General features: G+C 58.7%; 45 protein-coding genes and 1 pseudogene (1 of these 46 cut by a window edge). 13 read left to right on the top strand and 33 right to left on the bottom strand.

Features of this window, described 5'->3' with window-relative positions; translation table 11 throughout:
* Positions 1-194: 194 nt before the first annotated feature.
* The 6 genes from F8A90_RS06695 to F8A90_RS06670 all read right to left on the bottom strand — a co-directional run bounded on the left by F8A90_RS06695 (position 195) and on the right by F8A90_RS06670 (position 7,429).
* Positions 195-959, bottom strand: a complete 765-nt coding sequence (locus tag F8A90_RS06695; RefSeq protein ID WP_200019471.1) for an SDR family NAD(P)-dependent oxidoreductase — start codon at positions 957-959, stop codon at positions 195-197.
* Between the two features lie 62 nt (positions 960-1,021).
* Positions 1,022-1,804 (bottom strand): HpcH/HpaI aldolase family protein, encoded by a 783-nt coding sequence (locus tag F8A90_RS06690; protein WP_200019470.1) that lies wholly within the window; start codon positions 1,802-1,804, stop codon positions 1,022-1,024.
* A 48-nt stretch (positions 1,805-1,852) separates the two neighbouring features.
* Positions 1,853-2,809 (bottom strand): SMP-30/gluconolactonase/LRE family protein, encoded by a 957-nt coding sequence (locus tag F8A90_RS06685; protein ID WP_200019469.1) that lies wholly within the window; start codon positions 2,807-2,809, stop codon positions 1,853-1,855.
* Positions 2,810-2,916: 107 nt separating this feature from the next.
* Positions 2,917-4,644 (bottom strand): L-arabinonate dehydratase, encoded by a 1,728-nt coding sequence (gene araD, locus F8A90_RS06680; RefSeq protein WP_200019468.1) that lies wholly within the window; start codon positions 4,642-4,644, stop codon positions 2,917-2,919.
* 133 nt (positions 4,645-4,777) lie between these two features.
* On the bottom strand, positions 4,778-5,923 hold the full coding sequence (locus F8A90_RS06675) for a Gfo/Idh/MocA family protein (protein ID WP_233593506.1): 1,146 nt from the start codon (positions 5,921-5,923) through the stop codon (positions 4,778-4,780).
* A gap of 375 nt (positions 5,924-6,298) precedes the next feature.
* Entirely contained in the window at positions 6,299-7,429 is a 1,131-nt protein-coding gene (locus F8A90_RS06670) for a LacI family DNA-binding transcriptional regulator (RefSeq protein ID WP_233593504.1), read from the bottom strand.
* 163 nt (positions 7,430-7,592) lie between these two features.
* On the opposite strand from F8A90_RS06670, the gene yejK reads away from it, so the two are divergent.
* Positions 7,593-8,585: a nucleoid-associated protein YejK gene (gene yejK / locus F8A90_RS06665; protein WP_200019467.1), complete on the top strand. Its 993-nt coding sequence runs from the start codon at positions 7,593-7,595 to the stop codon at positions 8,583-8,585.
* 175 nt (positions 8,586-8,760) lie between these two features.
* On the opposite strand, the gene F8A90_RS06660 is transcribed toward yejK, so the two are convergent.
* From F8A90_RS06660 to F8A90_RS06605, 12 genes and pseudogenes are all read right to left on the bottom strand, one after another.
* Entirely contained in the window at positions 8,761-10,278 is a 1,518-nt protein-coding gene (locus F8A90_RS06660) for an ABC transporter permease (protein WP_200019466.1), read from the bottom strand.
* Entirely contained in the window at positions 10,268-11,389 is a 1,122-nt protein-coding gene (locus tag F8A90_RS06655) for a quaternary amine ABC transporter ATP-binding protein (RefSeq protein ID WP_233593499.1), read from the bottom strand. The genes F8A90_RS06660 and F8A90_RS06655 overlap by 11 nt, the downstream gene beginning before the upstream one ends.
* 68 nt (positions 11,390-11,457) lie before the next feature.
* Entirely contained in the window at positions 11,458-12,411 is a 954-nt protein-coding gene (locus F8A90_RS06650) for an ABC transporter substrate-binding protein (RefSeq protein WP_200019465.1), read from the bottom strand.
* Positions 12,412-12,451: 40 nt separating this feature from the next.
* Entirely contained in the window at positions 12,452-14,110 is a 1,659-nt protein-coding gene (locus F8A90_RS06645) for an electron transfer flavoprotein-ubiquinone oxidoreductase (RefSeq protein ID WP_200019915.1), read from the bottom strand.
* Positions 14,107-15,039: a bifunctional methylenetetrahydrofolate dehydrogenase/methenyltetrahydrofolate cyclohydrolase FolD gene (gene folD / locus F8A90_RS06640; protein WP_200019464.1), complete on the bottom strand. Its 933-nt coding sequence runs from the start codon at positions 15,037-15,039 to the stop codon at positions 14,107-14,109. Before folD ends, F8A90_RS06645 begins: the two co-directional genes overlap by 4 nt.
* Positions 15,040-15,056: 17 nt before the next feature.
* Complete coding sequence (gene purU, locus F8A90_RS06635; RefSeq protein WP_233593496.1) at positions 15,057-15,917, bottom strand: formyltetrahydrofolate deformylase; 861 nt, start codon at positions 15,915-15,917, stop codon at positions 15,057-15,059.
* Positions 15,918-15,949: 32 nt separating this feature from the next.
* Positions 15,950-16,879, bottom strand: coding sequence for an electron transfer flavoprotein subunit alpha/FixB family protein (locus F8A90_RS06630; protein ID WP_200019463.1), 930 nt, complete (start codon positions 16,877-16,879; stop codon positions 15,950-15,952).
* Positions 16,880-16,889: 10 nt separating this feature from the next.
* Entirely contained in the window at positions 16,890-17,642 is a 753-nt protein-coding gene (locus F8A90_RS06625) for an electron transfer flavoprotein subunit beta/FixA family protein (RefSeq protein WP_200019462.1), read from the bottom strand.
* A 213-nt stretch (positions 17,643-17,855) separates the two neighbouring features.
* Complete coding sequence (locus F8A90_RS06620; protein ID WP_200019461.1) at positions 17,856-20,279, bottom strand: GcvT family protein; 2,424 nt, start codon at positions 20,277-20,279, stop codon at positions 17,856-17,858.
* A gap of 680 nt (positions 20,280-20,959) precedes the next feature.
* Positions 20,960-21,970 carry a LacI family DNA-binding transcriptional regulator gene (locus tag F8A90_RS06615; protein ID WP_200019460.1) on the bottom strand — a complete coding sequence of 337 codons (1,011 nt, stop codon included), beginning with the start codon at positions 21,968-21,970 and terminating at the stop codon, positions 20,960-20,962.
* A 522-nt stretch (positions 21,971-22,492) separates the two neighbouring features.
* Positions 22,493-22,831, bottom strand: a pseudogene (locus F8A90_RS06610) (DUF417 family protein); the annotation flags it as partial.
* A gap of 344 nt (positions 22,832-23,175) precedes the next feature.
* Positions 23,176-23,946, bottom strand: coding sequence for an ABC transporter substrate-binding protein (locus F8A90_RS06605; RefSeq protein ID WP_200019459.1), 771 nt, complete (start codon positions 23,944-23,946; stop codon positions 23,176-23,178).
* Positions 23,947-24,523: 577 nt separating this feature from the next.
* Between F8A90_RS06605 and F8A90_RS06600 the strand changes: the two genes are divergently transcribed.
* Positions 24,524-26,440 carry a TonB-dependent receptor domain-containing protein gene (locus tag F8A90_RS06600; RefSeq protein ID WP_233593483.1) on the top strand — a complete coding sequence of 639 codons (1,917 nt, stop codon included), beginning with the start codon at positions 24,524-24,526 and terminating at the stop codon, positions 26,438-26,440.
* Between the two features lie 264 nt (positions 26,441-26,704).
* Here F8A90_RS06600 and F8A90_RS06595 read toward each other — a convergent pair whose 3' ends face one another.
* Both F8A90_RS06595 and F8A90_RS06590 read right to left on the bottom strand, forming a co-directional pair.
* Positions 26,705-28,039, bottom strand: coding sequence for an aspartate aminotransferase family protein (locus F8A90_RS06595; protein WP_200019457.1), 1,335 nt, complete (start codon positions 28,037-28,039; stop codon positions 26,705-26,707).
* Positions 28,039-29,112: a phosphotransferase enzyme family protein gene (locus F8A90_RS06590; RefSeq protein WP_233593477.1), complete on the bottom strand. Its 1,074-nt coding sequence runs from the start codon at positions 29,110-29,112 to the stop codon at positions 28,039-28,041. Before F8A90_RS06590 ends, F8A90_RS06595 begins: the two co-directional genes overlap by 1 nt.
* 291 nt (positions 29,113-29,403) lie before the next feature.
* On the opposite strand from F8A90_RS06590, the gene F8A90_RS06585 reads away from it, so the two are divergent.
* A complete protein-coding gene (locus F8A90_RS06585) occupies positions 29,404-30,399 on the top strand; it encodes a helix-turn-helix domain-containing protein (RefSeq protein ID WP_200019455.1) in 996 nt (331 codons plus the stop codon).
* Positions 30,400-30,573: 174 nt separating this feature from the next.
* On the opposite strand, the gene gcvA is transcribed toward F8A90_RS06585, so the two are convergent.
* Positions 30,574-31,572, bottom strand: a complete 999-nt coding sequence (gcvA, locus tag F8A90_RS06580) for a transcriptional regulator GcvA (RefSeq protein WP_233593476.1) — start codon at positions 31,570-31,572, stop codon at positions 30,574-30,576.
* A gap of 146 nt (positions 31,573-31,718) precedes the next feature.
* On the opposite strand from gcvA, the gene F8A90_RS06575 reads away from it, so the two are divergent.
* The 4 genes from F8A90_RS06575 (at position 31,719) to F8A90_RS06560 (ending at position 34,788) form a co-directional block, all read left to right on the top strand.
* Entirely contained in the window at positions 31,719-32,390 is a 672-nt protein-coding gene (locus tag F8A90_RS06575; protein ID WP_200019454.1) for a cupin domain-containing protein, read from the top strand.
* On the top strand, positions 32,387-33,511 hold the full coding sequence (locus F8A90_RS06570) for a flavin monoamine oxidase family protein (protein ID WP_200019453.1): 1,125 nt from the start codon (positions 32,387-32,389) through the stop codon (positions 33,509-33,511). The genes F8A90_RS06575 and F8A90_RS06570 overlap by 4 nt, the downstream gene beginning before the upstream one ends.
* Before the next feature lie 92 nt (positions 33,512-33,603).
* Complete coding sequence (locus tag F8A90_RS06565) at positions 33,604-33,990, top strand: hypothetical protein (RefSeq protein WP_200019452.1); 387 nt, start codon at positions 33,604-33,606, stop codon at positions 33,988-33,990.
* Between the two features lie 345 nt (positions 33,991-34,335).
* Complete coding sequence (locus F8A90_RS06560; protein ID WP_233593475.1) at positions 34,336-34,788, top strand: carboxymuconolactone decarboxylase family protein; 453 nt, start codon at positions 34,336-34,338, stop codon at positions 34,786-34,788.
* A 288-nt stretch (positions 34,789-35,076) separates the two neighbouring features.
* Here F8A90_RS06560 and F8A90_RS17550 read toward each other — a convergent pair whose 3' ends face one another.
* From F8A90_RS17550 to F8A90_RS06535, 4 genes are all read right to left on the bottom strand, one after another.
* Complete coding sequence (locus tag F8A90_RS17550) at positions 35,077-35,751, bottom strand: nuclease-related domain-containing protein (protein WP_233593474.1); 675 nt, start codon at positions 35,749-35,751, stop codon at positions 35,077-35,079.
* Positions 35,752-36,102: 351 nt separating this feature from the next.
* Positions 36,103-36,444, bottom strand: coding sequence for a DUF427 domain-containing protein (locus F8A90_RS06545; protein WP_200019451.1), 342 nt, complete (start codon positions 36,442-36,444; stop codon positions 36,103-36,105).
* 91 nt (positions 36,445-36,535) lie between these two features.
* Complete coding sequence (egtB, locus tag F8A90_RS06540) at positions 36,536-37,855, bottom strand: ergothioneine biosynthesis protein EgtB (protein ID WP_200019450.1); 1,320 nt, start codon at positions 37,853-37,855, stop codon at positions 36,536-36,538.
* Between the two features lie 144 nt (positions 37,856-37,999).
* Positions 38,000-38,995: an ion transporter gene (locus F8A90_RS06535; protein ID WP_200019449.1), complete on the bottom strand. Its 996-nt coding sequence runs from the start codon at positions 38,993-38,995 to the stop codon at positions 38,000-38,002.
* Between the two features lie 392 nt (positions 38,996-39,387).
* Between F8A90_RS06535 and F8A90_RS06530 the strand changes: the two genes are divergently transcribed.
* The gene (locus F8A90_RS06530; RefSeq protein WP_200019448.1) at positions 39,388-40,305 is read left to right on the top strand and encodes a LysR family transcriptional regulator; all 918 of its coding nucleotides are present in this window, start codon (positions 39,388-39,390) and stop codon (positions 40,303-40,305) included.
* A 183-nt stretch (positions 40,306-40,488) separates the two neighbouring features.
* Here F8A90_RS06530 and F8A90_RS06525 read toward each other — a convergent pair whose 3' ends face one another.
* From F8A90_RS06525 to F8A90_RS06515, 3 genes are all read right to left on the bottom strand, one after another.
* Positions 40,489-41,733 (bottom strand): dicarboxylate/amino acid:cation symporter, encoded by a 1,245-nt coding sequence (locus tag F8A90_RS06525; protein WP_167593027.1) that lies wholly within the window; start codon positions 41,731-41,733, stop codon positions 40,489-40,491.
* 97 nt (positions 41,734-41,830) lie between these two features.
* Positions 41,831-43,036, bottom strand: a complete 1,206-nt coding sequence (locus F8A90_RS06520) for a pyridoxal phosphate-dependent aminotransferase (protein ID WP_200019447.1) — start codon at positions 43,034-43,036, stop codon at positions 41,831-41,833.
* Entirely contained in the window at positions 43,033-43,716 is a 684-nt protein-coding gene (locus F8A90_RS06515; RefSeq protein WP_141391885.1) for an RraA family protein, read from the bottom strand. Before F8A90_RS06515 ends, F8A90_RS06520 begins: the two co-directional genes overlap by 4 nt.
* 259 nt (positions 43,717-43,975) lie before the next feature.
* Between F8A90_RS06515 and F8A90_RS06510 the strand changes: the two genes are divergently transcribed.
* Entirely contained in the window at positions 43,976-44,449 is a 474-nt protein-coding gene (locus tag F8A90_RS06510; RefSeq protein WP_233593473.1) for an META domain-containing protein, read from the top strand.
* A 179-nt stretch (positions 44,450-44,628) separates the two neighbouring features.
* Here the strand turns inward: F8A90_RS06510 and F8A90_RS06505 are convergent, their stop codons facing one another.
* Together F8A90_RS06505 and F8A90_RS06500 are read right to left on the bottom strand one after the other, a co-directional pair.
* Positions 44,629-45,405: an SDR family NAD(P)-dependent oxidoreductase gene (locus tag F8A90_RS06505; protein WP_200019446.1), complete on the bottom strand. Its 777-nt coding sequence runs from the start codon at positions 45,403-45,405 to the stop codon at positions 44,629-44,631.
* A gap of 84 nt (positions 45,406-45,489) precedes the next feature.
* Complete coding sequence (locus tag F8A90_RS06500; RefSeq protein WP_200019445.1) at positions 45,490-47,286, bottom strand: NAD(P)/FAD-dependent oxidoreductase; 1,797 nt, start codon at positions 47,284-47,286, stop codon at positions 45,490-45,492.
* A gap of 421 nt (positions 47,287-47,707) precedes the next feature.
* On the opposite strand from F8A90_RS06500, the gene F8A90_RS06495 reads away from it, so the two are divergent.
* From F8A90_RS06495 to F8A90_RS06480, 4 genes are all read left to right on the top strand, one after another.
* Positions 47,708-49,747, top strand: a complete 2,040-nt coding sequence (locus tag F8A90_RS06495) for a sigma-54-dependent Fis family transcriptional regulator (RefSeq protein ID WP_233593472.1) — start codon at positions 47,708-47,710, stop codon at positions 49,745-49,747.
* A 530-nt stretch (positions 49,748-50,277) separates the two neighbouring features.
* Positions 50,278-51,267: a DUF1852 domain-containing protein gene (locus F8A90_RS06490; protein ID WP_200019444.1), complete on the top strand. Its 990-nt coding sequence runs from the start codon at positions 50,278-50,280 to the stop codon at positions 51,265-51,267.
* Between the two features lie 97 nt (positions 51,268-51,364).
* Complete coding sequence (locus F8A90_RS06485) at positions 51,365-52,399, top strand: methionine synthase (protein ID WP_200019443.1); 1,035 nt, start codon at positions 51,365-51,367, stop codon at positions 52,397-52,399.
* 290 nt (positions 52,400-52,689) lie between these two features.
* Positions 52,690-53,211 (top strand): flavin reductase family protein, encoded by a 522-nt coding sequence (locus F8A90_RS06480; RefSeq protein WP_200019442.1) that lies wholly within the window; start codon positions 52,690-52,692, stop codon positions 53,209-53,211.
* Between the two features lie 346 nt (positions 53,212-53,557).
* On the opposite strand, the gene F8A90_RS06475 is transcribed toward F8A90_RS06480, so the two are convergent.
* The 3 genes from F8A90_RS06475 to F8A90_RS06465 form a co-directional block, all read right to left on the bottom strand.
* Positions 53,558-56,539 carry a DEAD/DEAH box helicase gene (locus F8A90_RS06475; protein ID WP_200019441.1) on the bottom strand — a complete coding sequence of 994 codons (2,982 nt, stop codon included), beginning with the start codon at positions 56,537-56,539 and terminating at the stop codon, positions 53,558-53,560.
* Entirely contained in the window at positions 56,536-57,348 is an 813-nt protein-coding gene (locus F8A90_RS06470; RefSeq protein WP_200019440.1) for a Hachiman antiphage defense system protein HamA, read from the bottom strand. The genes F8A90_RS06475 and F8A90_RS06470 overlap by 4 nt, the downstream gene beginning before the upstream one ends.
* Before the next feature lie 103 nt (positions 57,349-57,451).
* A protein-coding gene (locus F8A90_RS06465; protein ID WP_200019439.1) for an abortive infection family protein crosses the window boundary here: on the bottom strand, positions 57,452-57,671 show its final stretch. It continues 605 nt past the right edge of the window; 220 of the gene's 825 nt are visible here — the last part of the coding sequence; its start codon lies beyond the right edge, outside the window; the stop codon is at positions 57,452-57,454.

Here is a 57,671-nt window from a genome sequence, read left to right as displayed (position 1 = left end):
GCAGCCTATAAAACTGTCGCTTCGATCACCCTTATCCTATTGATCATCCCAAGGAGCACTCGATACCACTCCGGCGAAAGCCGCCATCTCGTTGCCAGTGGCGCTGGCACGAAAAGCGCTTCATGGGGAGTGATGCATGCAAAACGCAGCCTCCCAAAACGCTCAGCGAAAACGCCATGACCACTTCAGCATGGCTAAACGAGGCCACCATCCACGATATAGGTCTGGGCCGTCATCATGCGACTGTCATCCGCTGCCAGGAACAACACCATCCGAGCCACATCCTCGGGCTGTACCCGCTGGTGCAGGCTCTGATTCTCCAATACCTGCTTCTCCAGCTCGGGATTCCACCACAGCGCCTTCTGACGCTCGGTGATGATCCATCCCGGCAATACCGTATTGACGCGAATCCCCGCATCCCCCATGTCACGCGACAGCGTGCGCGTCAGACCGATGGTGGCCGCCTTGGCGCTCGAATAGGCCGAGATGTCACGCGAGCGACGCAGGAAACTGGGCGAGCTGAAGTTGATGATCGACCCGCCGCCCGCTGCTTGCATCCCGGCAAAGACCGCCTGACAGGCAAACACCACATGGCGAAGATTGGTGGCCTGAAGATCGTCCCAGGTCTCGACATCCAGCTCCTTGAGCGGCACCCGGGTATCCCGTGCGGCATTGTTGACCAGAGCCCCGATCGGTCCCCATTCATCCGCTGCAGCCTGGATGACTGCGCGCAATTGGTAGATGTCAGTCACATCGCAATATCGGTAATGAACCTCTCCTCCCTGGCCTGTCAGTCGCGCCGCCAGGGCCTCGCCAGAGACGTCATCGATATCGATGAAACTCACTCGCGCCTGCTGTTCACAGAAATGCTCTACCATCGTCGCGCCGATACCGCTGGCACCGCCACTGATGAAGACATGCCGCCCTTCCAGGCTGGGATAACGTGCAAACTGATTCATCTCGTCTCTCCTCTGATAGCGTATCGCTGGCTCAGGCGAACAACTGCCGCGGCCAGATTTCTTCAATAGCCTTCACCATGCTTCGCGCTGCGCTCCATGTCCCTCAGGACTGCCTGTGCCCCGGTCATCAGCAGACGCGTATCGGCTCCGACCGTGACCAGATCACAGCCACGCGCCAACATCCGACGCGCATGCGCGGCAGTGCCGTTGTGAATACCGATGACACTGCCGTGCTGCCGAGCCCGTGCGACAATCTCGTCGATCAAGGTCTCCATGGGGCCATCACCATGATCGAACCCCGGAGTGTGCCCATGTGACAACGCCAGATCCGCAGGGCCGATATAGATGCCATCCAGCCCCTCCACGGCAAGAATCTCTTCCAGGTTCGCCACACCTTCACGGGTCTCGATCATGCCCAGCACCAGCATCTCGTCATTGGCATGCTTCGCATAATCTGCCCCGCCATACAGCATGGCGCGATGAGGGCCGAAGCTGCGCATCCCCAGCGGGGGATAACGACAGGCGGCCACCAGTGCCCTGGCGTCATCGGCGGTGTTGATCAAAGGCGCGATCACCCCATAGGCCCCCGCATCCAGCACCTTCATGATCAACCCCGGCTCCAGGCTCGGCACTCGGACAAGCGAGACGGTGTCAGTGGTGGAGATCGCCGTCAGCATCGGCAATAGATCGCTGTAATCGATCACACCGTGCTGCAGGTCGATGGTCAGGCTGTCCCAGCCCTGGTGGGCCATGATCTCTGCCGAGAAGGCACACGGCATGGAGAGCCAGCCATTCACGACGCCCTCCTTCTGGGCAATGCGTTGCTTGAGGCGATTGAAGCGCATGGGGTCTCCCTCTGAAGTTCATCAATGGTGGAAGTCACAAGGGACAGGTCACTCGTGAGGCTCACGAATCGTGACCCGGGAAGGTGAGCGTTCCCCACTCGGCATGTCGGGTGATGCTGGAGAGCGAGAGGCAAAGGCGGCGACGGGGACGCCCGGCACCTCAACCTCCAGGGCGAACACGCTGCCGGACAAGGGGGCCGCGGCCAGCGCCTCAGGGCTCATGCCCTTGCGCAAGGTGGTCACGTAAAGCGTTGTCATGTCGGCCCCGCCGAAGCACGGCATGGTCGGGCCGGGACATGGCAGACGGACCTGGCGTGCCAGACGTCCCTGGGCATCCCAATAATTGAGGACTCCGCCAAAGACACCTGCACTCCAGTAGCCTCCCGCCATATCCATCGCTCCGCCATCGGGGCGGCCGTGCAGTGCAGGCTGGGTCTCGGCGAATACCCGCGGTGTGCCCATGACACCACTTTCCGGGCAGTAGTCCGCGACATGGATGGTGTCCCGTCGCGTATCCGCAAAAAGCATGCGCCGTCCATCAGCACTCCAGGCCAGTCCATTGGCGACGATGAGGCCTGACTGCAGACAATGCGTCTCTCCCGCAGGCGTGACCGAGTAGAAATGCCCCAACGGCCGGGAGCGGCTCGCTTCATCCATGGTGCCGATCACGAACTGCCCATTCGGTGCGACCTTGCCGTCATTGAAGCGCGTGCCAGCCAACGGCTCACCGGGTGGGCAGGCCAGGAACTCCAGTGCACCCGACTCGAAATCGAGCAGATGGATACCCGAACGCATGGCAACGATCAAACGCCCATCGGCACAGCGCCCGAAGGCACCCAAGGTCTCTGGCAGCACGCGACGCTCTCGCTTGCCATCACTCAGGCAGTAGCGCTCGATCGCCGGGGCATAAAGGTCCGCCCATAACAGGCTGTTGCGACTGGCATCCCAGACTGGGGATTCACCCAACTCCGCCCGGCTCTCTATCAGCAGTTCGATTTCCGCCATTTCCTGGACTCCCGTCGACGATGGCTATGGCACCTGCGTGGGCGCACACCTTCCAGACCTTTGCTCCGATACCCTCGACCTCATCTCCCTGCTTCAGGCAGCGGCGCTCAATAGATATCGGGCTCAGGAGTACTGCCAGGGGCACCATTGGCAAAGTCGAAGTCACAGCCTTCATCTGCCTGGGTGACATGCGATTTGTAGAGAGAGGCATAACCATGAGGGTGCCGGTCCTTGGGCGGCTGCCAATCTGCCAGTCGACGTTGGATCTCCTCCTCATCGACCATCAGGTCCAGCCGCCGATTGGGGACATCCACGGCGATGATGTCGCCGGTCTTGACGATGGCCAACGGTCCGCCGACGGCGGCTTCAGGCGCCACATGCAGAATGCAGCTCCCGTAGCTGGTGCCGCTCATGCGCGAGTCGGAGATCCGCAGCATGTCGCGCACGCCCTGTTTCAACAGCTTGGCCGGAATCGGCATCATGCCCCATTCCGGCATGCCGGGGCCGCCCACCGGCCCGCCATTCTTGAGCACGATGATGCTGTCGGCCGTGACCGGGAGGTCCTCATCATCGATACGTGCCTTGAGGTCGGCGATATTCTCGAACACATAGGCAGGCCCTTGATGGACATGCAGGCGAGGATCCGCCGCGGTCGGCTTGATGATGGCACCCTTCGGCGCCAGGCTGCCTGTCAGCACGGCAGTCCCGCCCGAGGCATTGACCGGACTGTCCAGCGGGAGAATGACTTCCGGGCGCCAGACCTTGGCACCCTCGATGTTGTCGCCCAGGGTACGGCCGGTCACGGTCATGGCGGAGAGTTTCAGCTCACTGCCGATGTTCGTCATCAAGGCCGGAAGCCCCCCGGCATAGAAGAAGTCTTCCATCAGATATTCGCCGGAAGGCTTGAGGTTCAGCACCAGCGGCACACGACGCGATATCTCGTTGAAGCGCTCCATCGGCAGCGTGATTCCGAGACGCCGCGCCATGGCCACGATGTGGATGATGGCGTTGGTTGATCCACCGATCGCCATATCGACGGCAATCGCGTTATCAAAGGATGCCTCACTCATCACATCGGTCGGCTTGAGGTCTTCCCAGACCATTTCCACCGCTCGCTTGCCGCTGGCGTAGCACATGCGGTTGTGATTGGCGTCCACCGCGGGAATGCTTGAGGCTCCCGGCAGGCTCATGCCCAGCGATTCGCCGATCGACATCAGTGTCGCGGCCGTGCCCATGGTCATGCAGGTGCCCGGAGAGCGGGCAATACCATTCTCGATCTCGCTCCAGTCACTCTGACTGACGTTGCCGATACGCCGTTCATCCCAGTACTTCCAGACATCCGTACCGCTCCCCAATACCTGCCCACGGTAATTGCCGCGCAGCATGGCGCCGGCCGGCACGTAGATGGTCGGCAGATTCATGGAGATCGCGCCCATGAGTACGCCTGGCGTGGTCTTGTCACACCCGCCCATGACCACGGCACCATCCACGGGGTAGCTGCGCAGCAGTTCCTCGACCTCCATGGCCAACATGTTGCGATACATCATGGCGCTGGGCTTCATCAATTGCTCACCCAGTGACATGGCAGGCAATTCGACAGCAAAGCCCCCCGCTGCCGTTATGCCACGCTTGATATCCTTGACCCGTTCAGGGAAGTGGGAATGGCAGGTATTGAGGTCATTCCAGGTATTGATGATCGCGATCACCGGCTTGCCGACGAACTCCTCTCCCCAATAGCCCATCTGCTTGACGCGGGAGCGATGCCCGAAAGAGCGCAGATCATCCTGCTTGAACCAGCGATTACTGCGCAGATCGTCGACCCCTTTCCTGTTCATCCCGTACTCCTTGCAACGTGATTGACCGAACAATGGCGTAGCAGAACCCGCACCGGCTGCCGCGAGGGCGACCCGTCATTGCGTCATTTCTGAATGAAGTGGCGTTGGCTATCTCAATGGAACAGCCGAATCATCACGCCAATTGACTGGCCCGCCGTGAGGGCAGAGACACCCAGTCACCATTGCGCCGACTAGAGTCGAGCGTGGTGGCGGCGAATTCGACACCGCGGACCCCGCTCCGGATGTCGGGGTACCAGAGGGCAAGCGGATCGACAGGGATGCCCTGCTGACTGGCCGTGATGTCTTCATGAAGATCGCTGTACAGCGAGGAAAAGGCTTCGCGATACCCCTCGGGATGTCCAAAGGCCACTCGCGAGATACGCGTGGAGGCATCATGCAGGCCGGCCGCTCCCTTGGAGAGCAGCACAGGGGCGCCATCGAGCCGTCGGAACAGGAGCTGATTGGGGGTTTCCTGGTGCCACTCAAGGCCGCCGAGACTGCCGAAGATCCGGAAGCTCAAGCCATGTTCCGCACCGGCCGCCGCCTGGGTAATCCACATCAGCCCGCGTGCACCATTGCCATAGCGCAACAATACGTTGGCGTTATCGTGCGCTTCGCGTCCGGCCACACTGGCGGTCACGTCGGCACTCAACTCACTTGTCTCAAGTCCGGAAACATACTCGAGCATATGAAAGGCGTGGGTCGCGATATCGTTGAGAATCATCGACTCTCCTGCGATGGCAGGATCCATGTGCCAGTCATGCCCCGCCTTCTCGGCATCCGTTAGGCTCGCCAGATGCCCCTGGACGTAATCACATTGCAGCTGACGAATCTCGCCCAGTTCCCCGTTCTCGATCATGGCGCGTGCCTGACGCACCATCGGATAGCCGGTATAGCCATAGGCCATGCAGAAGCGCAGACCTGCCCGCTCGGCGATCGCTTCAAGCTCGCGCGCCTGAGCCGCATCATTGACCAGCGGCTTTTCACACACGACATGAAAGCCCAGCTCCAGAGCCAATCTGGCCAGGGCAAAGTGACTGTCGTTGGGCGTGAGAATGGCGATGACCTCAGCCCCATCTTCGCGAGCGGCTTCCTCGCGCAGCAGTGACTCACCATCGCCATAACCACGTGCGATGTTGAGTTGCTCCGCCTGCTGGCGTGCGCGCTCAGGATTTGAGGACAGTGCCCCTGCCACGACGCGGTACCGCCCATCCATCTGTGCCGCTGCACGATGGACCTGACCGATGAAGGATTGAACGCCTCCCCCGATCATCCCCATGCGAAGCACCTTGGAGGCTAAAGTGCTCGATTGGTGTTCCGCTGTCTGCTGTGAGCATGAACGGTTATCGAATGAGGGCGGTGTCTGCTGAGTCATTGGGCGTCTCGGCTTCAGGCGTGAATGGCGTTATTGTTCTATCGCGTACCACAGGGGCTTTTCCTTGGCTTTGGTACGCTGAATATCAAGCAGCCTAGCGCAGCCAAACCGGCTTTGAAAATGTTTTCAAAGCCATTTAGACCAAGGGACGAGAAAGAACGAAAATCCACCGATGTGCCAACGAATCGCCAGTATTCCAGGCGGACTACCAGGAGAATGCTGCTCCGCCACCAGAGAAGATTTCACGAGAAAACTATCAAGCGTTCTGCAGTGCGCGTGTCAGTTGACGTGACGAGTCGACCCGCGTTGCGTGATCTGACACGGCATGATGACCCGGCTGGGCGCCATGCCACCTTGCTTGATGCGCGCGAACAACAACGACACCGTCTTGTTGACCATTTCCGTGAATGGCTGGCAGATCGTCGTCAGATCATAGGATTTGCTTGAGGCAAAGCGAATGTCATCCACCCCGACGATACCGATATCCTGTGGTATGCGGTGCGAGAACTCATGACGTATGGCGTCCATGCCGCCACATGCCATGATATCGTCAAAGTAGAAGATGCTATCAGGAATGACCTCCGCCTCCGCGAACAACTCACAGGTAGCTTCATAACCCGCATCGTAGCTGTGGCGATGCCCTTCCCCCACGCCATGCAAGGTCAGCCCGCGCTGCTCCAGCCGCTCGATGAAGCCACGCTTTCTATCCAGCGTGGCCTGCTCCTTGGTCGACGCCCCCACATAGGCCAGCCGACGATAACCGAGATCAATGAGATGATCTGCTGCCATGCGCCCCATCTCGACATCGTCACAGGTCACCACACAGGCGCCGGAATCTTCTCCATCACGCCCGAATATGGCCACAGGCGTATTCTGCTTCGCACAGGCCTCGACCAACTCCGGCGGCACCGATGCAGAAGTGACGATCAAGGCATCGACATGATATTCCATCACCAACGAGACAGCCTCCGAGATGCTTTTCTCGGTATTCACGTTGATCAACAAGGTGTGGCAGTTATGCCGCTGAATCGCAGCAGAAAATTCGCTGAGAATCGCCAGGTAGACAGGGTTCTCGAAATTGGTCACGAGAATCCCGATCAGGCTGGATTGCGACTTGATGCCTCGTGCCAGACGATTCGGCTTGTACCCCATTCGCTCGGCTACCGCCAGGATCCGGCTACGCATCTCGGGGGAGCTGCTGCCTTCAGGATTCATTGCCCGAGAGACCGCCGCAATCGAGACATTGGCCTCTCTGGCCACATCCGTGATGGTGACGCGCTTGGCGGCAGGTGCGCTGTCGGTTTTTTTCATGCTCTCTCCCTCATGAAGCACGGTGCGCAGGCACATCACGCATGCTGGGTATTCATTGGGCCTGACCATACCGCGGATCAAGATGACATGCAGCTGCATGAGACAAGCCACACTGTCGGCGCCAAGCCCAACGACAACGAAACCACATCGGCCAGCAGAAAGGGGCCATCGATCTCAGCGAAACATTGGCCCATGCCCTACCACCCCCGAGTCGTGATCGGTATCATCCCCAGCCCGTTCATCGCAGCCGAGGGAGGTCCCCATGCCGATCCTGCACAGCATCATTCACCGTATCGACAAGGGCAACAGCGAGACGCCGGCCCAGCTGGTGCCTGCCGCCACCACCCTGGCGGCATCCGATGCACTGGAGGATCTGGTGTCCGGGCTCAATGATGCCTACCACGGCAAGGCCAAGAACTGGGGCCGTTTCAATGAAGACGCGCCTGCTGCCTTCCCCACGGAACTGGCGGCCTTCCTCGCAGGTGATAGCGATTTCGCGAGCCTGACCCAGACGCTTGCCAGTCGTCTCATGCCGTTGATCGATGACAACCTCCCGACAGGCGGCCATCTGCTGGTGGTGGATCACCAACAGGGCGAGACGCGTTATCTGTTCATGGCGTTGCTGCATCATCGTGATGGCTTCGCGATCGACGAGACCCTTGCGGTGACACCTGCCCGTCAGCTCAACCTGACCCAGATGTCATTGGCCGCGCGACTGGACATCAGTCAGTGGCAAGGTAGTTCGACCTCTCACCCCTATCTGTCCTGGGCGCGCGATCGTGGACGCACCAAGCTCGCCGAGGCCTTCGCCGAAACGCTGGGCGCGCAGGAGCAGCGGGATGCCGGCCAGGAAACTCGCACCCTGCTCAAGGCGTTCAGCGACTATGTCGAGAAGGAAGACATGGCCGAGGAAGCCAGCCGGCAGAAAACCGACACCCTGGTCGATTACGCCACCGATCAGGCCAAGCTCGGCGAGCCGATCACGCTGGATCAGCTGTCAGAGCTGATCGATGAAGAGCACCCGCAAGCCTTCTACGACCACATTCGCAACAGTGACTATGGGCTGTCACCGGAAATCCCGCCGGACAAGAAGACGCTCAACCAGTTCAAGCGTTTCACCGGGCGCGCCGCGGGCGTCTCGATCAGCTTTGACTCGCACCTGCTGGGCGACTCGGTGGAATACGATGAAGCGAGTGACCGTCTGATCATCAAACAGGTCCCGACCGGCCTGCGTGATCAGCTCAAGCAGCGCTGAGCCATGCCAACTGGCAGCTGACGCGAACAGATGTGCGCTGACTCGCCAGCAGTGCATCACAACGACAAGGGCCCGCTGCTGATGCAGCGGGCCCTTGTCGCCTATCTCTGTCTTTCTGCGCTCTTCGTCCTTTTGCGCTCTCTGTCCTTTTCGCTTTCCAAGTGGCAATGACGGGTCACGCCACGCTCTTGAAGCGCCCCTGCACGATACGGTCAATCACCATGGCGCACAGCAGTATGGCGATACCTGCCAACAATCCTTGCCCCTTGGCGGCGTACTGCAGCGCCATCAGCACATCAGACCCCAAGCCCTCGGCACCGATCAGGGAGGCGATGACCACCATCGACAGGCACATCAGAATCGTCTGATTGACCCCGGTCATGATATTGGGCATCGCCAAGGGAATCTCGACATCGAGCAGCAGCTTGCGTCGCGTGCAGCCGAAGGCCAATGCTGCCTCCACGATGGTGGGTGGCACCTGGCGAATGCCCAATGCCGTCAGTCTGACGACCGGCGGCAGCCCGAAGATGATGGTCGCCATGATCCCCGGTGGCTTGCCAGTCCCGAAGAACGCGATGATGGGTATCAGATAGACGAAGGCAGGCATGGTCTGCATGAAGTCCAGCACGGGCTCCGTGACGGCATGTGCGTACCGGTTTTTGGCACACCAGATGCCAAGCGGGACACCGATGAGCACGCAGATCGTGGCGGCGGCCCCGAGCAGCGCTATCGTCGACATGCTCTTTTCCCAGAAGCCCAGGAATGCCAGATAGCCCAAGGCCGCTGCGGTGAAGATGGCGACTCTAGGGCCCGCCAGACGCCAGGCCATGACCAGCGTCAGGATCATGATTACCGGCCAGGGCGTATCGACCAGAATGACTTCAAGCGTGTCGAGCAGCAGGCTGATGCCGTTGGCGATGCCGTCAAAGACACTCCCGCCGTGAAGGGCGATGTAATCAAAGGCACCGTCGGTCCAGCTGGCCGTAGAGGAATAGATAGCCTGATTGCTGGGGAATGCCAGCAACCAGCTGACCGGCTTCTCAACCGTGTAGCGATAGAGCGTGACCGGGTATATCAGCACCAGGGCAAGCACCCCATAGAAGAGACTCAGCCAGCTGAAACCACTACGTTCCCGCTTGTTGACCCGCCAGCGGCAGTACTTCTTCTCATAGACAGGAATCGCGACCAGACCCTGTACGACCATGATCACCACCAGGGCGACCCCACCCCACAGCATCAACTCATTGCCACCGGAGGCTGAGGCATTGGCCGCCGTCATCATCCTTTCCGCGGCTTGCTGCAGGTTATCCGAGGCACGTTGCAGGGAGTCCGCGTTGGCCGCCCCCTCCTCAAGGGCCAGCCTGGCCTTCTCGGCCATTTCCTCTGACTTGGCCATCAAGCCAGTGGCGCGGGAGATCTGTTCTGCCCCAAGCTCCCCCCAGAGGCCCTTGCCGATCTGCACCATCGCCAACAGGCAGGCGATCGCACTCAACCAGAACATGCCCCAGAGATGTCGTGATGCAGCCCACAGTGGGCCAAAGACGGCAGCGGTGACATTGAAAGTCCACGCCATGCCGGTATGTGACTGCACCTTGTGGAATTGTGTCTCGTAGTACTTGCCGTTTCTGTCGGCAAAATTCTGAACCGAATGATCGGCTCCTGATACCGTCGATGGCTTCACGTTATCTTTCATCCTGTTGCCCTCCCCGGATACCCAACAGCAACCTGTCCTTGGTAATCATGCCGACCTCCTCGCCATCGCTCTGAGTGACGATTACGGGCAAGTCGCTGGAGGTGGATACCTCGATTAATGCTTCCAGAGACGTCTCTTGTGTGACACGTGGCGCTTGGCGCATCGCATCTGCATCACTGACCATCTCGACATCAATCTCCTGCATGATCGCGCTGGCCGAGATGAGTTTGAGGTTGGAGATATCCTTGACGAATTCACGTACGTAATCGTCTTCAGGATGCATGACGATCTGCTCAGGCGTTCCCACCTGCACCAGCTGACCATCCTTCATGATGGCGATCCGATCGCCGATACGGATCGCCTCATCCAGGTCGTGAGTGATAAAGATGGTGGTCTTCTTGAGCGTCTTGGTCAGTGATACGAATTGGTCCTGAAGCTCACGGCGAATCAAGGGATCCAGTGCACTGAATGGCTCATCCATCAACAACACTTCCGGGTCACTGGCCAACGCCCTTGCCAAGCCAACACGCTGCTGCATCCCTCCAGAAAGTTGAGACGGATAATAATCCTCATAGCCATCGAGATTGACGAGGAACAGGGCATGTTGGGAGATATCCCAACGCTTGGACTTGGGAATTCCCTGGACCTCGAGCGGAAAGGCGACGTTATCCAGCACACTGCGATGGGGAAGCAATGCCATGTGCTGAAAGACCATGCCAATATTCTTGGCGCGTATATCACGTAATTCATCGCGCGACAGTGTCGCCATGTCTTTGCCAAGCACCTCGATGGTGCCTGAGGTAGGTTCAATGAGCCGATTGAAGTGGCGAATCAAGGTCGACTTGCCACTGCCCGATAACCCCATGATGCAAAATATCTCACCGCGCTCGACGCTGAAGGAGACATCAGAGATCCCGACGACACAGTCGTATCTGTCTCTGACACTGGCTTTGTCCAGATCCTCTTCTTCAATGGCCTTCAAGACATCCGAAGGGTTTTGACCAAAGATTTTCCAGACACCCTCCAGGCGAATGACCGTTTCCTGCATGATGCGTACCCCTTGTCCTGTCGGCAGCGCCGTGACTCTAGCCAAGCCAGTGGGCGAATCCATGACTGATGCCCTCCCCTCATGGAAAGGCAGGAGTCGTCTCACTTGTCAGTCGATTGTCATGCATGGCGTCACTGCGCAAGCCATGACTCCACAAGATCCGCGTGGTCAGCCACCCATTCATGGGCGTAGGCCTCAGGGTCTTTCTTGTCGACGGTCAGGGCGTAACTCATGTCATTGATCTGTTCGAGATCCAGATTTACATGACTCAGAAGGTTCGCGGCAGCAGGTTGCTCGGACTCGAGTTTCTTGGCGTAATGGATATAAAGCGCGGCCTCCGGCCAGGCGCTGTCGGCATTGGACTTCTCCAGCCAATCAGGGTCATCAGTCGGCTGGATGATATGCCAGGTATCCGGGTTATGCGGGGGTTCCTCAAGATGGACCAGGTCATACATCTGGAACATCTGGTGCGGGCTATAACAGAAGAAGACGATCGGCTTGTCAGCCTTATCTGAGGCAGATAGCTCGGCGACGAACAAGGTTTCGTCCAGCTCGTAGAGCTTCATGGTTTGATCATAGCCATAGCTCTTGGCCTTGATTCTTTCGACCATGCTGGAGGCTGCAGCAGGAGGCCCCGCCCAGAACTCTCCGTAACCATCCCCGTCACGATCAAATAGCTTCGCCGTCTCGGGATTGGTCAGATCATAGATGGACGAGATGCCGTATTGCTCTGATACCTCTCGGGTCACACAGATACCCTGTGTTGCCTCCACTCCATTCATATCCTGAAGCACGGTGCCGCGCTCCTTGACGTACTTATCATGCAGACTCTGCTGATTGGGGAGCCACACCTCGGGATGAACGTCGATAGTGCCCTTGTCCATCGCCTCGAAGATGACGGCGTTGGTGCCATTCTGCAGCCCGACATCCAGACCGAGATAATCCTCCATCACGACTTTCAGAATGTGGCTGGTCGCCGCAGCGGTTGGCCAGTTGGGGACGCCCACGGTGACATCTGCAGCGTTTGCCAGGCCACTGGACAGGGAGAGTATCAATGTCGACGTGATATGTTTCATCGGTATCATCACTGCTTCCTTGTATTGTTGTTGTCTTGGTATGAGTGACTTACATGTTGGGATAGTTGGGCCCGCCGCCACCTTCCGGCACGACCCAGCGAATGTTCTGCGCCGGGTCCTTGATGTCGCATGTCTTGCAGTGAAGGCAGTTCTGCGCGTTGATCTGGAAGCGCTTGCCTGCCGTTTCCTGCACGACTTCGTATACACCAGCAGGGCAATAACGCTGCGCCGGTTCCTCATATCTGGGCAGGTTGACGCTGATCGGAATCGACGCATCCTGCAGTGTCAAATGACACGGCTGGTCTTCTGCATGCTGGGTATTGGAGAGGTACACCGAGGAGAGCTTGTCGAAACTGAGGACGCCATCGGGTTTGGGGTACTCGATAGCACGGCATTTTTCGGCGGGCTTCATCTGAGCGTGGTCTGGGGTATCATCCCGCAGACGAAATGGCAGTTTGCCTTGGAATAGATTCTGATCGAGGAAATTGAAGGCCCCGCCGAGCACTGGCCCCAGTTTGTGCAATGCCGGCCCAAAATTGCGACTGGCATACAACTCTTCGTGTACCCAGGACGCCTTGAAGCACTCGCGATACTCATGCAGCTCATTGCCGCCGCTATCGCCTTGTTGCAGCGCTTCAAAGACAGTCTCTGCCGCCAACAATCCCGACTTCATCGCGGTATGTGTGCCCTTGATCTTGGCGAAGTTCAGTGTGCCCGCGTTACAACCAATCAGTAGCCCGCCCGGGAAGGTCATCTTTGGCAAGGCGTTGTAGCCCCCCTTGCAGATGGCACGCGCCCCGTAGGAAACGCGCTTGCCTCCCGTCAGGTATTGCGCCAGCGCCGGGTGATGTTTGAGTCGTTGGAACTCATCGAAGGGACTGACATGCGGATTGGAGTAATTCAGATCGACGATCAAGCCGACAACCACTTGCTGCTTGTCGCCGTGATAGAGGAAGAAGCCACCTGAGGTGCCATCGCTCAACGGCCAGCCAGTGCCATGCACAACCAACCCCGGCTGATGGAGCTCCGGTGCGATATCCCACAGCTCCTTGATACCCAGACCGTAATGCTGACTGTCGGCTTCGGCGTCCAGCGAGAAATTCTGATAGAGCGACTTGCCCAGGTGGCCCCGGCAGCCTTCGGCAAACAGCGTATAGCGGGCGTGTAACTCTATCCCCTGCATATAGCTGTCGTTGGGCTGGCCATCTCGACTGACCCCCATGTCCCCGGTGGCGATACCCTTCACGGCACCATTGTCGTGATACAGCACCTCACTGGCGGCGAATCCGGGGAATATCTCGACCCCCAATGCCTCCGCCTGCCCTGCCAGCCAGCGACACAGGTTGCCGAGGCTGACGATGTAGTTGCCCTGGTTATGAAGTGTCTTAGGCACCAGCCAATCGGGAAACTGCAACGTGCGCTCCTGATTGGGCAGGTAAAGCACCTGGTCCTCAGCCACAGGCACACCAAGAGGGGCCCCGCGCGCCTCCCAATCCGGGAACAGCTCATCAAGAGCACGCGTTTCCAGAATGGCACCGGACAGGATATGGGCCCCGACCTCCGAGCCCTTCTCGACGACACACACTGTTAACTCTGTCTCGTTCGCTTGCGCCTGTTGCATCAGCCGACAGGCAGCCGATAGGCCCGATGGGCCTGCTCCGACGATGACGACATCGAATTCCATGGCTTCGCGATCATCTTGACTCATGAAGTCTTTCCTCCCCCGGTCACCGAGGTATGTGAACGCTGACGCGCCGCCGCCAGGGTATTGCGCATCAGGCATGCAACGGTCATCGGGCCGATCCCCCCGGGGACCGGCGTCAACCCGCCGGCCTTGCTGGCCGCTGCATCAAAATCAACATCCCCCACCAGGCGCTTCTCGCCCTTAGCGTTCTCGATGCGATTGATACCCACGTCAAGGACAGTGGCCCCCGGTTTGATGTGCTCGGCGCCGATCATTTCCGGTAACCCCACCGCGACGACGAGAATATCTGCCCGCCGACACTCCGCCACCATATCCCGACTACGCGAGTGCAGTGTGGTGACCGTGCAGTTGGCATTGAGCAGCAACTGACCGATGGGTTTGCCCACAATATTGGAGCGACCGACCACCACTGCCTTCATGCCAGATAGATCGCCAAGGCGATCTTGCAACAGCAATAGACACCCCAGTGGCGTGCAGGGCACCATGCCCGGCTCGCCAGCACTCAGGCGGCCTACATTGATGGGATGGAATCCATCGACGTCCTTGGCAGGATCGATTGCCTCGATGACAGCGCTTTCATTGATGTGCTCAGGCAACGGCAGTTGTACGAGAATGCCATCCACACTGTCGTCTTCATTGAGCAGTGCGATCAGTGACAGTAGTTGCGCCTCGGTCGTCTCACTCCCCAGTAGATGCTGGAATGAGGCGATGCCGACCTCTTCGGCCTGACGCATCTTGGTACGAACGTACACCTGACTGGCGGGATCACTACCCACCAACACCACCGCAAGCCCCGGCTGTTGCCCGGTGTCGGCCACGAAGGAGGCGACCTCTTCGGCCACTTCGCCTCGCAGCCGCTTGGCGAAGGCCTTGCCATCGATCACGATGCTGCACGTCTCTTCGATTGCCTGGGAGGCACTCAGCTGATTCATTGCTTAACTCCTCTGCATCAGAACACGACAGTTCTCAACCCATTCTGGAAGACACGATGCGAGACGTGATATTTGACAGCGCGCGCCAGCGCCTGCGCTTCCATGTCACGCCCGACCTGGGTGAGATGCTTCGGATCATGGGCATGGTCGACCCGCTCGACCATCTGCTCGATGATGGGACCTTCGTCCAGGTCTCCCGTCACATAATGTGCGGTAGCTCCGATCAGCTTCACACCACGATCGTAGGCCTGGTAATACGGCTTAGCCCCTTTGAAGCCGGGCAGGAAGGAGTGGTGAATATTGATGCAGCGCCCTTCCAGCTCCTTACTTAGCGTGTCGGAGAGAATCTGCATGTAACGTGCGAGGACGACCAATTCCGTATCAGTGCCACGGACGATTTCCAGCAGGCGCGATTCTTGTTGCGGCTTGGTCTCCTTGGTCACTGGCAGATGAATGAATTCGATGCCTTCGCGCTCAGCCATCTCCCGCAGGTCTTCGTGATTGGACACGATGGCCGTGATGTCGATCATGAGTTCGCCGGTCGCACGGCGATACAGCAAGTCACGCAGACAGTGATCATATTTGGACACCATGATCAGCACCTTGGCGCGTTCCGAGGCATCATGGATTTCCCACTCCATGTCGAAACTCATGGCAGTGACTTCAAAGGCCGCCTTCAACTGGTCGACCGTGAAGGTGCGATCCCCTTCAAAGACAAACTCGATGGTCGAGAAGAAGCGACCGGTTTCCTGGTCATCGAATTGATGCAGTTCCTTGATGAAGCAACCACGGTCGGACATGAAGTTGCCCAGTGCCGCCACGATGCCGACACGCCCTGGGCAGGAGACTTTTAGGATGTAGGAATTCTTGTTTTTCATGATTGTTGTTTTTACGCTCCTTGGTCGGGCTCTTAGAGAGCGGAATCGAATTGCGGCATGACCTCGAAGAGATCACCTACGATGCCGTAGTCAGCGACCTGGAAGATCGGGGCATCCGGATCCTTGTTGACGGCCACGATGACCTTGGCGTCTTTCATGCCTGCCAGGTGCTGAATGGCGCCGGAGATGCCTACAGCAATGTAAAGCTCAGGTGCGACCACCTTGCCGGTCTGGCCAACCTGGTAGTCGTTGGGAACGAAGCCGGCGTCCACTGCAGCACGCGAGGCCCCCACGGCAGCCCCCATCTTGTTGGCCACGCTATCGAGCATTGCGAAGTTCTCACCGTTCCCCATGCCGCGCCCGCCTGAAATGACCACACGGGCGGTGGCGAGCTCCGGGCCCTCGGATTGTGGCGCGGAGCGCCCCATGACCCGGGCTTTCTCTTGCGGTGACGGCGCCGGCAATGCCACACACTCTGCGCTGCCCTCCATTTCACTGAAGGCCTCGAACTTGGTGCTGCGTACGGTAATGACCTTGGTCGCCTCCTGGCTGCGATAGGTCGCCAGCACGTTTCCGGCATAGATGGGACGCTCGAAGGTATTGGCGTCCACTACTGCACTGATGTCGGAGAGTTGCGCGACATCGAGCAGCGCCGCCACTCGCGGCATCAGGTTCTTGCCGAAGCTGTTGGCTGGGGCCAGCATGTGTGTGCAGCCCTCTGCACACCCCTTGACGATCGGTGCCATATCTTCTGCTGCCGGCAGCGCGAATTGTGCAGCGTCTACCGTCATTACCTGACGAACTCCACTGAACCGAGCGGCCGCCTGGGTGACTGCCTCACAGTCATGCCCCATAATCAGCAGGTCGATATCACTGCCTAGCTGATGTGCCGCCGTCAGTGTATTGAGAGTGGCCGAGGCAATTTCACGATTATCGTGATCCACGATGACAAGAATCGACATGACGCACTCCTTAAATGACGGTGGCTTCGTTTTTGAGTTTTTCCACGAGTTCGCCGGCCGAATTGACCAACACTCCCCCGGATTCGCGTGCCGGCATCTCGCTCATCGACACCAGCTCGAGTCGTGGCGTGAGGTCCACGCCCAGCTCACTGGCCTCCACGGTTTCCAGCGGCTTTTTCTTGGCTTTCATGATCGCCGGGAGTGAGGCATAACGCGGCTCATTCAGACGCAGGTCCACACTGACCACCGCCGGCAAGGACAACGCCAACGTTTCCAGGCCATTGTCGACCTCGCGCACGACTTCCAGCGCACCGTCCGTCGTGGTCAACGTCGAGGCGAAGGTGCCTTGCGGCCAGTCCATCATGGCGCCCAGCATCTGGGCGGTCTGATTGCAGTCATCATCGATGGCCTGCTTGCCCAGCATCACCAGGTCCACCCCTTCCCGCTCGACCAGCGCCTTGAAGACCTTGGCCACTGACAGCGACTCGGTACTCCCGTCGAAGGGCACATGAACGGCCCTGTCGGCCCCGACTGCCAGTGCCTGGCGCAGCGTTTCCTGGGACTTGTCCGGCCCGATGGAGACGACGATGACTTCCTCGGCGACGCCGGCTTCCTTCAGTGTGATGGCCTGTTCGACGGCCACCTCATCAAAGGGGTTGATGGCCATCTTGATGTTATCGAGATCCACCCCGGAGCCATCGGCCTTGACCCTGACTTGTACGTTGTGATCGATGACACGTTTGACACCTACCAGAATCTTCATGCGATCCCTCCACTACTAGCGTCGATTTGTATTGTTGTAAGCAACGGTGTGCGCGAGACGATGATTGTTTGAGAAACAGTGATTGAGAGACAACACCTCCCGACAGGGCCATGAAGGCCCGCCAGACAACGAGGACAGAGAGGTGCTCTCAACATTGCTCAACAACACGCTTCACGGCACTGCAATGTGATGGCTCAAAACCTCACGCAAACGTCATGATTTGAGCAACGCATTGTCGGGATCGAGCAATGGCCCCGCCACGACACGTGCCGCATGCTGCTCACCGATGATGTCGACATGCAGATCCGCGCCCCCTTCAGCGTGCTCCGGGTTCACGAAGCCCATGGCGATGTTCTTGTCGACCCGATAGCCGTAGCCAGCCGATGTCACGGTGCCGACCACCTTGCCATCGGCGTAGATGGAATCACCCGGGTGCGCGGCAGCATGCTGACAATCGACCACCAGAGTGACGAACTTGCGGCGCATCGGCTTGCCTTCCTTGGCCAGCAGCGCTTCCTTGCCCGGGAAGGTCGGCTTGTCCATCTTCACGAAGCGGCCCAGGTCACTCTCGAAGGGATCAAATTCGGTGATCAGATCGGCTTTCCAGTGGCGATAGCTCTTCTCGAGACGCATGGATTCCGTGGCCAGTGAGCCGAAGGGCTTCAGATCAAAGGCTTGTCCTGCTTCATCCAGCAGCTTGTAGGCCAGATAGAGTTGCTCGTTGGGGACGTGCAGCTCCCAACCCAGTTCCCCGCTGAAGCTCACCCGCAGCGCCATGGCCTCGGCATGACCGATATAGACCTTCTTGGCCGTCAGCCACGGGAATGCCTGGTTGCTCCAGTCGGTGCGAGGCGAGAGAGAGGCCAACAGATCACGTGACTTCGGCCCGCTCACGACCAGGATGGTGTGTGAATTGGTCATGGGGACCAGCTCGACACCACAATCCGGCAGGTGCGCTTTCAGCCATTCCATGTCGTGATATTCGGCGGCGGCGGCAGAGCCGTACCAGAAGCGATCATCGGCCAACTTGGCCAGCGTCGCCTCACCGGCGACATTGCCCTTGTCGGTCAGGAAGTAGCACAGCCCCACACGGCCGACTTTCTTCGGCACATTGCCGCACATCAGGCTATCCAGCCATTCTGCCGCCTTGGGCCCCTTGATCTCGTAGCGGTTGAAACCGCTGACTTCCATCAGGCCGACATTTTCATGCACCGCCCTGACCTCTTCGGCGACGATCTTGTCCACCTCGGTAAAGCGGAAGCTGTGCTTGAACTCGAAGTCCGGCGTCGGCTTGTAGAACAGTGCACGCTCCCAGCCATTGACGGTGCCGAACTCGGCCCCCTTCTCCTTCAACACGGAATACAACGGCGTGGTCTTGGCCAGACGTCCCGCGTCACGATGCTCATGCGGCATGTGGAAGCGGAATTCATTCTGATAGTCCTCGATCGCCTTCAGCGCGGTGAACTCGGTATTGGCATGACCGGTGAAGCGCGCCGGGTCCAGACACCAGGTGTCCCACTCGGATTCACCATGCACGATGAGTTCGGCCAGAATCTTGCCGTGACCGCCACCTTCACCCAGCCCGGCACGCAGGCCGATGATGGAATAGGCATTGGTCAGCCCCGGGGTCTTGCCGACCAGCGGGTTGCCATCGGCAGAATAGGTGATGGGGCCATTGATGATGCTGTGAATCCCGGTGCGCTCCAGACATGGCATGCGCTTGAAGACACGCTCCATGTTGTCCAGGCAGCGGTCCAGATCATCTGGGCACAGGGCATTGACGAAGTTGGGGTCGATACCGTCCATGCCCCAGGTCTTGCAGCGTTGTTCGTAGATACCGACCAGCAGACCTTTCTTCTCCTGACGGCTGTAGAAATCATCACGCGGGTCACGCAGCAACGGGACACGTTCCTCGCGGGCTTCCAGCTCGGGTAGCGACTCGGTCAGGAAATACATGTGCTCCATTGAGATAACGGGGTACTCGACACCTAGCATCTTGCCGACTTCGTTTACCCGGTACCCGCAAGCATTGACGATGATCTCGCAGGTGATATCGCCATTCTTGGTCTGGACGACCCACTCGCCATTGGGTTTCTGATAGACATTCTCCACTGGGTTGTGGCGATAGATCTCCGCCCCGGCTTTACGCGCCCCACGTGCCAGCGCCTGGGTCAGCTGGGCCGGATCAATATCGCCATCGAGTGGATCCCAAAGGCCGCCCAAGAGCTCTTCATCGGCCTCTAGCAGCGGGTGACGCTTGGCACACTCCTGAGCATCGATCAGCTCAAAGTCGACCCCCATGCCCTTGGCCAGGGAGATAAAGTGCTTATAGCCATCCATATGTTCCTGGGTCGACGCCAGGCGGATCCCCCCGGTGGCATGGTGGTAATTGATGGGGTGATCCGGGTCCTGGGACAGTTCCTTGTAGAGCTTGATGCTGTGACTCTTCAGTCCCACCATCGTCTGAACCGCGCCGAAATTGGTCACCTGTGCAGCAGAATGCCAGGTCGTCCCTGAGGTCAGTTCGTTGCGCTCCACCAGCACCACGTCTGTCCACCCTTCCTTGGTCAGGTGATACAGCGTGCTGCAACCGCCAATCCCACCGCCGATAACGACGACTTTTGCATGTGTCTTCATTGATATACCTCAGCTTGTTCTTATTGATAAAACATCAAACATTACCGGCACGAACGGGCTCATCTCAGCGTTGTACTTGTTCCTTGGGCGGTGTCTTTCGGCCGTGCATCACAATGAATGAAAGCGCTTTCATTTCTAGCAGTAGAATTCAGGGCTGACAAGGTACGCCTGCTCACTTTTTTGCCTCTAAGCAAATAGGTACCTTCCCACACCAGTCCAACGCGGAATCAACCTAGCTCGCTATTCAGTGGAAAAAACTGGCAAGGATTCGGTACAAAGCAATTGCTATCGCCTTCTGAAAGAAAGGCAGTCCTGAAAAAGGGTTGCAATCGCGAACTCATTGGCAGGCTGGTAACACGGGAGCATGAAAAAAATCACAGCCGTCCCCTCTTCGTGATCGCCCAAGGGGCCACGGGAAGGCACCAAGCGAAGGATCGCAATGCGACAGACGGTGTTGGCAGAAGAGAAATCAGAGGAAACGCGCACCAAGCGACAGGTGGCGAAACAGAAGGTGTGTCCAAGCAGCCAGCCATGCGCCATGGCCGGAGAATGACATCTCCCCTCATGGGCTGAGGGGTGAAATGAGGGACAGGATTCAGGAAGCCATTCGCGGGGCGGGCAAGCGCGACAATGGGGCGCGCAAGCGACAAATGACGTACTGCAGTGAATGGCCCTCTCGATCAGGAACGTGGGGGCGCACAGGAGTCGCGTACTACCAGCTCGACGTCCAGCAAGGCGGGAACCGGATGCGCCTTCTCCTTCAGTCGTGCGATCAGATATTCCGCAGCCAGTACCCCCATCCGACGTTGCGGTGTTCGCAACGTCGTCAGGGCCGGCGTCAGGTGCTCGGCCAGCCAGGTGTCATCAAAGCCGGTGATGGAGACCTCCCGCGGCACATCGATGCCCATGATTCTGCTTTCGAAGATCGCCCCGTAAGCAAAGGGGTCCGAGCCACAGATGATGGCGGTTGGCTTGCTGTCGCGTGACATCAGCTCCCGAAACCCCTGCTGGCCATGCTTCACGCCGAAGGGACTCTGTATAACAGACGTATCGGGCATGACGATTCCATGTTCAGCCAATGTCTCCCGTATCCCCCGCAAGCGGTGCTGCGCACGATCATTGCCTTCCAGCCGGCCAGAAATCATCGCGAAGTCGCGGTGCCCTAAGTCCAACAGGTACTGAGCCACCTTGCTGGCAGCATCGTGATTATCGAAGCCGATGCAGGGGTGTCGCAATGTCGTATCGATGGACCAGTTGATGACATAGGGGATGCCCTTCGCGTTGAGAAGGTCATAGATACCGTCATCCCGTGACAGGCCTACCAACAGTAATGCATCCACGCCATGCGCCACCATCTGGATGATCTGTTCACGCTCTTCCTCGACATCATAGCGAGACGACGCCGCCACCATGGTATAGCCGGAATTGGAAATATACTGATGAAACTCTTCGAGTGAGTGGCCGAAAAGTGTGTTATCCAATGACGGGACGATAGCGCCGATCATGCGTGACTTGTTGGATGCCAGGGCACGCGCCGCGGCATGTGGGACGTAGCCAGTCGTCGAAATCGACTTCTCTATCTTGAGCTTGGTGCGCTCACTGACGATATCTGGGTTATTGAGATACCGCGAAACCGTCGCCGGCGACACGCCCGCGTGTCTTGCCACATCGTCAAGTGTCACACTATTCATTCTGGACTTCGCCTTCTTGATATCCTGCCCTGTAAGACCAGCACTCCATGACCTGCCTAGTTGCTACTTACCATGTCACTTGCGATGAGGTAAATATTGGCATGTGCGGCAGCTCTTGATATTTCCGGGATATGACAATCGCGCATCACGTGACAACCCTATCAGATCACACCTTGCACGAGAAAAAATAAACCGTCTCTCCCCTGGCCCGATACATCATTGCCAGAGGTAAAAAAACCCGTTCGGCGTCAATCAGCATTCGTGGTTGACGTACTGATAGCCCACAGACTCTCTCCTTGCACCGCCAAGGGCCCGCTAAATTCTCAGCGGGCCCTTGAATCACCTCGACGCTCAGTATTCTCCAACCGGCTGAAGTGCTACTTGGCGAGAGTGAAGGATGTGCGAATACCTCGCTGCCACGGCGGGAAAATCGCTCAGCGCATCAACGCTTTGACGGGGAATTTCTTTCGATCATGCTGATGGTTATCAGCCAGGAAAAGTATATCCTTTACCAGGAAGAAGTTAGCGATCAAGATCGCCATCGGTCACTTTCCACACGCCGGGAGTCGTGAACAGAAAGCTCAGTGTCGTCAAGAATATGTCACTGGCCGCGAGACCAGAATAGAACGCTACCTTCCTGTACTTGAGACCAAGCAGAATACCGATAGCGACCAGGATCTCGGACAGGCCGACCAAGTTCGATACCGCTTGTACCGACATCACGTCATAGAGCCAACCCATGGCGAAATTGTTCTCGACCAGCGGCTGAATGAGGCCTGCTTCCGTGGGAGTGAATTTGTAGACTCCCAGCCATAGCAAGAACAACGCAACACCGAATACGCTAACGTAATAGCCGATACTGCTTGCTTGACTCCTTGCTGATTACTTTGCAGGCCTCATCCTCATTCCACTCATCTCGATTCACGAAACCTGTCGGCCTTAGCGTTCATCATGCTCCCCGGCAGTGATGTCTCCACGACCAAGCTTCCTGCATGACTGATGCAATGAGATACGGCAGTTCCCCGAGCGCGGATGCAAAGGAGGGTATTTTAGTTCTCTTCTCGGGAATGTCAGCCCCCGTATCGGACGCATCTGTCCCCGTGGCGGCCGCACCCTGCAACGCAATACATAGAACGCTACTCATGAACGAAAAACACCGCTCTGCAGGCTGCCAGAGCGGTATTGGTAGTGGTCAAAGCGTTATCTTACAGCCCTTCGAGAATCTCATTCATCTGGGCACGCACACTCTGCAAGCCATTGCCGGAGAGATACCAAAGCCCCGGGGATAGCACGGTGACACCAATATCCGCACCGCCAGCATCGGCCAGCGCGGACTTAAGCGCGTCAGCATCCATCGGGGTCTGGCCAATGGCAGCACTGCGATCAACCACATACAGAGCATCCGGCGCCATCTCGGCAATATTCGCTGGCGTCAGCGGGTAGAAAGTACGCGCACCACGGCTGACCGGCTCCACGGAGTCAGGCAGCGCCGGCTGATCGATCTGCAGCAGCTCAGTGACAATCGGCTCCTGGCGCAGAACATAACGACCGTCGTTATGGATCACGACCAACGCGTCAAGATCTTCCGCCAGCCCTTCACGCGCCGTCGCGATATCCGACTCGAGCGCTGCCAGCTTCTCACGTGCCTTTTCCTCAGCATGATACGGGGACGCCAAGCTCAGTACCTTGCCGCTCAGTGCTTCGAAGTAGCTGCCTTCTTCGAGAGTGACATCTCGCGTCTCCGCTACAGCCTTGAGCGCCTCAAGTGATCCAGATTGACGACCGGTGACCAGAATCAGGTCCGGCTCCAATCCCGCGATCACCTCGACATCAGGCTCCTTGAGCCCGCCGATATCTGCCCGACCTTCGACCAGGTGTGACACATAGGCGGGCGCAGACTGATGTGGTACCCCGACGAGGTGCTCGGCTAATCCCAGCTCATCCAGCGTATCGGCAGCACCCCAGTCCAAACTCACGACGGAAGGGCCATGCTCTCCCCCGGCGACTTCGTGTGCCTGGGCACCAATAGGTAAAGCAGCCAACAACAGAGTAGAGACAGACAAGGTGAGCCCAGCGACGTTCATCGACATTCCCTTTATTGAATAATAATTAATATCATTTATGTTTGCGATCCTAGCACGGCTATTTCCTCAAAATCATGCAACTGTGCGTTGCACAACCCGCAATTTACGAACGACTCCATGCCACCACCGAGGGTTGCGCATAACGCAACTCTGATAGCAAAGAAACACACCTAAACTAAAAAATACGAATGTTTATCATTTGTTTTCGTAAATACGAAAAAAAGATCGACACTGATGCGATGACGTCTGTCGTATTCCCTACCCGAAGTCGACGTCAACAGAGCACTCAGTGGCCCACAACCCTAAAAAACCTCGTGGCTCAATAACGACATAATCGCGACCTCAAGGATCCAGGAACATGACAGTCCCCGCACTCCCCTTTGCTCGATCGGCCTTGGCTATCGGTATTGCCGCCGCTTGCCTACCTGCTGGCGTACAGGCTGACGAATCCAGCCAGTTGGAACCTGTGGTGGTGACAGCTTCAGGCTACGAACAGGTGATCTCGGATGCCCCTGCCAGTATCTCGGTCATTACCGGCGAGCAGCTCAACAAGCAGTCGTACACGGACATCACAGATGCCATGGATAATGTGCCTGGCGTCTATGTCACGGGGGGCGGGAATTCTCAGGACATCAGTATTCGAGGGATGGACAACAGCTACACGCTTTACATGATCGATGGCCGCCCTCTGTCGGCTGGCCGCTCCGTCAATACCAATGGCAATGATGAAGGCAAGCAGATTGGCCTCCCCCCAATCTCGATGATCGAGCGAGTGGAAGTGATTCGCGGACCGATGTCATCGCTGTACGGCTCACAAGCCATGGGCGGCGTCATCAACATCATCACCAAGAAGGTGGCGGATGATTGGTCAGGGTCTGTCACGACAGAATATACCCACTCGCTCAACGACATCAGCAACGACGGGCAGCAGCTGAGTTTCTATACCAGCGGGCCGCTCATCGATGGCCTGCTCGGTCTGAAGGTCCACGGCAACTGGACCGGTTACGAAGAAAGCGATTACCAGGGCAGTGATGACAATGCCGAAAGCACGCCTGACAGCGATATTCTTCAAGGGGGGGCCGAATTCACGCTGACCCCAGATGAGGATAATGCGTTCACGCTCGGCTACACCGCATCCAAGAAGGAATATACCCACAATGCCGGCGTGAGCATTGCGGATGATTCCGACACCAGTCGCTATCGCTATGACAAGGACGTCTACACCCTCGGTCACAAGGGGAGTTACGGCAGCTTCCTCACAGACACCTATCTACAACACGACATTTCGGAAAACGTGCTGGATTCCGATGACGAAAAGCGTGAAGAAGTCACCACATTCAACAACCAGACCACATACTTCTGGGGCGATCATATGCTGACCTTCGGCGGTCAGTACAAATTCGAGCAGCTGACGGATGAAACCAATGGCTTGCTGGCCTCAAATGTCCCGGGGGCTGTTGATAACGTCGATCGCTGGATTGCCGCACTATTCGTCGAGATGGAATGGAGTCTGACCGAGGACCTCAACGTCACCACCGGCTTGCGCTACGACGATGACGAGCTGTTTGGCGGACATCTCTCGCCACGCGTCTATGCCAATTATCACCTTGATCCGCAATGGACGCTCAAGGGCGGGGTCTCCACGGGCTACAGCCAACCGAGTCTATCCGCTGCGACAGAGGGATTCGGTCGTCGGACCGGCCAAGGCAGTGCCATCATCATCGGCAACGAGGAGCTGGATCCGGAAACCAGCACCAACTACGAGCTGGGCACCGTCTTCCAGAACCAGTCTGGCACGCTCAGCGCCGGCGCCACCCTGTTCTACACCCAGTTCAAGGACAAGATCTCCGAAGACCGCCTCTGCCAGGGCCCGGATGAAGGTTTCTCCGATCCCGCCTTCCGCGAGTGCAGCTATGCCGGCACTGACTACTATTTCGTCAGCACCTACCGCAACATCGACGAAGCTGTCATGCAGGGCATCGAGCTGTCACTGGACTATGCCATCACGCCAAGCGTGAACCTTAGCTCCAGCTACACCTACACCGACTCCGAGCAGAAAAGTGGTGAATTCAAGGGCGAGCCCTTGAACAAGATCCCGGAACATATGCTCAACGTAGCGCTGGACTGGCAAGCCACTCACGACCTCAATCTGTGGGCACAGGGGAACTACCGTGGCGAAACCAGTGATTACCTGTCACGTACCAGCATGAGCGAAGGCACGCCGAGCTATACCTTCTTCGATGTAGGTGTCGTCTATGCCTTGAACGAGAACGCTCGCGTCAAGGCAGGCCTCTACAACATCGCTGACAAGGAAGTCACCAATGACACCTACGGCGTGGTGCTGGATGGCCGACGGTTGAACCTTGGGCTGACCATGGACTTCTGACCCTCGACCAGATCCACTCATGCTGACGCAACAAGGGGAGCCCAGGCTCCCCTTGTTGCGTTTCAGTTCATAACCTTAAAACAGGACGTCAGTCATGAGAGCTGGCGTCTTCATCAGCAGCTTCCATCAGGTCCACGAGACTCGCCGCTTCTTCCCTCCAACAACCATTCGCGGAAAGCTTGCACCTTGGCAAGCGTTTCAATTGCAACCTGCAGCTCCGAAGCGGAGTCATTCACCGATGATCCATGACGTATTACGAGTGGGTTACCTGGCAGTCGTTCTCAAGGATTGCTCGAACCTGTCCAGGAAGAGGTCGGCTTCCGAGCGTTCGATGCACAGTGGCGGGCGAATCTTCAAGGTACTGCCGGACTTGCCGGCCCCGCCGATCAACACGCCATTGCGCTTGAGGTCGTTGATCAACGCCGTGGTGCGCTGGGCGTCCGGCGCTCCGTCACGCGTCGGGTCACAGAGGTCCAGCCCCAGGAACAACCCGGCGCCCCGCACATCACTCACCTCCTCGAAACGTGCCTGGATGTCCTGCAGCTGTCGCTTGAAGTACTCGCCCTGACGCTCTGCATTGGCCATCAGGTCTTCCTCGGCGATCACGTCCAGCACCGCCGTGCCCGCCGCCACGGCGACCGGTGAGCCGCCGAAGGTATTGAAGTAGCCCACATCGGCGTTCAGGACCGCCAGCAACTCCTCGCGTGCCGCCAGCCCGGACATCGGGAAGCCGTTGCCCATCGGTTTGCCCATGGTCACCACATCCGGCGTCACGCCGTGGCGCGAGAAGCCCCACATCTCCTGCCCCGTGCGCCCGAAGCCGGGCTGGACCTCATCGGAGATGAACAGGCCGCCACGGGACTGCAGGAGTTCGACCGCGGGCTTCAGGAAACCTGCGGGGTCTGCATAGATGCCATCGCTCGAGAAGATGGAGTCGACCAGCAGCGCCGCGCATCCATGCCCCCTCGCCTCCAGCTGTTCGATGCCGTACCGCACCTGCTCGGCGAACCAGGCGGCCGGGTCTGCCTGCTCACTCATCCGGGAGATCGGCAGGATATGCACATGATCCGGCGGTGTTCCCTGCTTGTAGGAAGACGGTGAGACTTCCGTCACGGCGGCCGTGTTGCCGTGGTAGGCCGCCTCGGTGACGATGATCCCCTGCCGGCCCGTCCAGCCACGCGCCAGCCTCAGCGCCATGTCGTTGCTTTCACTGCCGGTACACATCATCACCAGTCGATTGAGCGCGCGCGGCAGCGTGTCCAGCAGGCGCTCGGCATAGCGATGGATGCCTTCGTGCAGATAGCGGTTGTGCACGTTGAGGGTCCCCATCTGTTCAGCGACCGCCTGGACCACGCGAGGATGGCAGTGGCCGATGGACGGCACATTGTTGTAGACATCCAGGTAGCGCTTGCCTTGATCATCGAACAACCAGACCCGCTCGCCCCGGACGATGTGCAGCGGCTCCTCATAGAAGAGCATGGACGTCGGCCCTACCGTTTCCAGCCGCTTGCGTACCAGGGCGCCGATTCGCGCATCTGCCTTGTCGATATGCGCCATGCTGAAGGCGTTCTGATCCAGAATCCCGCGTACCTTTTCCATCACGCCATCCTCACCTTGTCATTGATTGTCCGATCTGTACCTGTCCGAACAGTGCTTGTCCGAACAGTACTGGTCCGATCAACATCCGCCTGATCGTCGTGTTCCTGCATGCCCAGTGTCTGCACGACACCTTGCTGTCCCTCTCGTGACTGGCCCCCTCGTTGCTGAACATAGCGCCGCGCCATGATGGCCGTATCCCGGCTGAAACCATCACTCAATGTCTTGCCTTCCTTGCTTTCCTGATGCGTGGCCAGCCAGGCACACAGCAGAATGCGACGCAGCATGATGAAGGTATCCAGCATTGCCTCATCTGCCGACGTGAACTCGGCCACCGAGCGGTACCCCTTGATCCAGGCATCGCGCAGCTGCGGGACGCACGGATCCGTCTCGTGGAAGCTGATCGCGGCAGCAAAGTCGTAGGCATACCAGCAGAAGCCGCAGTCATCGAAGTCGATGATCGCCATGCTGTCCCGTGATACCAGCAGGTTGGTCAAGCGCAGGTCGGCATGGACCAGCCCGAACTGCTCTGGTGCCGTGCCATAAAGCGCGATTTCCGACTTGAGATAGGGGATGGCAGCATTGATGGCCTGGGCCTCTTCCAGCGTCATGCGCGGCGCATTTCGCCAATCGCCCCACAGCCCACGGGGTGAGATCATGCTTTCCATGTCCCAGCGCTTGCGCACGAAGCCTTCCGGCGGCTGCCAGCGACGGCTGTGTTCGTGCAGCGTGGCAGTCATCGCGCCCAGCCGTTCGAACCACTGCGGCAGACCCTCGTCGATATCCGGCTCACTGCCGATCACATGCTCGAAGGCCACCACATACAAGGATTGCCCGCCGGCGGAGATGCTCAGCACAGGGCTGCCTGTCGTGGTCATGACCGGGGCCGGCGTATTGATCCGTGCCGTCGTGCGCAGGTCATCGATCCAGGCCAGCTCGGACTCGATCTCCTCCCGGCAGTGATAGTCCGGGCGGTGGACCCGAATGATGATCCTGCGCCCCTCCTCGTCGTCCTCGGCCAGAAAGGTCGCGTTCTCTGACATGGTCAGCAGCGAGATCCGCGATGTTTCCGCCATGTGCCATTTTTCCAGGCAAGTGACCAACTCGTGTCTTGTTTGATTTATCAGAGCTTCCGTATACATCTCACCACCTCGCTGACATGGGAAGACCGGGGATCTTGCGGTCTCGGTGTCACACTTCGTCTGCGGTCAGAAGCCAGTGGCCAATCTCACGACCCACGATCTGGCTCACGGCATGACTCTGTGCGCGAAAGTTGCATGACTCAGACTAACGACAGCGCGAGGTGATGCGTTATCAGCATCCGGCAAAGCTGAAAATACCAACAATAACAATGAGTTGATTGATCAATGCACGAAGATGTATCACGAACGGACGATAGTGATGCCACCTGGCGGCACGGGATTTTCGAGCATGCACCAGGCAAGTGCACACGGGAGGCATGGGACGTCAATGAACAGGCGCACAACCTGACCGACTGGTCGCAACACTATGATCAGTACGGTCAGGGCGCCTTCTATGGGCGTATCGATGAACTCCATCTGCCGGGAATGCAGGTATTCAAGGAATACACCAGCCAGGCATTGGACCAGCAATGTCATGTCTGGCCGGATTCGCTGTGGATCGGTATTCCCGCCGAGCGACAGCCCTGCCGGATCAATGGCTACGCGCTTGAGAAAGGCGACATCATGTGTCAGCCGGGTGGGCAGGATTTCGCGCTGACCACGCCCGATACCTTCGCGATCCATTGTCTCGTGTTGCGGCGTGACTGGCTGCTCGAGGTCGCAGGGGAGTCGGCACTGACGCTATTGGAAGGGGATCCGCAGCACACGATGCGACTCGGGGTGACGCAAGGGACTCGCCGCGCGGTCACCTTCCTGATGGACCGCCTGATCAAGCGACAGGGGCCGGGATTCGAGGTTCAGGTGCATCAGGGCATCCTGTCACTGGCTGTTGCCGCCATTCTTGAGGAATGGACACCTCTCACCGACCGCTACCCCAGCTATCACCATCGACGGCAGGTAGTGGAGCGCGTACGCGAGCATGTAAGCCGAGGGGAGCCTGCACCGGTCAGCATCGAGAGTCTCTGTCGTATCGCCCACGTCAGTCAGCGGACACTGCACAACAGCTTCACCAGCATCCTCGGTCTCAGTCCGATGCAGTTCATCCGCTTCAACCGACTCAATCAAGTACGGCGGCGGCTTTGCGATCCCCTGTCAACGAGCACGATCGGTCAGGTCGCCAGCGACTGGGGGTTCTATCATCTGGGCCAGTTTGCCCGGGACTATCGCCGTCTGTTCGGTGAGAGTCCCTCGAGTACCCAGGCGCGTTATCGGGCAGGATGAGGTGTGCGATGGCTACCCCGATACTGCCCAAGCTGCAAGCCGAGGGGGCCTGCCCACTCGACCACGTCAACTGAACACTCAGCTGACCTCTTCCAGCAACCATTCCCGGAATGCCTGCTCGTTGATGTCATTGGCTAATGACCCGCCAGGTAGACTTGCTTGATCACAGAGCCCTCACGACCCTGACGTCGAGGGTATTCGGCAACTGAGCCCGGCTTCTTCCAGCAACCATTCACGGAATGCCTGTACCTTGGCCACGTGGGTGACCTCGGGTCGATGGATCACGTAATACGCCAGGGAGGAGGCACACATCACTCCATCAAACAGTCTGATCAAACGCCCCGACACAAGATCATCGTGAACCATGACTCCACGCGCCAGCGCAATGCCCTGACCATCGATCGCGGCCTGCAGCACTGCAGCAGAATTGTTGATCTGCAGACCGCGCGATGAATCAGCATCCGTGAGACCGGCTCTCCTGAACCAGCCGTTCCACGAGGGAAAACCGTCATGGCCTTCCATGGACAAGTCATGAATCAGTGTCTCATCCAACAGGGCTGCGGGCGTCTTCAAGCGCTCAGGGTCTCGCAGCAGCTGTGGCGAGCAGACGGGATAGACCTCTTCATGCATCAGCTCCTGTGCCACCACGCCCTTCCACTTGCCCGGCCCGTAGCGTACCCCGATATCCACCCGCTCCCGTGAGAAATCGACCGGCTTGTGGTTGGTATCCAGATGCACATCGATGTCAGGCCACGCCGCCTGAAAACGGTGCAGGCGTGGCAACAGCCATTTGGCGGCAAAGGCAGGACTGACTGTCACCGTCAGTACGCTACGCCGAGTGCCATCCTTGAGACGCTCCACCCCGAGTGACAACTTCTCGAATCCGGCGCGGATATCGGGTAGTGCCTGCTCTGCAAGCTCTGTCGGGATAAGGCGTGTCTTTCCGCTGTTGGCACGATGAAACAGCGAATCGCCGAGCCACTCCTCCAGCCCACGCACCAGCTGACCGACAGCGGCAGGCGTGACGTGTAACTCCTCTGCCGCAGCGGCAAAGCTCTTGTGGCGGGCGCTCGCTTCGAAGGCACGCAAGGCATTCAGATGGTTGGGCGATGTCATGGCGATAAAGTTTTTCTTTCCCTGATGCCTAGTTAATCTCGTTTGTTGAATGAGCAATCAGCTTCCAGAATACCCGCAATCACCGGTCGTGACACCTTGCCGGTATGTGTCCAGTCCTGCTCATGCCATGACGCTCGAGTGTGATGACCGCCAGACATTGAAAAAGGTTTTCTTCCCCTCTCGCCTACGTGGAGATGCTCTACATGCGCCTCAATGCCGACTTCTCACGACGTGCCAGCATCACACCCGATCACTACCAATGGGTTCCGTCCCCCGAGGGAGGCGTCGAACGCATGATGCTGGATCGTATCGGGAAGGAGAAGGCACGGGCCACCAGCCTGGTCCGATATGCACCAGACTCCCACTTTTCAGCGCATGAGCATCCACAAGGCGAAGAGATTCTCGTGCTGTCCGGCACCTTCACGGAAAATGGCTCGCACCACTTCCCTGCAGGCTGGTACCTGCGCAACCCGCCAGACTCGCGACACACCCCCAGCAGCACCGACGGCTGCGTGATCTTCGTCAAGCTGCGACAGATGCCGTCCGAGGAGCATGAGGCGGTACGCATCAACACGCGGGACCCGGCCAACTGGCATGAGCAGGATGGCCGCGAGGTCTGCCCACTGTATACCAGTGCCACCGAGCAGGTGAGTCTGCAGCGCCTGGCGCCACATACCGAGCTTCCGCTGATGACAAACACTGGCGGTGCCGAACTTCTTGTGTTGGAGGGCTGCCTGCACCCGGGGCACGGGTCCTGCCCTGCAGGCAGCTGGCTGCGCTTGCCAGCCAGCGAACCGCTGATGCTTTCCGCCGGTACACAGGGGGCGACCTTCTACCTCAAGACAGGGCATCTGGCCATTCAGGAGACGCCATGAGTCAGCACTCATCAAGAGTCATCATCATTGGTGCCGGACTCGCAGGCCTGTATGCGGCCTGGCTGCTGGAACGCCGAGGCATGCGGGACTACCTCGTGCTGGAGGCTCAGTCAGACCCGGGAGGAAGGATCGCGTCCCTGCTGCCAGCAGGCGTCGACACCGGTACGGGTCGGCGCCTGGACCTGGGGCCGACCTGGTTCTGGCCTGAGCATCAGCGCGAGATGGGACAGCTGATACAGACACTGGATCTGGAGTGCTTTGCACAACAAACGGCAGGCGACAGCCTCCTCGAGCGCGCCACGGACAAGAAACCTCTGCGCATCGCTGGCGTCAGGGATTCGCTGACCGCCATGCGTGTGGTGGGAGGAATGGAGGCGCTGATCGAGCGACTGCGTCGCGATATTCCCGCGAACAAGGTAATGACTGGGCAGATCGTCCGTCATCTCGAGCGCTTGCCAGACGGGATTGCGCTGAGCGCAGAGGATGGCAGCGGACATCGCATGAACCATGAGGTGGAGCAGGTCTTGTTGGCCGTTCCGCCACGTCAGGCACTCCAGCATATCCAATTCACGCCGGCACTCCCGAGCGCTCTGACAACACAGTGGCAGCAGACCGCGACCTGGATGGCTCCCCATGCCAAGTATCTCGCGGTCTACGATCGTCCTTTCTGGCGCGAGACCGGCTTGTCCGGTACCGCACGCAGCGCGCGTGGCCCGATGGTGGAGATTCACGATGCCAGTCCAATGGAAGGCTTAGGTGCACTCTTCGGATTCGTGGGGGTACCGGCTGGTTACCGACGTCAGATCACGCCGGAGGCATTACGTCAGCACTGCCGCGCACAGCTGGGTCGCCTGTTTGGCCCTCAGGCGGCCAGCCCCCAAAGCGATGCCCTCAAGGACTGGGCTACCTCACCCTTCATCGCGAGCTCGGCAGACCTGGAAGACGTGGCATCCCATGTCTCGGTACCGCCACCGGAAGCGAATGAGGGTCCTTGGCATCAACACCTGTACGGCATTGCCAGTGAATGGTCGCCGCAATTCCCGGGTCACCTCGCGGGCGCCATCGATGCTGCCACCCAAGGTGTCAACCGGATGCTGACCGCACGCAAGACAGAAGGCTGAGAGATAACCAGACACCCGCATCGACAGACATTGAGCACGACCCACTGACTTTTCCCCACTCGTCAGTTTGACGAAGACACACAAGGATCCCCATGACTACCGTATTTTCCCCCGAGACGCTGAACGCGCTATGGACCTGCTTCGTGATGGCCCTGGCGGCCAGCAGCATCGCGATCTCGATCACCCAAGGTGAGCTGTTCGCACCGTTGCGTCAGTACGCACAACGCTTTGGCCACATGATCAGCCACCTCTTCCAATGCTTCTTCTGCATCAGCCACTGGGTGGTCTTCGCTGGCATGGTGTTCTATCACCCGACCTTGACGAATAGCGGCTTCGTCCTGGTGGACTGGATCCTGGCCGGTTTCTTCACCTTGACGCTCTCCACCCTGGTGAGTGGCCTGCTGTTCAAGGTGCTGTTGACCGGCATGGCGAAGAAAGTACGCGACAAGGAAGTAAAGGAAATCTTCGCGGCCAAATGATCACCGGGTCATGCCCCTGACCACATCGCACCAACTGACTTGCTCAGCCAGGCAATCCATTTCAGGGCCCACACGTGGCGATGCTCCTGTTGCATCGCCCATCCCCGCATATTGCCACTCCCCACCATCATTGCCCCACCCTGCGACAGACACCACCACCACCACGTGCGTCCCGGGGCATGGCATTTTTCTAGACACAGAAGCCCCATGTCACAATCAAACTCCTTCCCGCAATCAGGCACCCCCCTATCCTCCTCCCCCTCCATGGCGGCAGGTCTTGAGACAAAACCACGTGTCACTCCCTGGCAAGACGGCGATGCCGTCCCTGCTGACCTGCTGGAAAGCATGCAAGCACGCCGCCCCAACCGAGAGCTGATCGGGATCGATCGCTATCTGCTCAAGAGTGTGCCCCTGGCCACGGGCTGGAATGGGCTGCTGGGCCGTGTTCGCAAGGACTTCACGCTCAGTCTGGAATATCGCGAGTTGATCATGTGTCGCGTGGCCGTGCTCAATCGGGCCGAGTTTGAATGGCAGGTACACCAACCCGCCTACCTGGAGGCCGGCGGCACACAGGAAAAATGTGACGCGCTGCGTGAGGAAGGCATGTCATCTCGTTTCAATGAAGAAGAACGTGCACTGCTGGCGTTGACGGATCAATCAACCCGCCAGGTGGAAGTCGATGGCGCCATCATCGAGACCCTCAAGACCCTGTTCGGTGAACAGCAGACTGTCGAAGCCGTCGCCACGGTTGCCGCCTACAACATGGTCTCTCGCTTCCTGGTGGCCTTGGCCATCTGAGGGGGCTGCTGACACAACATGTTCAACAAGCAGTGCTCGTCGTGTGAGGGGGCATCCCCGTAGTGAGAGGTGCTGCTGACCGGCATGGCGAGGGAAGTACGCGACAAGGAAGTGAAGGAAATCTTCGCGGCCAGATGACCTCAGTCATCTCAAGCCACTGGAAGTGACGTCCTTCTTCAGGCACGTCAACTCAGGCCCATCAACAACCGGTCAGCTGTGATAGATGTCGCCGGGCCTTTGGGGCACCTTCTGAAACCCAGTTCGAGTACTGATGAGCCGCTGATCCATTCACACCGCCTGAGTCGCTCGACACTCTGGATAGGCCGAGCATCCCCAGAACTGCTGGCCCTCGCGCGCACCGGCCTTGGCAGTGCGCAGCACCATCCGGCTGCCGCATTTCGGGCATTCACGTCTCGCCTGTAAATCATTGCGCTGCTTGAGATGCTGTACATGGGCACGCTGCGTCGCCCGAGTCGGTGCCAGACGCCCAGTCAGCAGCGCCTCATGCATGGCCTCGACCTGCGCCTCGCTGAAGACGGGGGTCTTGAACGACTGTACGAAGGGAACGAAGTCAGTGCCGCGCGTCACGTTGGACGGCATCTCACCTTTGAGCCTGGCGCTGCCAATGAAGATGATCACCGAATGCAGGTGCTCGAATGGCACGCCAAGCGTCGTCTCCAGCGCCTTGAGGTGTCGGTAGTTCTGACGTAGCGGATTCTGGAAGCTGAAGGACTGGCGAGGAAACTGCTGGGTCCAGTTCGCTTCGTGCTCACTGCCGAAGATCCAGCCTTTCATGTTCTTGGTTTCCAGCACGAAGCAGCCGAAACGCGATAGCAGCACATGATCGATCTGGGTGGTGCCGTTCGCGGTCTTGAGGGTGACATTGTGCAAGGCCCGATAACCCTGCTTGCCGAGTCGGCGCGCCATCCAGCGCACTCGCCACTCCCCAATGCGGCCTTTCATGCGGGGAGACTTGAGGTAACGGCTGACAAAGGACGCCAGCACGAGGCATAGCAGTACACTCATCACTGGCGCGATGTTCGAAGGGACAACCACTGTCTTGACTCCTGGTGCAGCCTGTACGGAAAGGAATCAAGCGGGGTGATTCGTCCAACCGGAGTACTGAGTCTGGATAAGGGAAAGGTATGGCTGCACCGCACCCGATGGCTGAGCGCGGTGCAGCAAACTGCAGGATTCTAACTATCTGACAAACGCCAAACCACTGTTCTCTATCGGTTTATCTCTGAAGCAGAGCACGGTGGGACCCTATGCGCCGACAAGAGAATCACGTTGGCCGCGAGTCATTCACCTGAATCACTCCATCTCTAACGTGACCTTGTCAGCATCGAACGCCAACCGCCCGGCGATCGCCTGCATATCCTCGATAGGCTGGTCGTAACTCCAAGCGATATCCGGAAGATCGGGCAAGGAGTAATAAGTGCTGTCGCCCTTGAAGGGACAATGGGTGACGGTGTGAGAGACCGAGAGCTTCGCCATCGCCACATCGGCGCGCGGCAAGTAGAGCCTCGGCGGATAGCCTTTCTCGCGCAATTCCAGCGCGTTGTCAGTGTCGGCGATCACTGTTTCACCGACCAGGATTCGCACCCGCAAGGATAGCGGGTGCAGCGTGATACGCGGTTCGGGGTGATCGGCCATGAACACTCCTTTTCGGGTTGGAAAATAGAAGCGGCAGATGAGAGCAGCAGATGAAGGTGCCTGGCGGCGCATCATGCAGGACGTCAGCCCATCATGCCCCACTGTCCCTGGCGAGCCGGAAACCGGAGAATGCCCAGCGCGCCTCAGGCGGGAAGAAGTTGCGATAGGTCGCGCGGATATGGTCGGCGGGCGTGGCACAACAGCCTCCACGAAGCACCATCTGACCGGACATGAACTTGCCGTTGTATTCGCCCAGGCTGCCCGGCAACTTGCGAAAGCCCGGATACGGACGATAGGCGCTACCCGTCCACTCCCAGACATCGCCGAACATCTGACTCGGCGTACCTTCGGCTTTCGCGGCCGCGACTGGCTGCAGGTGATCCTGATCGACGAAATTGCCCGAGAGAGGAACATCCTGGGCGACTGTCTCCCACTCGGCCTCGGTGGGCAGACGCGCGCCCGCCCACTGAGCATAGGCATCGGCCTCGAAGAAGCTGACATGGCAGACCGGCGCGTTCAGATCTACCGGCACCAGACCGCCCAAGGTGTAGTGATGCCAGACGCCGTCGCGCTCGACCCAGTAAAGCGGTGCCCGCCAACCTTCCGCCTTGACCGTCGCCCAGCCATCCGCCAGCCAGTGCTCGGGAGTGGCATATCCATCGTCCTGCATGAAGGCGAGAAACTCGCCGTTAGTCACTGGTCGATCCGCCATCTGGAACGCTTCGACGAACTGACGGTGGCGGCCCATCTCGTTGTCGTAGGCGAAGCCACCCTCGGATACATCATGGCCGATCTCGCGAATCCCGGCAGGATAGGCAATCCAGCCCAGCGGCGGCACCTCCTGCTCAGATGTCGGTGCCAAGCCAGGCGCCAGATCATCCCGATAGACCGGGCACAGCGGGTTCTGCGCCAGGATGTGCTTGATATCCATCAACAGCAGCTCCTGATGCTGCTGCTCATGCGGTAGGCCCAACTCCAGACGACGCAGAATCTCCGGCAGATGTTCCTGGGGTGGATTCTCCAGCAAGGCCTGCATGGCGCGATCGACGTGCGCGCGATAGCGATAGACGTCATCGACGGTCGGGCGCGAGATTGTGCCACGCTCGGCGCGCGGGAACGGCACACCATGGGTTTCGTAGTAGGAGTTGAAGAGATGATCGTAAGCGGGATCGAGCGTCTGATAGCCGGGCTGAAACGGCTTCAGGATGAAGGCCTCGAAGAACCAGCTGACATGGGCGATGTGCCACTTGGGCGGGCTGACATCCGCCATGCTCTGCACCATGTAGTCTTCCTTGTGCAGCGGTGCACAGATCGCCTCGGTAGCAGCTCGCACTCGCTGGTAGGTACGTAGCCACGTCTTCGCCTGCTCGAGGCCGTGAGTGTCGCTCAAGGGTTGCGGTGCATATGACATCGAGACGTCCTTTTGGGTGTTACAGATCCATTTCCGAGATACTGATGTCGGGAGGTCGTGGCCGGCTTTCAAGGGGCTGCCCCGTGCAGAGAGTTGCCCTGCACGCTGGCCAGTCGCGACATGGCCATGACAACACCCCTTCCTTCACTCGTATTTCTTCTGCCAGCTCTTCACGGCGATGCGCTCCTTGAGCAGTTCCAGCATATCGATCAGCACCTGCTCGGTGATCTGCTCAGTCCTTGGGTCAGTGCGCGCCCAAGCATCGAAACCACTCTCTGCCAGATGCCCCACCAGCGCCGAGAACTCCTTGGAGCGCAGGCCGACCAGCGCCTCATCGACAAGGTGACAGGCCAGATCCGACAGCGAACTTTCCAGCCCTTTCGTCAGCTGGGTGCCCATGGGCAGGCGCGAGACACGCTGGAGCTCCGGGCTCTCCGCAAGGGTACGACTGACCAGCCCCCGCACATAGCGCAGGGTATCGTCGCGGTTCTGGGTATAGATATCCCCTGCCATGGTCTCGAGTCGTAGGCTGATCTCCTGGATCAAGGCCTGCTTGCGAGGCTCCACCACACGCTCGATCACCGACGATGAGAGGTCATCGCTGTCGCGCAACTGCTGCTGCACGTTATCGAGCATGCGCAGGGAGATACGGTCCGTCAGCTCCTCCAGCAATATATCGAGATACTTGGCCGCCACGCCGTAGAGGTACCAGCGGCGAACATCGATCATGCCGAGGCGTTGCAGACGGAACAGCAGCGATATCACACGCAACACACGCAACAGACGGAAGCCGCTCAGCGGGATACACCCCAGCACGTCATACCAGTGCACGAAGGGATAGAAGAACCAGCGGTGATAGCGCCGCTCCGCAATGGCCACTGCCCACCCCGCCAGCACATCGAGCAGGAAGACGGCGACGAACGCCAGGTCGATGGAGAGGAAATTGGCGTGGATGTTCTGCTCATAGGCCGCATGCAACCCGGGTGTCACGGCCGCGAAAGCGGTGTTCAGCGGGGGAATCAGGAAGAGACTATCGAACAGCAGCAATGCCAGATTGGCGATCACGAGCACGATGATGAATAGATCCCACCACAGATGAATCCGCTCCCTGGCGGACGAGGGCGTGCGAGTGGCTGGCATGACAACTCCTGACGTATTTTCGTCCTGGGGTTTCGAGCACGACACTTTGAATGCGGTGCTCCTGGAGTACGGCGCGCCTGATAGCGGGTCCACCGAGAGCAGCGGCCTGGGCCGCCGAGAGGCGACTCATGATGCAGCGCCTGTGCGATCAGGATACTGATGGAGTCCCGTGGTGACCACGTGAGGCTTAAGGAAATAGGCGATCCACTCCTCTTGCCACTCCTCTTGCCACTCTTCTTGCCACTTTCCCCGAAAGATGACGTCCCGCGCTGAACAGAATGGGGGTCCAGGACACGCGGTCAATGGCGAGAGACATGCGATGACAAGGCATGCTCCTCGCGTCAGAACGCTCTATCATCGCAAGCACACTTCGTTGCCAATGGCCTTGCGGAATGATCACCTTCAAACAACTCGATGCAATTTACTGGGTGAGCGAACTCGGGGGCTTTGAAGCGGCCGCCAACAAGCTCCATACGACGCAGTCTGCAATATCCAAGCGGATTCAGGAGCTGGAAGAAACCTTTGGTGTGCCGCTATTTGATCGCAGCCGACGCTCGGCCCGCCTGACGGACAAGGGACTCGAGGTGCTGGCACTGGGCAAGGACCTGCTGGAGCGCCGCGATCATCTCGTCGAGCGCATCAGTGACGAGTCCGTCATCCAGAGTCAGTTTCGGATCGGCGTGACTGAATTGACCGGCATCACCTGGCTGCCACAGTTGATCGCGCGGATTCGAGAGCGCTTTCCCCGCCTCAGGATCGAGCCCTCGATCGAGCTCAGCAGTGAGCTTTACAGCAAGCTGGAACACGACCAACTGGACATGATCATCGTGCCCGATGTGTTTTCAGACGCGCGCTTCATCTCTCAGCCACTGAAAAGCGTGGAAAACGTCTGGATGGCAGCGCATGGCACTGTGCCGGAGGGCCGTACGATGACGCTCCAGGAGCTGACCGAACTCACGGTGCTGTCTCAAGGAAGTCACTCGGGCACGGGGTTGATCTGCGAGCGGTGGTTGTTGCAACACGGGGCGCGAATGCGAAATACGCTGGTCAGCAATTACCTGCTGGCGCAGGTCGGCCTGACCCTGTCGGGAGCGGGTATCAGTTACCTCCCCCGTCACTGCATGCAATTTCTGGTCGACCGCAAGATGCTGCAGATCTTGCCCACCCCCGAAAGCCTCCCGCTGGTGCAATACAGTGCATTCTATCGCGCCGACCGTCAGGCCGGATTGACGGCAACCATCGCGAAACTGGCTGAAAGCACCTGCAATTTCAATCAACTGTATTTCGATCGCCTGCCGACGACAGAATGACGAGGGGTCGGTGTCCATGTCTGCCTGAGCACAACCGCTGCGGCATTCCTTCCGATACAGAAAGCCCCCGACACGAGGTGTCGGGGGCCTGGATGACAGTGAAGCGAGCCGCGTGAGAGACAAGGACACACGGATTGTCAGGAGACTGATGCTGTCAGGGCGATGAACTGGCCATCACATGCCTCAATCCACACTCACTGCCGGTGTGGATGATGTGGGCGGTGTGGCAGGCGTCGTGGTGGGAGAAGCGACCTTTGCCGTCGAGAGCAGGTTTTCACTCTTGGCCACCAGCAATGCACCCACCACATCACCGGAAACATTGAGTGTGGTGTGCCCCATATCCACGATGCGATAAATGCCGGCGATCAGCCCGACCAGCTCGAACGGCAGATTCATCAATTGCAGGATCAGGGTGCCCATGACGATCCCGCCGCCGGGAATGCCCGGAGCTGCCATCGACAGGATGGTGCCGATGAAGATCACGTTGACCATCTGCGAGAAACTCAGCGAAAGGTCATAGAAGTCTGCCGCGAACACGACCAGCACGGACAGATACGCAGCGGCCCCCATCAGGTTGATCGTCGCGCCCAGCGGCAGCATGAACGAGCACAGCCATTCCGGCACACCGAGATCACGATGGGTGACCTTCATCGTCACGGGCAAGGTGGCATTGCTGCTGGTGGTCGACAGCGTCATGAGCCAGATAGGCACCATCTTGCGTATCAAGCGCGGATAGGAAATTCGCGTGAACAGGACCAGCAGAATGGAGACCACTGCCCATATCACCAGCAGAGCGGCATAGTCCGCGAGGATGAACTTGCCGATCTGTCCAAAGATATCAATGCCGTAGTTGGCGACGGCATACGCCATCAGGGCAAAGATACCGATAGGCGACGTCGCCATGACCATGTCCAGAATACGAAATGACACCGCAGCCCCCTCATCGAACAAGGCACGCAGTCGGGCGACACGCTCTCCCAGCATGACCATGGCCACCCCGACCAGAATGGTGAAGACGATCAATTGGATCACGTTGCCACTGGCCATCGCTGCCACGGGGTTGCTGGGAATCATCTGCAACAGGAATTGACCGATGTCCAGGCCGCTCGAGACCGCCTCTACCGGGGCACTCATCTGGACATCAAGCCCTTTGCCCGGCTGGATGATGGAGGCGACGACCAGTCCGATGATGCCCGCGATGAGGGTCATGCCGACATACACCAGCAATGTCTTGCCGCCCACACGCTTCAGCTGCTGCACGTCCCCCATGTTGGCGATACCACCCGCCACGGAGAAGAAGATGATCGGTACGATGAGCATCTTGATGGCATTGATGAACGCGTCGCCCAGTGGCTTGATCGCCATTGAGAAATCCTGAAACAGCAAGCCGCAGCTGATACCCAGCATGAAGCCGATGAAAATACGCACGGGTAACCCCCGTGAACCTCGCAAGGTAAGTGTCATGAGAACCTCATTATTGTCATTGTGAATTACGGGAGGTGAGTCTTGTTCGTTGCGACAAGGTTCACGTCAATGCCAGGCAGGCCTCGCGTAGACGCCGACAGCCTTCCTGGATGGCCTCATCCCCGATGGCAAAGGACAGCCGGACGTAGGGTGACAAGCCATAGGCTTCACCACTGACTGCCGCAACACCGGCATCGAGCCAGTACAGCACCACGTCACCATCACGCACGAGACGCTGGCCCTCTGGTGTCGTCTTCCCCAATAGCCCGCTGACATCGAGATAGACATAGAAGGCGCCATCGGGGGCAGTGCAATTGACGCCTGCTATCGATTGCAGTCCCTCGAGCATCAATTGACGACGCTGCGTGTAGCGTTCCGCCATGGCGCGCACAGGAGCCTGATCACCGATGAAAGCTGCAACTGCGCCGGCCTGACTGATCGAGCTGGGGCAAGTCGTGGTCTGGGAGATCAGTTTCACGATGGCCTGGATTAAGTCTCGAGGACCGGCACCGAAGCCGATCCGCCAGCCCGTCATGGCATACCCCTTGGAGGCGCCATTGACGATCAAGGTGCGCGACTTGAGGTCTGGCGCCACATTGATCAGCGAGAGATGGCGCGCCGGGGCGTAGACGAAATGCTCGTATATCTCGTCGGAGATGATGCCGACATGAGGATAATCACGCAGCACCTGAGCGAGCGCGAGCAGCTCCGATTCAGAGTACACGGCACCGGTCGGGTTGGACGGCGTATTGAGCACCAACCAGCGTGTCTTGTCGGTGATCGCCTCGATCAGCGCCTGAGGTGTCAACTTGAAGCCACTGGAGGCGTCGCAAGTGACGACACGCGGCACTCCCTCATTGAGCAATGCGATATCGGGATAGGACACCCAATACGGCGCTGGCACGATGACCTCATCGCCAGGATTCAGAGTCGCTGCCATCACGTGATAGAGGATGTGCTTGCCGCCGGCCCCCACGACAATCTCGTCGAAGTGATACTCCAATGCATTGTCCCGAGCGAGCTTCTCGACAATCGCCTGACGCAATGCAGGGGTTCCTTCTGACGGCGTGTAATGCGTATCGCCCTGCTTCATCGCGGTGACAGCGGCATCGATGATGTGGGCCGGCGTGTCGAAGTCAGGCTCACCGATGGTGAAGTTGATGATGTCCTTGCCCTCTGCACGCAGCGCTGCCACGCGATCATTGGCCTGGACACTGGGGGAAGGTTGAATGCGCTTGAGACGGTCGGCCAACAGGATCGCTGTCATGCGTGTGCTTCCCCGTATTCAAGGCCTTTGGAGATGAGTACCGCATCCAGCCAGTGCTGGTAATGCTGGCCGCTCGAGATTTCCTCCATGATGCCGGCCTCTTTCCGGAAACTGGCCTTGGCAGCCTCGATCAACGCGGGCGCCTCGGACTGAGCGAAGGTGACCAGCCCATCTTCATCTCCTACCACGATGTCGCCCGGATTCACGACCTGCCCGCCGACACAGACGGGAACATTGAGCGCACCCGGCCCATTCTTGTAAGGGCCACGATGAATGCTGCCGCGGCCATAGCAAGGGAAGCTATCTTCCGCGAATGCCTTGATGTCTCGAATGGCACCGTCCACCACCAATCCCACGCAACCGCGCTGCTGGGCGTAACACTTGATGAGCTCACCCACCAGCGCGTTGTCCAGATGGCCACTGCCGTCGATCACCAGCACATGTCCCGGACGTAACATCGTCAGCGCCTGGTAGATATACAGGTTGTCACCAGCGCGGCATTTGACGGTGAATGCGGTGCCGACCAATTTGGTGCCGTCGTGATAAGGCGTCAGGCCGCGAATACCACTCAGGCGATCCAGGTTATCGCTAAGGTGCGGCGTCACGATGCTACGCAGGGCCTCGATATGAGCGGGATCTGCCAGGGCGGGAATGCCGGAATCTACCGAAGACGCAATCATGATCTACTCCAATCTATGGGCTCCATTCGAGTATGCATCGAGAAAAAATCCAAAAAAGCGATTAATATTTATCTTGATAGATCACTTTTAGGCATCAGTCGTCTGCCTGCTTTTTCAGGAACCCATGAACAGGGCTGCGCGCTCGACGCTCACTGACAGGCACCACCGATAGCGCCCGAATCATCCCCGAGAGCCTCTACCTCACAACGATCAACGTGATAGCGTAATCTGCCCCATGACATTGGAGGGAGACACCCGGATGAAACCGACTCAAGCGATGACATACGCCGCCGTGATGAGCGCAGCACTCACCCTGGGCGGCTGCGCGGGCGCTCAATCCCCTGACGACAATCACGCGGTCGATGAGCCGCTGGAGAACACTTACTGGAAGCTGGTGACACTAGATGACCAGCCGACACCCGTGGTGGATGGCAAGCGTGAAGCCCATTTCGTCTTGCATGCCCCTGACGCTTCGACACAGAACTCGCGAGTGGCCGGTTCCACCGGCTGCAATCGCCTGATGGGTGAGTATCTACATGACGAGCACGAACTCAGCTTCGATCGTCTGGCCATCACGCGCATGGCATGCCCCGGTGAGGCTGGATCACTCGAACGCGCTTTCCTCGCGACACTCAATGATGTGTCGGGCTGGCAGATAGACGGCAAGACATTGACGCTGCTGGATGAACAAGGGGTATCGCGTGCCCGCCTGGAAGCCGTTCACCTTTACTGACTCCTATCGCCGGCCGCTTAGTGAAGGGTGAAGTTGGGCTGAATACTCTGCGCAACAGACACCACAACGCCGCCTCCCGTTGCCGGAAGGCGGCGTTGTGTAATGCCATCACCCCTTGCCGTCAGCCACTGAGCTCAACCTTGCTCTCTATGCTGACTCAATGCTGGCTCATTCCTGACTCACAGCGTGAAGCCACCATCGACGGCGATGGCCTGCCCTGTCACATGCTCGGCCTGGGCGAGGTAGACCACCAGCTGCCCCATGTCCTCAGGTGTCTGGGCGACTCCCTGGGGCAGCAGGCTCTTCTGCAGGCGCTCCCATGCAGCGGGCTCGCTTTCACCTTCTTCGCTCCAGCGTGCCGAGAGCCCGCTCTCGCCCCGCCACATGCCGGTGCCCACCACGCCTGGGCAGATCGCATTGACGGTGATGCCTTCCGCTGCGACTTCCTTGGCGACGGCGTTGGTAAAGCCGATAACGGCGAACTTCGAGGCACAGTAGTGCGACAAGTCAGGGAAGCCGACCTTGCCGGCCATCGAGGCCACGTTGATGATCCGCCCGACGCGGCGTGAGCGCATCACGGCGACCTCGGCCTGAGTGCATAGGAAGGTGCCTCGCGCATTGACGTTCATGACGCGGTCCCACTCCTCCACTGTCAGCGCATCGATGGAATGGATGCCGATGATGCCAGCATTGTTGACGGCGATATCAAGTGGGCCAAGTCCGGCTTCGGCCTCTTCGATCAAGCGCCGCACGGATGCCGCATCCGCGACATCGACCTGCAGCACCAGGCACCGTCTGCCCAGTGCCTCCACTTGCGCCGCTGTCTCACGAGCAATGGCGAGGTCCAAATCCGCCACCACCACGTCTGCCCCCGCCTTGGCCAATGCCAGCGCGATCCCCTGACCGATACCGCGCCCGCCCCCTGTCACCAGTGCAATCTTGTCGTTCAGTTGCATGAGTCGTCTCCTGAATCTCTCACTGAAATCTGCAAATGCTGCGCTGCTGCCATGACGCTGGCACACGGTCCAGCGCCACTGGCCTCAGCTCAGGTGGTGGACTTCCTGAAGGCCGTAGACCGGCGTCGGGATACCCTCGAGCCGCGCCTTGAGCTGCAGCGCCAGATACTGGGAGTAGTGGCGGGACTGGTGCAGGTTGCCGCCGTGGAACCATAACGCCTGCTGCTGGGTCGGCTTCCACATGTTGCGCAGCTCGCCCTCCCAGGGACCGGGATCCTTGAGCGTATCGGAGCCCATGCCCCAGCATTTGCCGACCTTGTCGGCGACCTCCTGCGAGATGATTCGCGCCGCCCAGCCATTCATCGAGCCGTAGCCGGTGGCATAGACGATCAGATCGGCGGGCAATTCCGAGCCATCGGTCAAGGTGACCGAGCGCGGATTGATGCGCTCGATGCCAACGCCACTGCGTAGCTTGATGTCACCCTTGGCGACCAGTTCACAGGCGCCCACATCGATGTAGTAGCCGGAGCCGCGGCGCAGGTATTTCAGGAACAGGCCCGAGTCGTCATCGCCGAAATCGAGCAGGAACCCCGCCGCCTCCAACCGGCGGTAGTAGTCGGCGTCGCGCTTACGGATCGCATCGAAGATCGGCCGCTGGAAGTCGGGCAGTATCCGATAGGGAATCGAGGCAAAGATCAGGTCCGCCTTGTGGTGGTCGATACCGCTCTGCACCGCCTGCTCGGAATAGAGCGGCCCCAGCGCCTCTTCCATCAGCGAGTTGGACTTCACCACATGCGTGGAGGAGCGTTGCAGCATGGTCACGTCTGCATCGTGCTCCCACAGCGCAGCGCAGATATCGTGAGCGGAATTGTTGGCGCCCACCACGACCACCTTCTTGCCACGATAGGCATCCGGCCCCGGGTGCTGGCTGGAGTGTTGCTGCTCACCTTCGAAGGTTTCAGCTCCCGGGAAGTGCGGCACATTGGGCATACCCGACATGCCTGTGGCCAGCACCAGCTGCTTGGGACGCAAGGTCACGGGCTTGCCGTCGCGTACCACCTCGACCACCCACTCGCCGCTCGCCTCATCGAACTGAGCACTCTCACAGGTCGTGGAGTTCCAGTAATTGAGCTCCATGATCTTGGTGTACATCTCCAGCCAGTCCGCGACCTTGTCCTTGGGCGCGAAGACCGGCCAGTTTGCCGGGAAGGGGATGTAAGGCATGTGGTCGTACCACACCGGATCATGCAGACACAGGGACTTGTAGCGATTGCGCCAGGCATCGCCCGCGCGCGGATTCTTGTCGATCACGATGGTCGGCACATCCATCTGTCTGAGCCTTGCGGCCAGCCCGATGCCGCCCTGACCACCACCGATGATCACGCAATACGGCTGGCGCTCGTAGCCCAGCTCAGCCTCTTCGCGCTGACGCGACTCAAGCCAGGTCTCACGCTGCTTGTTGGCACCATGCTCGGCGCCCTTGGGGCGTTGCATACCCAGCGGTTCGGGGAATTCCTTGAGTTCGCGCATGGCGGTCAACAGTGTCCAGCAGCGCCCTTCCTTCAGGCGCAACAAGCCCTTGCCGCGTGCATCGGCGGTCTCGAAGGTGAACCAGGCCTCGACGATGCCGCCTGCCTCACTGGCCTCACCATCCAGTTGCCAGTGAGAGGGAGCGACATGCTCGAGGGTCGCCGCGAGCATCGACTGGATCTCGTCCTTGCCCTCCGACGTCTTGAGATTCCAGGTGAAGGCGATCAAATCGCGCCAGTAGCATTCCTCGCCAAACAACGAGAGAACCCGGGCGATATCGCGCTGAGCCAGGGAGGACTCGAAATCATCGAGCCATTGCTGAGCGATCTGAGTTGGCGTGCGTGCGGTCATGGCGTCTCTCCGCGTGTTGTTGGATGTTGTAGTCACGCCTTCCATCCAAGGCATCAAGCATGCCAGCTTCGTCATGCACGACTGACAAAGCTCGTAAGCACCTGTCGTGAATGACAAATATTCGCCACTACCGCATCACCATCCTCTTCGTCTCGCTGGGCGTTTCACCTTCTTCGTGACAACTGTACGCCGTACGCCTGACACGTCGCGTTACACCTGTAACGCCCCGACCAAGGATGCAGGACAGGGTGATTGACGCTCCCGCCACACCGCATACGCTTGAAGGAGCACACGCCGCTTTCGCTATGGCCGCTATTGTGACAACCGCGATTGCCACTTTCACAAGAGCCATCACCACTTTCACAAGCGCCATAGCCACTACCAAAAGAGCCGTCCCGAGACGGCCAGCGCCGAGGCAGCCATGATCCGCCAACTCGAAACGATGCAGCCCGACAAGCGGCAGCATATCCGGACCCTGATGCAACTGGGCGAAGGACGCGACGTCTTCCCCGAGACGCAGCGCGACGTCATCCGTCGTTCCTGGCAGCGCTGTCTGGAGGAATATCAGCTCGACCCCAGCCGCCCTCGCCCCGTCCGCGTTCTCACCCAGCAGGCGCTGCGCGATCATCAGGAATCGGCGGATGAGCTGCTGCACGTGGCGCGTGCCGGGGTGGAGCGGCTCTATAGTCAGATCGCACAACATGGCTATGCGCTGATCCTCACCGATCAACGCGGTATTGCGGTGGATTTCCGGGGCCAACGTGATCAATTGAGTGAGCTGCGGCGCGCGGGCCTCTATCTCGGCTCGGACTGGAACGAGCGCTATGCCGGCACCTCGGCGGCGGGCACCTGTCTGCACGATGGCGCAGCCGTCACCTGCCATCAGCGTGAGCACTTCGATGCTACCCACATCGACCTGACCTGCACCGCAGCCCCCATCACCGATCCCCAGGGGCGTGTGATCGCCGCCCTCGACATCTCGGCGCTGAAGTCGCCCCGCCCGCAGGAGAGCCAGACCTTTGCGCTCTCCCTCGTCACCCTGCATGCCCGCATGATCGAGGATGCGTACTTCCTGCATCGCTATCGGGATTGCCTGATCCTGCGCTTCGACACGGCACGGGAATTCGTGCACCTGAATGGTCGGGGCCTGTTTGCCATTCAGGAAGATGGCAAGGTGATCGCCGCCAATCACGAGGGCCGACGCCTGATAGATGCGCATCTTGAACGCTGGCCACCGTGGACGGTCTCCACCCTGCCCGCCGTCACGCAACTGTTCGATGGAGAGCTTAATGAGCTGCTGAGCATCCCGCACGCCAACCGGGATCAGATTCGTGCATTCCGCCTGCGGGCGGACGATGCCACCGTCTTCGTGACCCTGATCGAGCCGCGCGGCTATCCGGTGAAGGCTATCCCCACCGTCAGCCAGCAGGATGACCCGGTGCCCGAGCTGGACCAGCTCGCGGGAGATGACCCTTCCATGCACCGGCTGCTCAAGCTGGCGCGCCGAATGCGCCATGAAAACGTGAGCATCCTGATTCGTGGCGAGACGGGGACCGGCAAGGAAGTGTTGGCGCGGGCGCTGCATGACAGCGGACCACGCGCCAAGGCACCCTTCGTGGCGGTGAACTGCGCCGCCATTCCGGAATCGCTGATTGAAAGTGAACTCTTCGGCTATCTGCCGGGCGCCTTCACGGGAGGAAGGCCCAAGGGCATGCGTGGCCTGATCCAACAGGCCGACGGCGGCACGCTGTTTCTGGATGAGATCGGTGACATGCCGCTGCCGCTCCAGTCGCGCCTGCTGCGCGTGCTCGCCGAGCGAGAGGTGTCACCACTGGGGGCCGAGACACCCATCAAGGTGGATATTCGCGTCATCACTGCCACCCATCGTGATGTCACGGAGCTGATCGCCAGCGGGCAATTCCGCGAAGACCTCTACTACCGACTCAACGGCGCCGAACTCCTGTTACCCGCACTGCGCGAACGTGCCGATCGTCACTACCTCATTCGCAAGCTGCATGCGGAACTGCAAGCCGAACGTGAACAGTCACTCCACCTGCGCGCCGATACCATCAGTGCGCTGCTGAGTCATCACTGGCCGGGCAACATACGCCAACTGCGCAATGCGATTGCCTTCGCGATGGCCACCGCGGAAGGCGATGAAATCACCCTGCATGATCTTCCGGAGATCTGCCAGGCCAACACCGGCAGTGCCTGCGGGACTACCAGCCCATTTGCCGCTTCCTCCCTCGTTGCATCCAGCGGTTCCTCAAGCACTGGCTCTCCAACGTTCACATCTGCGGAGGCTGGGACAGAGGCAGGCGAATTGCTCGAGCTGTTGCGCCACACGGACTGGAACATCAGCCAGGTTGCCCGCCAACTCGGCGTCTCGCGACCCACTATCTACCGCCGCATGCGCCGTCATGGCCTGGTCGCGCCTAATCATCAGCCGCTCGCCTCATGAACCAGCTGCATCTTCATGGCCGAGTGTGAAGAGCATGAAGAGTGCATGAGGATGTCGTGCTCTGAAGCGTCAGGTGCCTGCCACACCAGCTGGCCCGAGCGGAAGTTTGGGCTAGCTTGTGTTTTCCATTCTTTCCCCTCCTACCCCTCTTACCCACTCCTCACGTCAACGTCTCTGCGGCTCACATTGCGCACTTGCTGAGCCCGCCTCCTCCGCTCGTCTCGCCTGCTTTCTCAGCGGCAAACATGACGCTCGCCACCATCATGAATTTCACTCAACTTGAATATTAAAAAATCCAGTTTGTCTCATGAAGCCCTGAAATGGATACTCACCTGCATCAGATCGTTGATGAAGACTTCCCATGACGCTGCACTTCACAGCCAGCACATGGAACGTGATGGCGAGCAGCGTGCCTCTCCCGGCATGGATGCGTTCTCAGAGAGAGCAACCCGCTCACGAGACGCCTGAAAGATCACGGGAAGATGTCGACGACACAGTGAATTTTCTCTCTCAGGATCAGGGTGAACGCCATGAGCAACGAATTCGGTTTCAGCATCAACAGTCTGCGCTTCGACGAGAACTACGTTCCGGCGGAAAACACCCGCCTGACCACCAATTTCGCCAACCTGGCGCGGGGTGAGAGCCGTCAGCAGAACCTGCGCAACACGCTGAACATGATCAACAACCGATTCAATGCGCTGGCCAACTGGGACAACCCCAAGGGCGACCGTTACTCCGTCGAGCTGGACATCATCTCCGTCGAGCTGAATCTCGATGCCGCCCGTTCCGACAATGCCCTGCCGATCATCGAGATCCTGCAGACCACCATCGTCGACCACCTGACGAATCAGCGCATTGACGGCGTGACCGGCAACAACTTCTCGTCCTACGTGCGCGATTATGACTTCAGCGTGCGACTGCTGGAGCACAACAAGGGCAAGGACTCCTTCAGCGTGCCGGAGCAGTTCGGCGTACTGCACGGCAATCTGTTCCAGGCCTTCGTGGGTTCTGCTGCCTACAAGGAATGCTTCAAGAAGCCGCCGGTCATCTGCATCAGCGTCTCGACCACCAAGACCTATGAGCAGACCGAGAACGTGCACCCGATCCTCGGGGTGGAATATCGCCAGGATGATGATTCCCTGACCGATGAGTACTTCAACAAGATGGGCCTGAAGGTGCGCTACTTCATGCCGCCGGGCAGCGTTGCGCCGCTGGCCTTCTACCACACCGGCGACCTGCTCAACGATTACAGCAATCTGGAACTGATCAGCACCATCAGCACCATGGACACCTTCCAGAAGATCTATCGTCCTGAGGTCTACAACGCCAATTCCGTGGCCGGTAAATCCTATCAGGCGAGCCTGAAGCAGCAGGACCATTCACTGACGCGCATCGTGTACGACCGCGAAGAGCGCAGCCAGCTCGCCATCGAGCAGGGCAAGTTCGTGGAAGAGAGCTTCATCAAGCCCTACCAGAACCTGCTCGAGCAGTGGTCCGCCAACTGGTCCGCCAACCGATAAATTCATCATTGTTCAGCACATCAATCCGCAAACAGCGCGCGCTGATCGACGAACGACATTCGCTATCTGAACCATTCCAAGGACAAGGTTATTCATCATGACGAGATTACTCCCGACCTCCACCGCTGGCAGCCTGCCGAAACCGTCCTGGCTCGCCGAACCGGAGGCCCTCTGGTCCCCCTGGAAACTCGAAGGTGAGGCACTGGTCGCGGGCAAGCAGGATGCCCTGCGCGTCTCCCTGCAGGAACAGCAGCATGCCGGGATCGACATCGTCAGCGATGGCGAGCAATCGCGTCAGCACTTCGTCACCACCTTCATCGAGCACCTGAATGGTGTGGATTTCGAGAAGCGCGAAACCGTCAAGATCCGTGATCGCTACGAAGCCAGCGTGCCGTCCGTTGTCGGCCCGGTCTCCCGCCAGAAGCCGGTGTTCGTCGAAGATGCCAAGTTCCTGCGCTCGCAGACCGATCAACCGATCAAGTGGGCACTGCCGGGACCGATGACCATGGTCGACACCCTCTTCGATGGCCATTACAAGAGCCGCGAGAAGCTGGCGTGGGAATTCGCCAAGATCCTCAACGAGGAAGCCAAGGAACTTGAAGCGGCAGGCGTCGACATCATCCAGTTCGATGAACCGGCCTTCAACGTGTTCTTCGATGAAGTGAATGAATGGGGCATCGCCACGCTGGAGCGTGCGATCGAAGGCCTCAAGTGCGAGACCGCCGTCCACATCTGTTACGGCTACGGCATCAAGGCCAACACCGACTGGAAGAGCACCCTGGGCTCCGAATGGCGTCAGTACGAAGAAGCCTTCCCCAAGCTTCAGCAATCCAACATCGATATCGTCTCGCTGGAATGCCACAACTCCCACGTGCCGATGGAGCTGATCGAGCTGATCCGTGGCAAGAAGGTCATGGTCGGCGCCATCGATGTCGCCAACAACACCATCGAGACACCGGAAGAAGTCGCCGAGACCCTGCGCAAGGCGCTTAAGTTCGTGGATGCCGACAAGCTCTACCCCTGCACCAACTGCGGCATGGCTCCGCTCTCCCGTGAAGTCGCCCGCGGCAAGCTGCAAGCACTCAGCGCCGGCGCCGCCATCGTGCGCAAGGAACTCGAAGCACAGCGCTGATCGCTTGCCGAGACACTGAACTGGCCAATGCATAGAGCGGGCCCGGACACAGCACTGACAGATAGCGCCAGGCTAGTACCGACCCGAGTTGGCCCGACGATAGTGCTCAAGAGTGGAAGCCGCTGCGGCGGACACCGCCGCAAACAAAAATGGCCATCGTGAAGGATTCACGACGGCCATTTTTTCATCACTCTCACCCTTGTCACTCAAACTCTCAGTCCCACGATATCGCTGCAGCCCCTCCCCCACGGCTGATTGTTACCACCTCCCCTAATCTTGCAGGACCTGCCATGTCACTCTCCGATACTGAAACCAAAGCTGACACCACCATCGACCCCGCCAGTTTCCGTGAAGCCCTCGGCCACTTCGCCTCCGGCATCACCATCATCACCACCCAGGTCGACGACGAGCCGATCGGCTTCACCTGTCAGTCGTTCTACAGCGTCTCGATGAATCCGCCTCTGGTCTCCTTCAGCGTCAAGGCAAGCTCCTTCAGCTACCCGAAGATCCGCCAGGCAGAGCGCTTCGCCGTCAACATTCTCTCCAGCGAGCAGAGCCACGTCTCCAACCAGTTCGCCATGCGTGGCGCAGACAAATGGCAAGGCATCGACTGGCAACTCTCCCCCCTCGGTAACCCGGTGATCAATGACAGCCTACACTGGCTCGACTGCAAGATTCACGCTGAGTACCCGGCAGGTGATCACCTGATCGTGATCGGAGAAGTGAAAGGAATGAATCTGGATGTTGCGGGGACAGCGCGGCCGTTGTTGTATTTCAAGGGGACGTACGGGGGCTTGGCTGGGGGAGAATAAGACTGGAGAAAATTGGTCGGCTGCATCCTTTAGGATCAGACTAGGGGATTATTAGTTCGCTTTTAAAACAGTAAGTTACTGACACACAAGGAAAAGCAACCGTAATCGAGCGAAAGGTACAGTTCTTTGGAATCAGTAGGTTAGCGAAATTTGAGGATAGCATACGAAGCTGGTGTGTGTACCACTGGTGTACCGCTCACGAGCCTCCCTCTTTCGAACAGCATGCCTATGAGGGGCGCAAGATTGCTTCTCTCAAAGGCATGCTGAGCACTTAAAGCCAAAAGCGGGCATTTATCCGTAGCCTAATATAACGCTCAGCTTATAACGCTCATCTCGTGGGAATCTATTACTCATCATCGAATATACTTGGATTTTGCAGATCCTCTAGCGTGTTCTCCAGCACCAGTCGCCCCATCGCTGGCAGCCACTGCTCCCGGTCATCGAGCAGGTGTCGAGCAGTGGAAAACACCGCTGCGCGGTCAACCAGCGTCCCAAGCTCGGGGCTTCGGCCGAGCGCGACCGCAGCTCGACGATGCCGGACACCGCCGGCCGCAAGCACCTTCGCTGCCGCCGTCGGGACACCGAAACGCAGGTGCTCGGGAAAGTCGACGACGGCTTGTGCCAGTTCGCGATCGCCCGCCTCGAGTAGCTTCTTGAGTAGGCCGACGCCCTGTTCAACCGCGACCTGAAGTACGTAGCTAATTACCCTGGCGTGAACGCCTAGCATTTCGTCGATGTCAATGCCCGCTCGTCGTGCTAACTCGATCAACGGCTGGCCATCGATCCATCCTTCTAATACCCGAATGAACTCCGAGCGCACAGGCGGAACGCCTCGGTACAGCTCCTTGACCGCTTCAGCCATCTCTGGAAGGTCCCATGCCCATGTCAGCAGAACCTCAGCCAGTTCGGGATCCGTAGGGACCTCAATGTCATCCCACCGCTCCCGCATGGGCAGCAGCTTGGTCTCAACAGACTCAAGCATTCGCGCACTCGTTCCTGTTTCTCGGATCCAGACCAGTCGTCCAGCCTGCTTGATCTCGGCAACCCGTTGAGCGCGCAGCTCGAAGACCTGTTTCATAAAGTCGGTTGTGTCGGGCTCGGCCTGGCGAGCCGCAAAGGTCTGAATTGACAGATCCGCAGCGATCCGAACCAGTTCGTCCTCCCCAAGCTCCTCTGCGGCGAGATCGATGAGAGTCGAGTCTATGCCATCGATCAAGGTATGCAGCGCGGTCTCTCCCTCTAGAATGTCGTTCGTGAGAGTAAGGTTGTGCTGGTTCAGAGCAGACTGCAGGCGACGCATCAGCTCGAGTAGCGCTCCGTTAACGCGCTCTCCTGGTTGCTGCTGAGCAACGGGAGCTACCAAAGGCCACTGTCTAGGGTTGGCGCAAATAACGAGGCCCTTGGTGGTTGCTCCCGCACGTCCCGCTCGTCCGACTAGGTTCTTGATATCTCGCGCGAGCAGGTTCTCAGGGGCCCCATTTGGGCTACGACGTTGTACTGAGTACAAAACCAAAGTCCTGATCGGCAAGTTGACGCCCTCAGCCAGCGTGCTAGTGCATATCGCCAGTCGAACGTCCCCCGCGCGAACTAAGGCTTCGACGACCTCTCTGCTTTCCTGAGGAATATCCCCATGATGCAGAACGGCCCCCGCATCAAGAGCTCGCGTTCCAACCCATGAAGCGCCGTACTCGAGTGTGAAGTACTCGACCGCGGCCTGGAGCTTCGCTACGTCTTGAACATACTGCATGGGTGTGGGCACTTGCAGTGGATGTGCCAACTGGACCAGAAGCTCACTCGCGAGACCTACAGCCCCCTGGTTGCCCCTCTTGTTGGCCGCGAATACGGCAACCGCACCCATCGATAGCGCCTTTCGTGCCGCGGCAATAGCCTGGGTCTTAACGGAGTTGAACGAATATGTATTCAGCCGGCCTGTCGAGGTATTGCGATAGCGAAAGTCATCGTGGCTCAGAAAGTGCTCAATTGAGAACGAGGATGCTGCGTGATGCGGATGAAGCTGTAGTGCCACTCTAGTGCTTGAGTTCTTTCCAGCCACCTTAAGCACTGCGAATTCAGCGAGAGCCGGACGGTAGTCGCTGCGGACTACGGTTTCATCCGTTCCATCCAGCCACGTATTGATCTCCTCGATGTTAGGGACGATGGCTGAAACGAAGACGAACTTGGGCGGGCCGATCTCGCGGGCTCGCATTCGGGCAAGCAGCAACTCCAACCCTACTCCACGGGCCTCGCCATCGAGGAGGTGACCCTCATCGCAGATAACGAGGGAAACACGGGCGAAGAAGTCCGGTTCCGTGCTAAGCAAACCCGACAACGCCTCTGGCGTCGCGACGATCGCCCGCGTATTGTCCAGATTTCGTATCTCGTCTCCAGTAGGCACAGTGCCACCGTACACGCACCGGGCCGGGAGCCCCATGTGAGCTAAGCGCTTGACGAGGCTGCCGCGTAGCTCCGCCGCTAGGGACCGATATGGAACGAGCAGGATTGCCACATCCTCCGGGTGCTGGTTTAGGTGGTAAAAAAGCAGCGTCTCCGAAAGCGCCGTCTTTCCTGCGCCGGTCGGCATCTGGATAGAGTAAGAGTTATCACCTCCCAGCAACCCACTTTTGATCGCGTCGACCTGCGAAGGGAAGAAGTCCCATACTGGCGGGTTTCGGTTGAGGAAAGACCGAACAAGAGGATCCCAAAATTCTGATGCGCCATCTGGAAGGACGGCACGGATGTTTGTCTCCTCGAATCTGGAGAGTATCCGCCGGAAAAGACGCCATCCCACCCATTCATCGGGATCAATATTCAGCGCAGATTCCTCCATCTCCGCAGCCTGATTGCTCTGTTCCCGTATGGCGTCTAGGTTACCCCTTAGCACGGCACCAACGAGGGCGCTCACACGTGTAGACTTAATCGTAGATGGCCTTGCGAGAAGCTCATAGCACGCTTGCTGAATCTCACCGAGGGCATCCGGGTTCGCCGTCTTGAGAGTGAGATATGCAGAAGCTGAGTAGCCTCCAAAGTAAAACGCTGCTGCCGCGAGGACAGCGGCTTCCGGCTCCAGAATTCCGCGATAAGCCGTTGCCTGGTCGTCGCCACCGATGCCGCCTGCCTGAGTGATCGCGTTGCCTAACCGCAGCCAGTCGACAGCATCGTTGTAAGGCTCATTGAGTCGGTCGAAGAGCTCGCCAACAAGTGAGATGTAGTAGTCGTCGCCTCGAGAGCGTACGTAGCTTAGCTGCAACGGCAGCTGTGGAGAGCCAAATCTCTCCACATGATGAAGGGCATCAGCGTCGCTCACCCACTTAGCCAGGATCTCCCTCATGCGCCGCCCCCAGTTTCCGTGACGCTCTCGTGAACGGCATCGAAGACCTCCTCGTAGCGCTGCTTCAGCTCTGGAACGGCGATCACAACTACTGTGTGATCCGAGGGCTCTTCGTCGGGGGTATCTGCGAGCTCTTCATCCACGATGCTCCCACATACAACCGCAACGGCCCGGAAGTGCTTCTGAGCTTCGGGGTGGTCGGTGGCCTGGATGAACCGCTCGAGGTGAGCGACGGTTGTGGTACCCAGATTTTCGTGAAGTGCACGCTCTTTAAGCCACACCAGCGTCTTAGCCAATCGACTTGTCCGATCCTTCTCGCAGTCGGCAATTGCCGAACTAATGGGCGTGGACACTCCATTGGTGGCCTTGGTCTTCACCTCGGAACAGAGGATACGATCATCCGGTGACGCTTCGGGCCAATGGGGCAACACGAATTGAACGACATCTGAGTGTGGCGCCGGTTTCGTCCGGTCTTGTTTCAATCGCCATTTCTTTGGACCGATGGGCTCGCACCCGGGTTCGACAGCTGCGTGGTACAGGAAGACTAGGATCTCCCCGAAATCGCCCGCCATAGTAGAACCTCTATCCGGAAGCTTGGCCGCAACGAGTTCCGATTTCGGCCGACCGGTGACTGCGGCTCGTTCGTCGAGTAGTGCATCGTCGATGTAGCACCGGCGAACTGGCATCCGAAGAACGTCCGCCCAGGCCGCTGCTTGTTCATCGGACACGCGAACCAAGACGTATGGCGATTCCTTCTCTTCAGCGAACCATGGCGCCAAGATCGCCTTTTCTATACCTAGGTCTCGCATCAGCGCTGCTCTTATGTCATGTTAACGTTGATTTGATGCGCAATTTTTAAGCATTTTTCTTTGCAATAAACACTAAAAAAAATCAAGAAAATAAAAAGGATTTCTATCGGTTTTCAAGTTTATCTAACATGTAGCCAGCAATAATTCCCGCCATTTCGATGGCTGCTTTTGCCTCGGCTCTTTCTATGCCCGGAACCCAAGGTCTACCATGCCCACTACCTTCTTTGTTCCGAAGACGATTGACGCCCACAGCAGATTGATACATTCCTCTTTCCATCACACGATGAGGTTCCTCGGATGAGGAAGGAGCATCTTCTGGTGTA

This window comes from Cobetia sp. cqz5-12 (assembly GCF_016495405.1).
GTDB lineage: Bacteria > Pseudomonadota > Gammaproteobacteria > Pseudomonadales > Halomonadaceae > Cobetia.
The sequence above is the reverse complement of the archived record's forward strand: the minus strand, read 5'-3'. Positions and strand labels throughout refer to the sequence as shown.

Bases quoted from the DNA above. Each gene is read 5' to 3' on its own strand.
- F8A90_RS06660 (WP_200019466.1), bottom strand. From the start codon at position 10,278: ATGAAAGATAACGTGAAGCCATCGACGGTATCAGGAGCCGATCATTCG.
- F8A90_RS06570 (WP_200019453.1), top strand. From the start codon at position 32,387: ATGAGTCAGCACTCATCAAGAGTCATCATCATTGGTGCCGGACTCGCA.
- F8A90_RS06630 (WP_200019463.1), bottom strand. From the start codon at position 16,879: ATGTCGATTCTTGTCATCGTGGATCACGATAATCGTGAAATTGCCTCG.
- F8A90_RS06595 (WP_200019457.1), bottom strand. From the start codon at position 28,039: ATGGAAAAGGTACGCGGGATTCTGGATCAGAACGCCTTCAGCATGGCG.
- F8A90_RS06515 (WP_141391885.1), bottom strand. From the start codon at position 43,716: ATGATTGCGTCTTCGGTAGATTCCGGCATTCCCGCCCTGGCAGATCCC.
- F8A90_RS06620 (WP_200019461.1), bottom strand. From the start codon at position 20,279: ATGAAGACACATGCAAAAGTCGTCGTTATCGGCGGTGGGATTGGCGGT.
- F8A90_RS06535 (WP_200019449.1), bottom strand. From the start codon at position 38,995: ATGCCAGCCACTCGCACGCCCTCGTCCGCCAGGGAGCGGATTCATCTG.
- yejK (WP_200019467.1), top strand. From the start codon at position 7,593: ATGCCGATCCTGCACAGCATCATTCACCGTATCGACAAGGGCAACAGC.
- F8A90_RS06560 (WP_233593475.1), top strand. From the start codon at position 34,336: ATGCAAGCACGCCGCCCCAACCGAGAGCTGATCGGGATCGATCGCTAT.
- F8A90_RS06690 (WP_200019470.1), bottom strand. From the start codon at position 1,804: ATGCGCTTCAATCGCCTCAAGCAACGCATTGCCCAGAAGGAGGGCGTC.
- F8A90_RS06545 (WP_200019451.1), bottom strand. From the start codon at position 36,444: ATGGCCGATCACCCCGAACCGCGTATCACGCTGCACCCGCTATCCTTG.
- F8A90_RS06655 (WP_233593499.1), bottom strand. From the start codon at position 11,389: ATGGATTCGCCCACTGGCTTGGCTAGAGTCACGGCGCTGCCGACAGGA.
- F8A90_RS06625 (WP_200019462.1), bottom strand. From the start codon at position 17,642: ATGAAGATTCTGGTAGGTGTCAAACGTGTCATCGATCACAACGTACAA.
- F8A90_RS06470 (WP_200019440.1), bottom strand. From the start codon at position 57,348: ATGCGAGACCTAGGTATAGAAAAGGCGATCTTGGCGCCATGGTTCGCT.
- F8A90_RS06485 (WP_200019443.1), top strand. From the start codon at position 51,365: ATGACGAGATTACTCCCGACCTCCACCGCTGGCAGCCTGCCGAAACCG.
- F8A90_RS06530 (WP_200019448.1), top strand. From the start codon at position 39,388: ATGATCACCTTCAAACAACTCGATGCAATTTACTGGGTGAGCGAACTC.
- F8A90_RS06510 (WP_233593473.1), top strand. From the start codon at position 43,976: ATGAAACCGACTCAAGCGATGACATACGCCGCCGTGATGAGCGCAGCA.
- F8A90_RS06585 (WP_200019455.1), top strand. From the start codon at position 29,404: ATGCACGAAGATGTATCACGAACGGACGATAGTGATGCCACCTGGCGG.
- F8A90_RS06615 (WP_200019460.1), bottom strand. From the start codon at position 21,970: ATGAATAGTGTGACACTTGACGATGTGGCAAGACACGCGGGCGTGTCG.
- egtB (WP_200019450.1), bottom strand. From the start codon at position 37,855: ATGTCATATGCACCGCAACCCTTGAGCGACACTCACGGCCTCGAGCAG.
- F8A90_RS06670 (WP_233593504.1), bottom strand. From the start codon at position 7,429: ATGCAGCTGCATGTCATCTTGATCCGCGGTATGGTCAGGCCCAATGAA.
- F8A90_RS06645 (WP_200019915.1), bottom strand. From the start codon at position 14,110: ATGAGTCAAGATGATCGCGAAGCCATGGAATTCGATGTCGTCATCGTC.
- araD (WP_200019468.1), bottom strand. From the start codon at position 4,644: ATGAACAGGAAAGGGGTCGACGATCTGCGCAGTAATCGCTGGTTCAAG.
- F8A90_RS06520 (WP_200019447.1), bottom strand. From the start codon at position 43,036: ATGACAGCGATCCTGTTGGCCGACCGTCTCAAGCGCATTCAACCTTCC.
- F8A90_RS06590 (WP_233593477.1), bottom strand. From the start codon at position 29,112: ATGGCGGAAACATCGCGGATCTCGCTGCTGACCATGTCAGAGAACGCG.
- F8A90_RS06695 (WP_200019471.1), bottom strand. From the start codon at position 959: ATGAATCAGTTTGCACGTTATCCCAGCCTGGAAGGGCGGCATGTCTTC.
- F8A90_RS06565 (WP_200019452.1), top strand. From the start codon at position 33,604: ATGACTACCGTATTTTCCCCCGAGACGCTGAACGCGCTATGGACCTGC.
- purU (WP_233593496.1), bottom strand. From the start codon at position 15,917: ATGAAAAACAAGAATTCCTACATCCTAAAAGTCTCCTGCCCAGGGCGT.
- F8A90_RS06650 (WP_200019465.1), bottom strand. From the start codon at position 12,411: ATGATACCGATGAAACATATCACGTCGACATTGATACTCTCCCTGTCC.
- F8A90_RS06500 (WP_200019445.1), bottom strand. From the start codon at position 47,286: ATGACCGCACGCACGCCAACTCAGATCGCTCAGCAATGGCTCGATGAT.
- F8A90_RS06475 (WP_200019441.1), bottom strand. From the start codon at position 56,539: ATGAGGGAGATCCTGGCTAAGTGGGTGAGCGACGCTGATGCCCTTCAT.
- F8A90_RS06490 (WP_200019444.1), top strand. From the start codon at position 50,278: ATGAGCAACGAATTCGGTTTCAGCATCAACAGTCTGCGCTTCGACGAG.
- F8A90_RS06575 (WP_200019454.1), top strand. From the start codon at position 31,719: ATGCGCCTCAATGCCGACTTCTCACGACGTGCCAGCATCACACCCGAT.
- folD (WP_200019464.1), bottom strand. From the start codon at position 15,039: ATGAATCAGCTGAGTGCCTCCCAGGCAATCGAAGAGACGTGCAGCATC.
- F8A90_RS06685 (WP_200019469.1), bottom strand. From the start codon at position 2,809: ATGGCGGAAATCGAACTGCTGATAGAGAGCCGGGCGGAGTTGGGTGAA.
- F8A90_RS06675 (WP_233593506.1), bottom strand. From the start codon at position 5,923: ATGGGGATGATCGGGGGAGGCGTTCAATCCTTCATCGGTCAGGTCCAT.
- F8A90_RS06495 (WP_233593472.1), top strand. From the start codon at position 47,708: ATGATCCGCCAACTCGAAACGATGCAGCCCGACAAGCGGCAGCATATC.
- F8A90_RS06480 (WP_200019442.1), top strand. From the start codon at position 52,690: ATGTCACTCTCCGATACTGAAACCAAAGCTGACACCACCATCGACCCC.
- F8A90_RS06505 (WP_200019446.1), bottom strand. From the start codon at position 45,405: ATGCAACTGAACGACAAGATTGCACTGGTGACAGGGGGCGGGCGCGGT.
- F8A90_RS17550 (WP_233593474.1), bottom strand. From the start codon at position 35,751: ATGAAAGGCCGCATTGGGGAGTGGCGAGTGCGCTGGATGGCGCGCCGA.